At 66.6% G+C, this 57,671-nt stretch carries 49 protein-coding genes and 1 pseudogene (1 of these 50 running past the window's edge); 25 read left to right on the plus strand and 25 right to left on the minus strand.

What is annotated here, in order from left to right; all coding sequences use genetic code 11:
* Positions 1–313: 313 nt before the first annotated feature.
* The 3 genes and pseudogenes from U4Y91_RS14485 to U4Y91_RS14495 all read right to left on the minus strand — a co-directional run bounded on the left by U4Y91_RS14485 (position 314) and on the right by U4Y91_RS14495 (position 1,824).
* Positions 314–670, minus strand: coding sequence for an addiction module antidote protein (locus tag U4Y91_RS14485; RefSeq protein ID WP_321805585.1), 357 nt, complete (start codon positions 668–670; stop codon positions 314–316).
* 2 nt (positions 671–672) lie between these two features.
* A pseudogene (locus tag U4Y91_RS14490) lies at positions 673–970 on the minus strand (type II toxin-antitoxin system RelE/ParE family toxin).
* A gap of 89 nt (positions 971–1,059) precedes the next feature.
* Positions 1,060–1,824 (minus strand): TetR/AcrR family transcriptional regulator, encoded by a 765-nt coding sequence (locus U4Y91_RS14495; protein ID WP_415750460.1) that lies wholly within the window; start codon positions 1,822–1,824, stop codon positions 1,060–1,062.
* A 340-nt stretch (positions 1,825–2,164) separates the two neighbouring features.
* Between U4Y91_RS14495 and U4Y91_RS14500 the strand changes: the two genes are divergently transcribed.
* From U4Y91_RS14500 to U4Y91_RS14530, 7 genes are all read left to right on the plus strand, one after another.
* Positions 2,165–3,331, plus strand: a complete 1,167-nt coding sequence (locus U4Y91_RS14500) for an efflux RND transporter periplasmic adaptor subunit (protein ID WP_415750463.1) — start codon at positions 2,165–2,167, stop codon at positions 3,329–3,331.
* Positions 3,328–6,495, plus strand: coding sequence for an efflux RND transporter permease subunit (locus U4Y91_RS14505; RefSeq protein WP_321805586.1), 3,168 nt, complete (start codon positions 3,328–3,330; stop codon positions 6,493–6,495). The genes U4Y91_RS14500 and U4Y91_RS14505 overlap by 4 nt, the downstream gene beginning before the upstream one ends.
* Positions 6,495–7,961: an efflux transporter outer membrane subunit gene (locus tag U4Y91_RS14510; RefSeq protein WP_321805587.1), complete on the plus strand. Its 1,467-nt coding sequence runs from the start codon at positions 6,495–6,497 to the stop codon at positions 7,959–7,961. The genes U4Y91_RS14505 and U4Y91_RS14510 overlap by 1 nt, the downstream gene beginning before the upstream one ends.
* A gap of 129 nt (positions 7,962–8,090) precedes the next feature.
* Positions 8,091–9,422 carry a paraquat-inducible protein A gene (locus U4Y91_RS14515; protein WP_321805588.1) on the plus strand — a complete coding sequence of 444 codons (1,332 nt, stop codon included), beginning with the start codon at positions 8,091–8,093 and terminating at the stop codon, positions 9,420–9,422.
* 39 nt (positions 9,423–9,461) lie between these two features.
* On the plus strand, positions 9,462–11,057 hold the full coding sequence (locus tag U4Y91_RS14520; protein WP_321805589.1) for an intermembrane transport protein PqiB: 1,596 nt from the start codon (positions 9,462–9,464) through the stop codon (positions 11,055–11,057).
* Positions 11,054–11,755, plus strand: a complete 702-nt coding sequence (locus U4Y91_RS14525; protein ID WP_321805590.1) for a PqiC family protein — start codon at positions 11,054–11,056, stop codon at positions 11,753–11,755. Before U4Y91_RS14520 ends, U4Y91_RS14525 begins: the two co-directional genes overlap by 4 nt.
* Positions 11,756–11,836: 81 nt before the next feature.
* Complete coding sequence (locus tag U4Y91_RS14530) at positions 11,837–12,331, plus strand: helix-turn-helix domain-containing protein (RefSeq protein WP_321805591.1); 495 nt, start codon at positions 11,837–11,839, stop codon at positions 12,329–12,331.
* Between the two features lie 163 nt (positions 12,332–12,494).
* Here U4Y91_RS14530 and U4Y91_RS14535 read toward each other — a convergent pair whose 3' ends face one another.
* From U4Y91_RS14535 to U4Y91_RS14570, 8 genes are all read right to left on the minus strand, one after another.
* Positions 12,495–13,220 carry an OmpW/AlkL family protein gene (locus tag U4Y91_RS14535; RefSeq protein ID WP_124665931.1) on the minus strand — a complete coding sequence of 242 codons (726 nt, stop codon included), beginning with the start codon at positions 13,218–13,220 and terminating at the stop codon, positions 12,495–12,497.
* A gap of 120 nt (positions 13,221–13,340) precedes the next feature.
* Positions 13,341–14,396, minus strand: a complete 1,056-nt coding sequence (locus U4Y91_RS14540; protein ID WP_321805592.1) for an amidohydrolase family protein — start codon at positions 14,394–14,396, stop codon at positions 13,341–13,343.
* Positions 14,397–14,474: 78 nt separating this feature from the next.
* Entirely contained in the window at positions 14,475–15,506 is a 1,032-nt protein-coding gene (gene dmpG, locus U4Y91_RS14545) for a 4-hydroxy-2-oxovalerate aldolase (protein ID WP_321805593.1), read from the minus strand.
* Between the two features lie 11 nt (positions 15,507–15,517).
* A complete protein-coding gene (locus tag U4Y91_RS14550; protein WP_321805594.1) occupies positions 15,518–16,465 on the minus strand; it encodes an acetaldehyde dehydrogenase (acetylating) in 948 nt (315 codons plus the stop codon).
* Positions 16,462–17,271, minus strand: coding sequence for a 2-keto-4-pentenoate hydratase (locus tag U4Y91_RS14555; RefSeq protein WP_321805595.1), 810 nt, complete (start codon positions 17,269–17,271; stop codon positions 16,462–16,464). Before U4Y91_RS14555 ends, U4Y91_RS14550 begins: the two co-directional genes overlap by 4 nt.
* 26 nt (positions 17,272–17,297) lie before the next feature.
* Entirely contained in the window at positions 17,298–19,064 is a 1,767-nt protein-coding gene (locus U4Y91_RS14560; protein WP_321805596.1) for a bifunctional 3-(3-hydroxy-phenyl)propionate/3-hydroxycinnamic acid hydroxylase, read from the minus strand.
* Positions 19,061–20,071 (minus strand): VOC family protein, encoded by a 1,011-nt coding sequence (locus U4Y91_RS14565; protein WP_321805597.1) that lies wholly within the window; start codon positions 20,069–20,071, stop codon positions 19,061–19,063. Before U4Y91_RS14565 ends, U4Y91_RS14560 begins: the two co-directional genes overlap by 4 nt.
* Before the next feature lie 16 nt (positions 20,072–20,087).
* Positions 20,088–20,978, minus strand: a complete 891-nt coding sequence (locus U4Y91_RS14570) for an alpha/beta fold hydrolase (protein WP_321805598.1) — start codon at positions 20,976–20,978, stop codon at positions 20,088–20,090.
* 128 nt (positions 20,979–21,106) lie between these two features.
* On the opposite strand from U4Y91_RS14570, the gene U4Y91_RS14575 reads away from it, so the two are divergent.
* Positions 21,107–21,808 carry a TetR/AcrR family transcriptional regulator gene (locus U4Y91_RS14575; RefSeq protein ID WP_321805599.1) on the plus strand — a complete coding sequence of 234 codons (702 nt, stop codon included), beginning with the start codon at positions 21,107–21,109 and terminating at the stop codon, positions 21,806–21,808.
* A gap of 578 nt (positions 21,809–22,386) precedes the next feature.
* On the opposite strand, the gene U4Y91_RS14580 is transcribed toward U4Y91_RS14575, so the two are convergent.
* Complete coding sequence (locus U4Y91_RS14580; RefSeq protein WP_059813392.1) at positions 22,387–23,136, minus strand: TetR/AcrR family transcriptional regulator; 750 nt, start codon at positions 23,134–23,136, stop codon at positions 22,387–22,389.
* 149 nt (positions 23,137–23,285) lie between these two features.
* On the opposite strand from U4Y91_RS14580, the gene U4Y91_RS14585 reads away from it, so the two are divergent.
* From U4Y91_RS14585 to U4Y91_RS14615, 7 genes are all read left to right on the plus strand, one after another.
* On the plus strand, positions 23,286–23,594 hold the full coding sequence (locus tag U4Y91_RS14585; protein ID WP_321805600.1) for a hypothetical protein: 309 nt from the start codon (positions 23,286–23,288) through the stop codon (positions 23,592–23,594).
* A gap of 12 nt (positions 23,595–23,606) precedes the next feature.
* Positions 23,607–24,677, plus strand: coding sequence for a VOC family protein (locus tag U4Y91_RS14590; RefSeq protein WP_321805601.1), 1,071 nt, complete (start codon positions 23,607–23,609; stop codon positions 24,675–24,677).
* A gap of 36 nt (positions 24,678–24,713) precedes the next feature.
* A complete protein-coding gene (locus U4Y91_RS14595; protein ID WP_321805602.1) occupies positions 24,714–25,670 on the plus strand; it encodes a fumarylacetoacetate hydrolase family protein in 957 nt (318 codons plus the stop codon).
* Positions 25,667–27,661, plus strand: coding sequence for an acyl-CoA synthetase (locus U4Y91_RS14600; RefSeq protein WP_321805603.1), 1,995 nt, complete (start codon positions 25,667–25,669; stop codon positions 27,659–27,661). The genes U4Y91_RS14595 and U4Y91_RS14600 overlap by 4 nt, the downstream gene beginning before the upstream one ends.
* A gap of 115 nt (positions 27,662–27,776) precedes the next feature.
* On the plus strand, positions 27,777–28,514 hold the full coding sequence (locus U4Y91_RS14605) for an OmpW/AlkL family protein (protein WP_321805604.1): 738 nt from the start codon (positions 27,777–27,779) through the stop codon (positions 28,512–28,514).
* A gap of 54 nt (positions 28,515–28,568) precedes the next feature.
* The gene (locus tag U4Y91_RS14610) at positions 28,569–31,547 is read left to right on the plus strand and encodes a molybdopterin-dependent oxidoreductase (protein WP_321805605.1); all 2,979 of its coding nucleotides are present in this window, start codon (positions 28,569–28,571) and stop codon (positions 31,545–31,547) included.
* 10 nt (positions 31,548–31,557) lie between these two features.
* Positions 31,558–32,427: a 4Fe-4S dicluster domain-containing protein gene (locus U4Y91_RS14615; protein WP_321805606.1), complete on the plus strand. Its 870-nt coding sequence runs from the start codon at positions 31,558–31,560 to the stop codon at positions 32,425–32,427.
* A gap of 139 nt (positions 32,428–32,566) precedes the next feature.
* Here U4Y91_RS14615 and U4Y91_RS14620 read toward each other — a convergent pair whose 3' ends face one another.
* The 8 genes from U4Y91_RS14620 to U4Y91_RS14655 all read right to left on the minus strand — a co-directional run bounded on the left by U4Y91_RS14620 (position 32,567) and on the right by U4Y91_RS14655 (position 41,823).
* A complete protein-coding gene (locus U4Y91_RS14620) occupies positions 32,567–34,012 on the minus strand; it encodes an NAD-dependent succinate-semialdehyde dehydrogenase (RefSeq protein WP_321805607.1) in 1,446 nt (481 codons plus the stop codon).
* 161 nt (positions 34,013–34,173) lie between these two features.
* Entirely contained in the window at positions 34,174–35,427 is a 1,254-nt protein-coding gene (locus U4Y91_RS14625) for a c-type cytochrome (protein ID WP_415750464.1), read from the minus strand.
* A 91-nt stretch (positions 35,428–35,518) separates the two neighbouring features.
* The gene (locus tag U4Y91_RS14630) at positions 35,519–37,738 is read right to left on the minus strand and encodes a xanthine dehydrogenase family protein molybdopterin-binding subunit (RefSeq protein ID WP_321805609.1); all 2,220 of its coding nucleotides are present in this window, start codon (positions 37,736–37,738) and stop codon (positions 35,519–35,521) included.
* An 84-nt stretch (positions 37,739–37,822) separates the two neighbouring features.
* Positions 37,823–38,278, minus strand: coding sequence for a (2Fe-2S)-binding protein (locus tag U4Y91_RS14635; protein WP_124665917.1), 456 nt, complete (start codon positions 38,276–38,278; stop codon positions 37,823–37,825).
* Positions 38,279–38,425: 147 nt separating this feature from the next.
* On the minus strand, positions 38,426–38,725 hold the full coding sequence (locus tag U4Y91_RS14640) for a putative quinol monooxygenase (RefSeq protein WP_321805610.1): 300 nt from the start codon (positions 38,723–38,725) through the stop codon (positions 38,426–38,428).
* Positions 38,726–38,819: 94 nt separating this feature from the next.
* Positions 38,820–39,863: an NADP-dependent oxidoreductase gene (locus U4Y91_RS14645; RefSeq protein WP_321805611.1), complete on the minus strand. Its 1,044-nt coding sequence runs from the start codon at positions 39,861–39,863 to the stop codon at positions 38,820–38,822.
* Between the two features lie 205 nt (positions 39,864–40,068).
* Positions 40,069–40,689: a TetR/AcrR family transcriptional regulator gene (locus tag U4Y91_RS14650; protein ID WP_124665914.1), complete on the minus strand. Its 621-nt coding sequence runs from the start codon at positions 40,687–40,689 to the stop codon at positions 40,069–40,071.
* Positions 40,690–40,812: 123 nt separating this feature from the next.
* On the minus strand, positions 40,813–41,823 hold the full coding sequence (locus U4Y91_RS14655) for a DNA-binding protein (RefSeq protein WP_321805854.1): 1,011 nt from the start codon (positions 41,821–41,823) through the stop codon (positions 40,813–40,815).
* Between the two features lie 409 nt (positions 41,824–42,232).
* Here U4Y91_RS14655 and U4Y91_RS14660 point away from each other — a divergent pair, with 409 nt between their 5' ends.
* On the plus strand, positions 42,233–42,970 hold the full coding sequence (locus U4Y91_RS14660; protein WP_321805855.1) for a hypothetical protein: 738 nt from the start codon (positions 42,233–42,235) through the stop codon (positions 42,968–42,970).
* A gap of 56 nt (positions 42,971–43,026) precedes the next feature.
* Positions 43,027–43,398 carry a histidine kinase gene (locus U4Y91_RS14665; RefSeq protein ID WP_415750461.1) on the plus strand — a complete coding sequence of 124 codons (372 nt, stop codon included), beginning with the start codon at positions 43,027–43,029 and terminating at the stop codon, positions 43,396–43,398.
* Positions 43,399–43,670: 272 nt separating this feature from the next.
* Here U4Y91_RS14665 and U4Y91_RS14670 read toward each other — a convergent pair whose 3' ends face one another.
* Positions 43,671–44,861 carry a helix-turn-helix transcriptional regulator gene (locus tag U4Y91_RS14670; RefSeq protein WP_044843154.1) on the minus strand — a complete coding sequence of 397 codons (1,191 nt, stop codon included), beginning with the start codon at positions 44,859–44,861 and terminating at the stop codon, positions 43,671–43,673.
* Between the two features lie 281 nt (positions 44,862–45,142).
* Between U4Y91_RS14670 and U4Y91_RS14675 the strand changes: the two genes are divergently transcribed.
* The 5 genes from U4Y91_RS14675 (at position 45,143) to U4Y91_RS14695 (ending at position 50,535) form a co-directional block, all read left to right on the plus strand.
* Positions 45,143–46,081 (plus strand): alpha/beta hydrolase, encoded by a 939-nt coding sequence (locus tag U4Y91_RS14675; RefSeq protein ID WP_321805612.1) that lies wholly within the window; start codon positions 45,143–45,145, stop codon positions 46,079–46,081.
* Positions 46,078–47,202, plus strand: a complete 1,125-nt coding sequence (gene ribBA / locus U4Y91_RS14680) for a bifunctional 3,4-dihydroxy-2-butanone-4-phosphate synthase/GTP cyclohydrolase II (protein ID WP_321805613.1) — start codon at positions 46,078–46,080, stop codon at positions 47,200–47,202. Before U4Y91_RS14675 ends, ribBA begins: the two co-directional genes overlap by 4 nt.
* Before the next feature lie 172 nt (positions 47,203–47,374).
* On the plus strand, positions 47,375–47,833 hold the full coding sequence (locus U4Y91_RS14685; RefSeq protein WP_321805614.1) for a helix-turn-helix transcriptional regulator: 459 nt from the start codon (positions 47,375–47,377) through the stop codon (positions 47,831–47,833).
* A 2-nt stretch (positions 47,834–47,835) separates the two neighbouring features.
* On the plus strand, positions 47,836–49,170 hold the full coding sequence (locus U4Y91_RS14690; RefSeq protein WP_321805615.1) for a type II toxin-antitoxin system HipA family toxin: 1,335 nt from the start codon (positions 47,836–47,838) through the stop codon (positions 49,168–49,170).
* A 129-nt stretch (positions 49,171–49,299) separates the two neighbouring features.
* Entirely contained in the window at positions 49,300–50,535 is a 1,236-nt protein-coding gene (locus tag U4Y91_RS14695) for an NADH:flavin oxidoreductase (protein WP_321805616.1), read from the plus strand.
* A 71-nt stretch (positions 50,536–50,606) separates the two neighbouring features.
* On the opposite strand, the gene U4Y91_RS14700 is transcribed toward U4Y91_RS14695, so the two are convergent.
* Complete coding sequence (locus U4Y91_RS14700; protein WP_321805617.1) at positions 50,607–51,734, minus strand: 4-hydroxyphenylpyruvate dioxygenase family protein; 1,128 nt, start codon at positions 51,732–51,734, stop codon at positions 50,607–50,609.
* Between the two features lie 339 nt (positions 51,735–52,073).
* Here U4Y91_RS14700 and shiA point away from each other — a divergent pair, with 339 nt between their 5' ends.
* Positions 52,074–53,378 (plus strand): shikimate transporter, encoded by a 1,305-nt coding sequence (shiA, locus tag U4Y91_RS14705; protein ID WP_257772592.1) that lies wholly within the window; start codon positions 52,074–52,076, stop codon positions 53,376–53,378.
* 214 nt (positions 53,379–53,592) lie between these two features.
* Entirely contained in the window at positions 53,593–54,894 is a 1,302-nt protein-coding gene (locus U4Y91_RS14710) for a UDP-N-acetylglucosamine 1-carboxyvinyltransferase (RefSeq protein WP_044843107.1), read from the plus strand.
* A 43-nt stretch (positions 54,895–54,937) separates the two neighbouring features.
* Here the strand turns inward: U4Y91_RS14710 and U4Y91_RS14715 are convergent, their stop codons facing one another.
* Positions 54,938–55,351, minus strand: coding sequence for a PIN domain-containing protein (locus U4Y91_RS14715; RefSeq protein ID WP_321805618.1), 414 nt, complete (start codon positions 55,349–55,351; stop codon positions 54,938–54,940).
* A complete protein-coding gene (locus U4Y91_RS14720; RefSeq protein ID WP_044843105.1) occupies positions 55,338–55,571 on the minus strand; it encodes an AbrB/MazE/SpoVT family DNA-binding domain-containing protein in 234 nt (77 codons plus the stop codon). Before U4Y91_RS14720 ends, U4Y91_RS14715 begins: the two co-directional genes overlap by 14 nt.
* A gap of 163 nt (positions 55,572–55,734) precedes the next feature.
* Here U4Y91_RS14720 and U4Y91_RS14725 point away from each other — a divergent pair, with 163 nt between their 5' ends.
* Complete coding sequence (locus U4Y91_RS14725) at positions 55,735–56,505, plus strand: IclR family transcriptional regulator domain-containing protein (RefSeq protein ID WP_321805619.1); 771 nt, start codon at positions 55,735–55,737, stop codon at positions 56,503–56,505.
* 54 nt (positions 56,506–56,559) lie between these two features.
* Here the strand turns inward: U4Y91_RS14725 and U4Y91_RS14730 are convergent, their stop codons facing one another.
* Positions 56,560–57,671, minus strand: the 3' end of a protein-coding gene (locus U4Y91_RS14730; RefSeq protein ID WP_321805620.1) for an ATP-dependent DNA helicase. Its footprint extends 1,189 nt past the window's final position; only the last 1,112 of its 2,301 coding nucleotides appear in the window; its start codon lies beyond the right edge, outside the window — the gene reads right to left on this strand; it ends in the stop codon at positions 56,560–56,562.

Genomic DNA, 57,671 nt, shown 5'->3' on the forward strand with positions numbered 1-57,671 from the left:
TCAAAACTATCGATAATTCACGTTATGTCAACTATGAAGGTTGACCAAACCAATGGCCCGAATTGGCAAAAACTGACGCCCCACGAAATGCTCGCTTGGGTCGGCGTGCACGCGTCGCATTACCTTTCGAGCCAGCGCAGCCTCGCGCGCTACGTGCGTGGCTGGAACGTCGTCGACAAGATTCGCGCGCGAGGACGACGGCACATTCGCCGCCGTCCTCGCGCGCTGGCGCACGAGTTGCCGCGTATGTGGCGGTCAAGTCCGTTTAGACGACGGTGGCCGGCGCGACATTGGCGGCCGGCCCACCGCGACATTACGCATGCGCCGTAGCGCGTGCGCGCGTTGGTGTCGGTGCAGGCACCGGCGCCACTTCGGCCGCCGGCTGTGCCGGCGCAACGGTCAGGTGCAATCCCAACGCGCCGACAACCTTCATGATCGTTGCAAACTCCGCGTTCCCACCTTCCGACAGCGCACGGTAGAGTGCTTCGCGCTTTACGCCGGACTCGCGCGCCAGCGCGGTCATGCCACGCGCTTTCGCGACGTTCCCGAGCGCGGCCTGGATCAGGCGCGGATCGCCATCTTCGAACGCTTGCGCCAGGTAGTGGCGAATTGTTTCCTCGTCCTTCAGGTACTTCGAGCCGTCGAATTCGGCCAGTTCGCTGATTTTCATACTCAATCCTCCAGTTCGCCGGCGATTTGCTTCGCCGTCTTGATGTCCTTCTTCTGTGTCGACTTGTCGCCGCCGCACAACACCACGATGATGATTTTTCCGCGCCGCACGAAGTAGGCCCGGTATCCCGGCCCTACGTCGATCTTCATTTCGTTGACACCACCACCGACTGCGCGCCACTGGCCAAGGTTGCCGAGCTTCGCCCGCTCGATGCGCAGACTGATTGCCGCGCTGCCGACCGGATCGCGAAGCCCATCGAGCCAGCTATCAAATTGGGGGGGTGGTCAGGACTTTGAACATGAATGAATTGTAACCCATAGGGGACACTATAGCTACTGCCTCGTCGCCCAACTGGATCGGCCGGCCCCCGCGTCGGCGGCAACCAACCGTCAACTACTCTCCGCAGCGGTGAAGTCGCCGGGCGGCAATGGTCGGTTCGCCACGACCTTTGCTTCTGCGCGCGTCAGGCCGAGCGTCTGCAATACCATTGCCGCGGCCCGCTCGGGGAGCCGGCTTTCGTCTCCCGCCGGCTTCCTCGCTTCGCCCGCTGCCGTGTCGGCCGCGTAGCACTCCGCCGCGATCGCCGCCAGGATCGTCCCCGTCATCGCGAGCACGCTCATGAACGGATCGCCGACGACGAAGCGGCGTGCCGCGATTCCGCGCTCGCTGTCCCGCCGCAAACGCCGGCCCAGCCCGTAGTCGAGCGCACGCGCAGAAAAGCCCTCCCGCATCAGGAACCGCCCCCAGAGCCGCTCGCGGCGCGCGCGCATCAGCGTGTGACGCACGCAAACCGACACGACCTCGGCCGGATCCGACAAACCGCTCGCAAGACGCTCGAGCCCGTCCGCGAAATCGTCGAACACCCACTCGGTCAGCGCGGCGAAGATGCCGTCCTTCGATTCGAAGTGGTAGTAAAACGAGCCGAACCCCACATCCGCCGCCTCGGTGATCTCGCTGATCGCGACGTTGTCCCTGCCCTTTTCCGCCATCAGACCGAACGCCGCCCGCAGCAAGCGCATACGTGTCGCCTCCTTGCGCCGGGCACCGCGCGGTTGACGCTGTTCCGCTTCAGCCACTGACGCGTTCGGGCGACGCGGCCGGACCGGTTTGTCGTCCACGAGCGCACCTTCCCTTTCCATAAGAATTTTCTGCATGACGCAATTCTAGATTACCCGCTCATACTTGACAACATTATCAGTTATGAGTCTAATCTCGAAAATAGCAGAACCGGTTCCTGCCCAGACACTGTTCCGGACCCACGCCAGCGAGCGTCGGTGACGCGCAGGCGGCCCCGTCGGCACACTCGGCGGCCATCGTCGTTCGCAAGCCGTGTCATGTCGGCAATCGGAACGATCTGCACCTCAAACGTCGGAGTACTGATTGATCGTCATGCGCACCGTCGGCGGAGACGCCCGCGCGCCTGCATAAACCGGGGTGACCCGCCGTGGTCGCCGAACCCTTTTTAGTTTGACCCTCACTTGTCTTGGAAACATCGTGAAATCACCCGGACTTGACGCGCGGACTTCAACGCGCCCGTTTCTGACACGCATCGCGCCACCGCTTCGGCGCGCCCCGATCGCATTCGCCTGCTGTGCGATTCTTCTCGCGGCTTGCCACTCGCATGAGGCCCCGGCGCCCGAACTGCAACCGGTGGTCGCGCTGCCGGTTCATGCGGACGACGGCGCAGTGCAGCGCGTGCTGCCCGCGCAGGTTCAGGCGCGATATTCGACGCCGCTGTCGTTCCGGGTCGGCGGCAAGATCGTCGAGCGGCGCGTGCGAATCGGCGACACCGTCAAGGCCGGACAAACCCTCGCGATGCTCGATCCGGCCGATCTGCACAACACGTTGCTGAACGCGCGCGCGCAGCTCGATGCCGCCGAGCATCGCGTCGCCTATGCGAAGCAGCAACTGGATCGCGACCGCGCCCAGGCTCAGGCCAACCTGATCGCGCCCGCGCAGCTCGAGACGACGCAGGACGCGTATGCATCGGCGGTCGCGCAACGCGATTCCGCGCTCGCGCAAATGGCGCTCGCGGGCGATCACCTGCGCTACGCGACGCTGGTCGCGGATCACGACGGCGTCATCACGTCGGAGGATGCCGATACCGGGCAGAACGTCGAGCCCGGCCAGGCGGTGTTTCATCTGGACTGGAGCGGCGACCTCGACATCGTCTGCGACGTCGCGGAGCGCGATCTGCGCGATCTCGTGGTCGGCCGCACCGCGCACGTCAGCCTGACGGCACTGCCGGGCAAGGTGCTCGACGCACGCGTGCGCGAAGTCGCGGCGGCGGCTGATCCGCAAAGCCGCACCTGGCGCGTGAAGCTGACGCTGCTCGCGCCGGGGCCGGACGTCCGCTCCGGGATGACCGCCAGCATCTCGTTCGACGGCGCCGCCGACACCGCCGCGGACCACGCGATCACGCTGCCGGCCACCGCACTCTTCCATCACGGCGAAGCGCCGGCGGTCTGGGTCATTCGCAAAGGCAGCGACACGCTGGAACTGCGCGCGGTAACGGTCGGACGCTACGACGAGCGTACGGTCACGGTCACGTCTGGCCTGGCGGAAAACGAGCGCGTCGTGATGCAAGGCGTCCATACGGTGAGTACCGGCCAGCACGTGCGCGTCGTGCCGCCGCTGCATGCGGAGGACTTCGCATCATGAATGCTCCAGAACACCGGTCCTCGACGGACGGTGCGCTCGGCGCACAAACCGGTGCCGCGTCGCGCGACGACGGCCGCTTCAATCTGTCAGCATGGGCGCTGAAGCATCAGCAACTGGTGATCTTCCTGATCGGCCTCGCGACGATCTTCGGCATGATCGGCTATACGCGCCTCGCGCAATCGGAGGATCCGCCGTTTACGTTCCGAACCATGGTGATCCAGACCTATTGGCCGGGCGCCACGGCGCGCGAAGTGCAGGAACAGGTCACGGACCGGATCGGCCGCCAGCTCCAGGCCGCGCCTTACGTCGATAACATCAAGAGCTATTCGCGCCCCGGTGAGTCGATGATCTTCTTTGCGATGAAGGATTCGGCGCCGGTCGATCAGGTGCCGGAAACCTGGTATCAGGTGCGCAAGAAGGTCGGCGACATCCGGGCGACGCTGCCGAAGGGCACCGTCGGCCCGTTCTTCAACGACGAATTCGGCGACGTCTACACCAACATCTATGCGCTCGAAGGCGACGGCTACTCGCCCGCGCAACTGCACGATTACGCGGACAAGCTGCGCACCGTGCTGTTGCGTGTGCCGGGCGTCGCGAAGGTCGACTACTTCGGCGACCCCGGCCAGCACGTATTCGTCGAGATCTCGAACGCGCAACTGACGCGGCTCGCGATCACGCCGCAGCAGCTCGCACAGGCCATCGATGCGCAAAACGCCGTCGCACCGGTCGGCACGATCACGACAGCGGACGATCGCGTGTTCGTGCGGCCGAGCGGCGCGTTCAAGGACACGCAGGTGCTCGCCGACATGCTGATCACGGTGAACGGCCGGACGTTCCGGCTCGGCGACGTCGCAAAGGTCACGCGTGGCTACGACGATCCGCCCGTCACGCAGATGCGTACGAATGGTCACGCGGTGCTCGGCATCGGCGTCACGATGCAAAAAGGCGGTGACGTGATCGACCTCGGCAAGGCGCTCGACGCGAAGGCAGTCGAGCTCCGGGCCGGCTTGCCGGCCGGACTGAAACTGACCGCGATGTCGAGCATGCCGCATGCCGTCAAGCACTCGGTGGACGACTTCGTCGAAGCGGTCGGCGAAGCCGTCGCGATCGTGCTCGTCGTCAGCCTCGTGTCGCTGGGCCTGCGCACCGGCATGGTCGTCGTCATCACGATTCCGATCGTGCTCGCCGTGACGGCACTGTGCATGCACGCGTTCGGCATCGGCCTCGACAAGGTGTCGCTCGGCACGCTGGTGCTCGCGCTGGGGCTGCTGGTGGACGATGCGATCATCGCCGTCGAAATGATGGCGGTGAAGCTCGAGCAGGGTTGGAGCCGCGCGCGCGCGGCAGCCTTCGCCTACACGAGCACGGCGTTCCCGATGCTGACCGGCACGCTCGTCACGGTATCCGGCTTCCTGCCGATCGCGCTCGCGAAATCGAGCACCGGCGAATACACGCGGTCGATCTTCGAGGTGTCCGCGATCTCGCTGATCGTGTCGTGGTTCGCGGCCGTCGTGCTGGTGCCGCTGCTCGGCTACCACATGCTGCCCGAGCAGCATCACGACGCTCATGCACATGGGCAGGACGTTTATGAAACGGGCTTTTACCGGCGGCTGTCCGGATGGATCTCGGCGTGCATCGAGCGCCGCTGGGTGGTGCTGGGCGTAACGGCCGTGCTGTTCGCGATCGCGATGGCGGCATTCACGCGCGTGCCACAGCAATTTTTCCCAAACTCGGAGCGCCCCGAACTGCTGGTCGACCTGCGCCTGCCGGAAGGCGCTTCGTTCGACGCGACACTGCGTGAGGCCACGCGGCTCGAGAAGGTGCTCGACGGTCGGCCTGAAATCGATCACGTCGTCGATTTCGTCGGCACCGGTGCGCCGCGCTTCTATCTGCCGCTCGACCAGCAGCTCCAGCAGCCGAACTTCGCGCAGTTCGTGATCACGGCCAAGGACGTCGAATCGCGCAAGCGCTTGTCGCATTGGCTCGAGTCGACGCTGGCAAGCCGCTTCCCGACCGTGCGCACGCGCGTCGCGCGCCTCGAGAACGGACCGCCCGTCGGCTTTCCGATCAAGTTCCGCGTGAGCGGCGACGACATCTCGACCGTTCGCGGCATTGCCGAAAAAGTGGCGGACACGATGCGTGCCGATGCCCGCACGCGCAACGTGCAGTTCGACTGGGACGAGCCGGCGGAGCGATCGGTGTCGTTCGAAATCGATCAACTGAAGGCACGCCAGCTCGGCGTGACGTCGGAAGACGTGTCGAGTTTCCTCGCGATGACGCTGTCCGGCTATACGGTCACGCAGTATCGCGAACGCGACAAGCTGATCGACGTCGACCTGCGTGCGCCGAAGCGCGAACGGATCGACCCGTCGCAGCTCGCCGGCCTTGCGATCCCGACGCCGCACGGCCCGGTGCCGCTCGGCACGATCGGCCACGTGCGCGACACGCTCGAATACGGCGTGATCTGGGAACGCGACCGCCAGCCGACCGTCACGGTGCAGGCCGACGTTCGCGGCGAAGCGCCGAGCATCGGCGTGACGCGCGCCATCGACAGCGCCCTGGCGACGCTGCGCGCCACACTGCCGGCCGGTTACCGGATCGAGATCGGCGGTGCGGCCGAGGAGAGCATGAAGGGCCAGACGTCGATCAACGCGCAGATGCCGCTCATGATCATCGCGGTGCTGACGCTGCTGATGATCCAGCTCAAGCGCTTCTCGCGCACCTTCATCGTCGTGCTGACGGCCCCGCTCGGCCTGATCGGCGTGGTCGCGGCGCTGCTGCTGTTCGGCAAGCCGTTCGGCTTCGTCGCGCTGCTCGGCGTGATCGCGATGTTCGGGATCATCATGCGCAACTCGGTGATCCTGGTCGACCAGATCGACCAGGACATCGCGGCCGGGCAGCCACGCTTCACCGCGATCGTGGGCGCGACCGTGCGCCGCTTCCGGCCGATCATGCTGACCGCCGCCGCCGCGGTGTTCGCGCTGATTCCGCTGTTGCGTTCCGGCTTCTTCGGCCCGATGGCCACCGCGCTGATGGGCGGCATCACGATCGCGACGGTGCTGACCATCTTCTTCCTGCCGGCCCTCTATGCGACCTGCTTCAAGGTGCGCAGCGACGAATGCGAGTCGCGTGCGATGGACGTCGCGTCCTCGGAGACATGCTGATGAAATTTCCCCTGACCACCTCGGTGCTCGCCGCGAGCGCGGCGCTCTGCCTGAGCGGCTGTGCAATGGCCCCGAGCAGCACGCCGCCCGCGATTCCGTCGCCGGCGCACTACGGCGCGACGCCACAGGCGCCGCGCACCGCCGAAGCGGCAGGCGTCGCGCAGCAGTTCGACGTCGGCGCCGCGCCCGTTCCGCAATGGTGGCGCCTGTATCGGTCCGGCGCGCTCGACGCGCTGGTCGACGAAGGCCTGCGCGCGAACCCGACGCTGGCCGCGGCAGACAGGACGCTCGCCGCCGCGCAGGAGGAACTGCGTGCGCAGATCGGCGCGTCGACGCTGCCGTCGATCGACGCGAACGCGCAGGTGGCCCGCACGCGCACGCCGGACATCTCCGGCGCAGGCGCGCAAAGCCTGCGCTACAACGTCTTCGTCGGGCAACTGCAGGCGCATTACACCTTCGACCTGTTCGGCGCCACGCGATATGCGAACGAGGCGAGCGCCGCGCGCGTCGACGTGCGCGGTTGCGAGCTCGAAGCGGCAAGGCGTGCGCTGGCGGCCAACATCGTCGGCACCGCCCTCCGCGCCGCGACGCTCGACCGCCAGATCCTGCTGACGGAGCGCCTGGTCGCCGTTGCCGAGGCATCCGCGCTCGAAGACCAGCAGCGTTACGCGCTCGGCGCGGTGTCCCACGTGCAGGCGCTGGCGTCGACCCAGGGCGCGGCGTCGCTCGCCGCGACGCTGCCGCCGCTGCGACAGCAGCGTGCGAGCGCGGTTCACGCGCTGGCGATCCTGCTGGGCCGCACGCCCGACGCACCGCCGCCGGTCCCCTCCTTCACCGGACTGTCGCTGCCGGAACACGTGCCCGTGGTCGTGCCGTCCGACCTGCTGAAGGCACGGCCGGACATCCGCGCGGCCGCGGCAGCCGTGAAGGCGGCATCGGCCGACGTCGGCGAGGCGACCGCCCAGTTGTTCCCGAGCCTGTCGCTCACCGCGACGATGGGGCGCGGCGGCTTCAGCTGGCCAGCGCTGTTGTCGGGCGCGGGCGGGCTGTGGGCCGTCGGCGCCGGGCTGTCGCAGCCGATCTTCCACGGCGGTGCGCTGCTGGCTCACCGGCGGGCGTCGCGCGATGCGTACGACGCCGCGGTGCTGCAGTACAAGGCGGCGGTGCTGTCCGCATTCGGCGACGTCGCCGATTCGCTCGCCGCGCTGGACAACGACGCGCAAGGACTGGCCGCGAACGAACTCGCGGCGCGCGCGGCAGGCGAGGCCTTCCACGAAACGGCGCAACGCCGCACATTGGGTGCCGTTCCGATGTCCGCGCAACGGTCGAGCGAACAGCTCTATCTGAACGCGGAACTCGATGCGGTGCGTGCCGCGAGCCGCCGGATGACCGATACGGCGGCGCTGCTGCAGGCAATGGGCGAACTGCCGCCCGCAACTGGCACGACGGTCGCGGCCCGGCAATAGCCGCTGCTTGCGTCGATGGACCGGCCGCGCGCGTTCGGGCCGCACCGGTCCGCAATCTCGAAGCCCGATGCCCGGCGTACCGTGCATCGCGCGGCGCCGCGCCTTCATTACCCGCATGGTTGATTCCCGATGAAATCCGACAACCTGGTCGCCTGCCACGAATGCGACCTGCTGATTCAGCGTCCGCCGCGCCTGCGCGCGCTGACGGCGCACTGCCCGAGATGCCGCGCTCGCGTGAGCGGTGCGGCGCACGGCCGCCGCTCGCTCGACCGGATGTGCGCATTGACGGTCGCCGCGCTCGTGACGTGTTGCGTCGCGCAGGGATTTCCGATCGTCGCGCTCGATGCGGCCGGCATCGCGTCGCAAGCGACGCTCGGTGACGCGGTTCGCGCGCTATGGTCGAACGGTCAGCCGCTGGTGGCCGCGCTCGTGTTCTGCACGACGATGCTGTTTCCGATACTGGAGCTGGCCGCATGGCTGTACCTGCTCGTGCCGTTGCGCGCGGGCCGCGTACCGCGCCACTTCGCACAAGTGCTGCGCGGCATTCACCGATTGCGGCCGTGGAGCATGGTCGAGGTGCTGATGCTCGGCGTGCTCATCACGATCGTCAAACTGACGAGCCTCGCACACGTGCTTGCCGGGCCCGCGCTATTCGCGTTCGCCGGGCTTACCGTGATGCTCTGCCTGCTGTCGACGATCGAACCAGCCCGACTGTGGGAAGCACACGACGAACTCGTCGCACTGCGGCCAGGCGATGCCGACCGTACGAAACCGCCCCGCCCCGACACGAAGCGACATGCGGCGCCCCGGGCCGCGGAACGCAGCGGATCGGCGGGCATGACGGCCCGCGCCGCGGGATGGATCGCCTGTCACCTCTGCTCGCGCGTGCAGCCGGCACACACATGCGGCGAGCGCTGCACGCGCTGCGGATCGCCGCTGCACGCGCGCCGTCCGCACAGCATCGCGCGCACGGGCGCGCTCGTCGCTGCCGCTGCGTTGCTCTATATCCCGGCGAACCTGCTGCCCGTCATGCACGCGACTTCGCTCGGCCGGGCCGAGGACGACACGATCCTCGGCGGTGTCGCGTACTTCTGGACGTCCGGCGACTGGGCGCTCGCCGTCATCGTGTTCATCGCGAGTGTGCTCGTGCCGATGGCCAAGCTTGCGGCCCTCGCATTCCAGGCGATCGCCGCCCATCGCGGCGTGCAATGGCGGCCGCTCGAACGAGCCCGGCTGCATCGGCTGGTCGAGCGCGTGGGCCGCTGGTCGATGCTCGACGTATTTGTCGTCGCGCTCACGATCGCGCTCGTGCATTTCGGCTCACTCGCCGACATCACGCCCGGCCCCGGCGCGCTCGCGTTCGGCGCCGTGGTCGTGCTGACCATGTGCGCGTCGATGCAGTTCGATCCGCGGCTCATCTGGGACGGCGCGCCCCGCCCCGCCGCCCATCACCAACCTTGAACCGGCGCAAGCGCCCGCTTTATTTCGACTCCCAAAACGATGTCCTCTTTCGATTTTTCTCCACCCGAGATCCGGCCGCGCAGCCGCTGGATCCCGTCTCTCGTCTGGATCGTGCCGCTCGTGTGCGCGCTGATCGGGCTGTCGCTCGTGATCCGGACCGTCACCGCCAACGGTCCGACGATCACGGTCACGTTCGCCAACGCCGAGGGCCTCGAAGCCGGCAAGACCAAGGTCCGCTACAAGGACGTCGATATCGGCTCCGTCCAGACCATTACGCTCACCCCCGACTTCAAGCGCGTGGTCGTCGGCATTCAGCTGACGCACGACGCCGCGCGCTTCGCGAACCGCGACACGCGCTTCTGGGTCGTTCGACCGCGCGTCGGTGCCACCGGCATTTCCGGCCTCGGCACGCTGCTCTCCGGTGCATTCATCGGCGCGGATCTCGGCCGCTCGTCGCAGAAGCAGACCGATTTCACCGGTCTCGAGACGCCGCCCGCCGTCACCGCGGACCAGCAGGGCCGACGCTACCTGCTGCACGGCGACTCGCTGGGCTCGGTCGACATCGGCTCGCCGGTGTTCTACCGGCATGTGCAGGTCGGTCAGGTCGTGGGATTCTCGCTCGACAAGGACGGTACCGGCGTCGACGTGCAGGCGTTCGTGACGGCGCCCTACGACAAGTACGTCAGCGTCAATACGCGCTGGTGGCACGCGAGCGGCGTGGATCTTCGGCTCGATTCGAGCGGCCTGAAACTCAACACGCAGTCGCTGGCGACCGTGATCGTCGGCGGTCTCGCGTTTCAGTCGCCGCCTGGACAAGCGGACGCGCCGCAGGCAGCCGACAACACGCCGTTCCGGCTCGCACCCGACGAAGCCGACGCGATGCGCGACCCCGACGGCACGCCGCTGATGGTCATCATGCGCTTCGACCAGTCGCTGCGCGGGCTGTCGGTCGGCGCGCCGGTCGATCTGCGAGGCATCGTGCTCGGTCAGGTCACGAACATCGGGATCGAGTACAACGAACACACGCGCAACTTCAGCATGAAGGTCGCGATGGCGCTGTATCCGTCGCGACTGAGCCGACACAGCGATACGGCGCTGCCCGCGCCCGATACGGCAGGCGGCCACGAACTGCTCGAGCACCTGGTGCTCCAGGGACTGCGCGGGCAGTTGCGCACCGGCAGCCTGCTGACCGGTCAGCTCTACGTGGCGCTCGACATGTTCCCGAAGGCGCCGCACGCAAGCGTGGACGCGCGCCGCACGCCGGTGGAACTGCCGACCGTGCCCAACACGCTCGACGAGCTGCAGGTGCAGATCGCCGACATCGCGCGCAAGCTCGATCAGGTTCCGTTCGACCGGATCGGCAACAATCTGAACGGCGCGCTCGCGCATGCGAACCAGTTGTTCGGTCACCTCGATGAGCAGGTCGTGCCGCAGGCGCGCGACACGCTGGCCGCCGCGCAACGCACGTTCAGCGCGGCAGAGTCGACGTTGGGGCAGAATTCGCCGATGCAGTCGGACGTACATGAGGCGATGCAGTCGCTCACGCATACGCTGCAGTCGTTGAATGCGCTTGCGGACTATCTGGAACGTCATCCCGAATCGCTGCTGTTCGGCAAGAAGGGAGACCGCCAATGAAAGCGCGTTTGTTTGGTCGTCTCCGTATGCCGGCGCGCATCGCGACGTGCGCCGCACTCGCGGTGCTGAGCGCGTGCGCCTCGCCGCCGGTGCATTTCCATACCCTCGCGATGGCGGACGATGCGGGTGCCCAGGCCGACGCATCGCATCCTGCATGGCTGATCGACATTCAGGCCGTGCACGTCGCGGCACCGGCGGACGGCAACCGGCTCGTCGTGCAACGCGGCCCCGATCGGACCGACATCCTGGAGCAGGAGCGCTGGGCCGCCCCGCTCGGCGACGAGATGCGCGGCGGACTGTCGACGCGCGTCGCGTCCCGGCTCGGCACGATCGATGTTCATCGCATCGCCCATCCGGACGGCGCGCCCGTCTACCGGGTCGCGGTGGACGTACAGCGAATCGAATCGTGGCCGGCATCGCACGTGCTGCTCGATGCAACGTGGAGTGTGAGTTCCGGGCCCGGACAGCCGGCGCTGACGTGCCGCAGCATCGTTCGGTCCGGTGCGTCGACGGGCTACGAAGCACTCGTCGACGCGCAGCGTCGCGCGCTCGATGCGCTCGCGCTCGGGATCGCCGCGGGCATTCGCGCGGCGGCCGCGCACGCCGCGCCGCCAGCCGATTGCCGCGCGGGCGCACTCGGGCGCCCGATCGCGCCCCCCGCTGTCGATCGCGACGTGCCGGACGCGCTCGACGATTGAATCGGCGCCGTGACGACGCGACATTTCCCGCAGCGCGATGTTGCGCCGCTTCAATCATTTCCACCGCACTGACAGCACAGGATGAAAACCGCCCGCCTGACCCGCATGCAGCGCCGGCTCGACACCCGCGAACGGCTCATCGCCGCCGCTCGCGAATGCTTCATCGCGAAGGGCTTCGCCGATACGACCGTCGAGCACATCGTCGAGCGCGCTGGCTATACGCGCGGCGCGTTCTATGCGAACTTCGCGCACAAGCGCGAGCTGTTGATCGAGATCCTGCGCCGCGACCGCCCGCGATTACTGACGAAAATGCGGCCGGCAGCGCATGAGCACCGAGGCTTCTGCACCGCCGACTCCGCAGACATCGCCGCCGGCTGGGAATGTTTCCCGCTGTGGGTCGAGGTGCACCTGTACGCGCTGCGCGATGCCGGGATCCGGCAGATCGTCGACCGGTTGCACGCCGAACCGGCGCCGCCGGCTGCGGCAAGCGGTGCGGCGGACACCTCGGAGCGCATGCCATCGTCGGCCGAATGGGCGGCAGTGCTCGGCGTTGCGCTGATGCGTGCCGGTGCGTAGTACGCACGTTACGACGAGCCGACGCAAGACACCGTGATGCGCGCCGTTCGGGCGGCCGCCCGGTCCATCGATCCGGCCGTCCCGAACGAGTATCCGCACAGTGGCGGACGCCAGCCTTCCACACAGGCTGGCTGTCGAATGGGCGCCAGCCGCTTGATCCCGTTCAGAACCGATACCCGACCGACACGAAAGTCGTGATCGGATCGATCTTGATCCGCGTCGAACTGGTCACGGTTCCGACCGCGGATCGCGTACTCAGGTCGGCTTTCGTCGACAGCCACACGTAGGCGACCGACACGCCGACCGACCAGTGCGGATCGATGTTGTACGTGAGCCCGGCGTTGACGATCGGCGCAAAGGAATGGCTCAGCGCCACCGACGTGGGGCCCTCCAGGCGATTGCCGAGCGTCGGCGAATACAGGAATGCGCCGCTCGCGACCTTGTTGCTCAGCTGTACGTCCCTGAACCATACATAGGTGAGACCCGCGCCGACGTATGGCCGAAAGCGGGCCGACGGTTCGCCGAAATGATATTGCGCGAGAATCGCCGGGCTCCATGCGCGAGCCGTCCCCAGTTCGCCGAGCGACGACAGGGAGCCCGTGCCGCTCAGATGCAATTTCGGCGGAATGCCCAGGATCGTCTCGACTGCGACGTGATCCGTGACGAAATAGGTCGCCGTCAGCGCGAACGTATCGGTATCGGCCACGCTCGCGCCGCTACCCGCCACCGTGCCCGAGCGCCCGAGCGCGTTGACCGTCAGCGGCTCGCTCGAATCCTGCGGCGCCATGTGCAGCCATCCGGCGTTCATGACCCACTGACCGGCCGATTGTGCGCGGGCGCACGACATCGCCGCGATCGACAGAAGAATTGCCGCGCTCGTATGCTTCATGGTGTCTCCGATTGTTGTGATGTGCAGGATGGCGCCGCCGGGGAAACGGCGGCATGCGTCGTCGCCGGACGGAGGTCATCCGCCCGGCATGCGCGTCCAGGGTTCCGGACGAAACGGGATTCAGCGGTCTCTGAGCCGGTCGATCAACCGGACGCCCGCGCCGGCAGCCGCGCGCCTGAGCGACGCCAGCGGGCCGTCCTCGGGCGAGGGCATACCGGCGACACGCTCCGCGCCGCCGGCAAAACGCGGGAACAGGCGCAATGCGTTGCCGCGCTCGATGCCGGCGCGCGCGTCGGTATCCCAAACGGGCGACCGTTCGAGCGTGTCGCGCTGCATGGCGGTGACCGGTGCCGGCGCGAACGGGAAATCGCTGCCGAAGAGGATCTGCGTCGGCTCGACCAGTTCGCGCAATGCGGCCTGCGGATACGCGGCGGGCGACAATGCCGTGTCGAAGTGGAATCGACGAATGGTCGTGAGCACGCCGGCCGGTACCGCAGCAAGGTATTCCGGCATCAGGTTGGCCAGCGACACGCGCCACGCGACGTAAGGCAGGAATCCGCCCGCATGCGCGAGAATCCAGCGAATGTTCGGGTAACGCGCCAGCGTCCCCGTCAGCATCAGATTGACCGCCGCGCGCGTCGTGTCGCACAGGAATTCGATCAGGAATCCCGGCGCACCCAGCCCGAGCGCCTCGCTTGTCCGATGCAGGTTCGGATGCACGAACACGACGGCCTGCCGACGATCGAGTTCGGCCATCAATTCGTCGAATTCCGGCGCGCCGAGAAACTTTCCTTCCGTACTGCCGAGCAGCACGACGCCGTCCGCCTTCAGCACGTCGAGTGCATGAACGGCTTCCGCGCAGGCCAGTTCGGTAAGCGGCATCGGCAGAACCGCGAACGAACCGAAGCGGCCGGGATACGCATCGCAGAGCTGCGCCGAATATTCGTTACATTGACGTGCGAGCGTGCGTGCCTCTTCGACATCGCCGAAATACACGCCCGGCGCCGAGATCGACAGCAGTGCCGCCTGAATCCCGTTCACGTTCATCACGTCGAGCGACGCTTGCGCATGCCATTCCGGCAACGCCGCGCCGGCGACCTTCTGTATGCCATGCCTGGACATTGCGTCGCGATAGGCCGGCGGAACGAAATGATGATGGACGTCGATTCGGTGCACGATCTGCTCCGGCGCAAAACATTGATATGGATAACAAAATATTATTCAGGCGCGTCTTCGCGCAAAACGAATCGGTCGCTACGTCGTATACCCGGAAGCGGCCCGTGCGTTCGACAGATCCAGCGCAACATCGACGATCATGTCTTCCTGCCCACCCACCATGCCGCGTCGCCCCAGCTCGACGAGGATATCGACCGTGCCGAGGCCATACTTTCGGGCGGCCAGTTCGGCATGGCGCAGGAAGCTGGAGTACACCCCGGCATAACCGAGCGCGAGCGTTTCGCGGTCGACGCGCACCGGGCGATCCTGCAGCGGCCGAACGATTTCGTCCGCCGCATCCATCAGCCGGTACAGATCCGTACCGTGACGCCAACCAAGGCGCTCGGCCGCCGCGATGAATACCTCGAGCGGCGCGTTCCCCGCCCCGGCCCCCATCCCCGCCAGGCTCGCGTCGACGCGATCGCAGCCCTCCTCGACGGCGACGATCGAGTTCGCCACACCGAGACTCAGGTTGTGATGCGCGTGAATGCCCACCTCCGTTTCCGGTTTCAGCACGTCCTTGAACGCGCGGACGCGATCGCGCACGTCGTTCATGTTCATCGCTCCGCCGGAATCCACGACGTAGCAGCACGTCGCGCCATAGCTTTCCATCTGCTTCGCCTGCTCGGCGAGCCCGACGGGCGTGTGCATGTGACTCATCATCAGGAAGCCCACGGCCTCCATGCCGAGCTCACGCGCGGATTCGATGTGTTGGCGGGAAATGTCGGCTTCCGTGCAATGCGTGGCGACCCGCACGATGCGTGCGCCGGCGTCGTACGCGGCGCGCAGATCGTGCACGGTGCCGATACCGGGCAGCAGGAGCGTGGCGACCTTCGCGTGGGTGACGGCACCGGCGACCGCTTCGATCCATTCGACATCCGTATGTGCGCCGAAACCGTAGTTGAAGCTGCCGCCCTGCAGGCCGTCGCCATGCGCGACTTCGATCGAATCGACCCGCGCAGCGTCGAGCGCCATGGCGATTTGCCGCGCCTGCGCGATGCTGTACTGGTGGCGAATCGCGTGGCTGCCGTCGCGCAATGTCACGTCGGAGATGTAAATCTTCTTGTCCATGGTCGGGAATCTCACGTTGCGTCGCGCAGCATGCGGGCGGCGACCCGTTCGGCCATCGCCATGGCTGCGCTCGTCATGATGTCGAGGTTGCCGGCGTAGGCGGGCAGGTAGTGGGCGGCCCCCTCGACTTCGAGGAAGATCGAAGTCTTGAGACCCGACATGCGTTCGCCGACGCCCGGAATGCGGATTGGCCGATCGGGTTCGATGCGATCGAACTGCACGCGTTGTTTTAGGCGATAGCCCGGCACGTACGATTGCACCGCTTCCACCATCCGCAAGACGGAGGCTTCGATGCGCGCTTCGTCGGCGAAATCGCTGAGGGCGTACACCGTATCGCGCATCATGAGCGGCGGCTCGGCCGGATTGAGTACGATGATGGCCTTGCCTCTCGCGGCGCCACCGACCGTTTCGATCGCGCGCGCCGTCGTTTCGGTGAATTCGTCGATATTGGCGCGTGTACCCGGCCCTGCGCTCCTGCTCGAGATCGATGCGACGATCTCGCCGTAGTGAACGTTGGCGACCTGCGACACCGCCGCGATCATCGGGATCGTCGCCTGTCCTCCGCACGTCACCATGTTGACGTTGGGCGCATCCAGATGGCGCTCGCCGTTCACCACCGGAACGCAGTACGGGCCGATCGCCGCCGGCGTCAGGTCGACCATGCGGATGCCGGGCTTGAACGCACGCAGGAGCGCATCGTTGTACGCATGGGCCGACGCCGACGTCGCATCGAACACGATGTCGATGTCGTCGAAGCCAGGCATCCGCGCAAGCCCTTCGACGCCTTCGTGCGTCGTGGCAACACCCATCCGGGCCGCACGCCGCAGCCCGTCCGATGCCGCGTCGATGCCGACCATCGCGCCCATCTCGATGTGTTCGCCGTGCCGCAGGATCTTGATCATCAGATCCGTGCCGATGTTGCCGCTGCCGACGATACCGACCTTGAGTTTCCTGCTCATCGCGCCGCTCCTTCGCCCAGGCGGCAATGCACGCTGCCGAGCGCGCCGATCTGCGCGCGAATGACGTCCCCGCTCGCCACCGCCACCATCGGGCCCAGCGCGCCGGACAGGATCACGTCGCCCTCGCGCAGCCTCTGTCCGTGACGCGCGATCGTGCAGGCGAGCCAGTGAACCGAGCGCAACGGATGGCCGAGACAGGCGGCACCGACGCCTGTCGATACCGCTGCATCCTGTTTCGTCATCGTCATGCCCAGCTCGCCGAGTGAAAGCCGGCCGAGTGCAACAGGCTGATGACCGAGCACGTACGCGCCGCACGACGCGTTGTCGGCGACGGTGTCCTCGAGCGTGATCCGCCAATCGGCGATTGCGCTGTCGACGATCTCGAGTGCCGGCAGCGCATAGGCCAGCGATGACAGTACGCGGCCATAGCTCGGCGCGTCGTCGTCTAGGTCGCGCCCGACGACGAATGCGATCTCCGCCTCGATCTTCGGTTGCAGCAGACGATTCATCGGCACATCGTCGCCGTCGAGATACGCCATGTCGTCGAACAGCACGCCGAAGTCGGGCTGATCGACACCGAGTTGCCGCTGCACCGCGCGCGACGTCAGGCCAATTTTCCTGCCGATGATGCGCGCACCGGCAGCGGTCCGCGCCGCCGTGTTCGCTTCGGCCACCGCATACGCGGCAGCGACCCCGGCAATGCCGAACCGCTCGGCAATCGGTTCGATCGGGGTGCGCGTCTCGCGCGCACTGCGCAGCGCGTCGGCTGCGGCATGAATACGGGAGTGATCGGGTAATGGACACATGATTGACGGAATGAAATAGGCGGAATTCAGGCGGCCCTGGCGAGCGACGACGCATCGGCCGGCGTGGCTGCGCGGGTGCCGCTGCGGGTATTCGGCACACCGAGCTGGTCGCGCAGGCGCATCACGGTGCGATCGAGTTCGGTCACGGGCACGACGGCGAAGACGAACCGGTCCGGCCGCAGGATCGCCACGGCCTTGTCGCGAAACCCGGCCTTCGCGAACCACGCGATCATGTTGCCGTCGATGTCTTCGACCTCGGTCGCGCCGCCGTTGTGGTTGTCACGTTCGACGCCTTCGAGCCCTTGAGGACGCCCGCCGTACGGATAGAGCGTGACGTACCGTACCGACAACGATTGCAGTGCTTCGGCGGACGCGTCATCGAGATACCGTGCGGGGTCGACGTTCAGGCCGACGAGCGAAAACCCGCGCCCGAGCACGTCGTCCATCCGTAGCCTCGCGCCGTCGAACCGGCGCACGTCGGGTTGCGGGGCGAGCGCGCCCTCCGGGCCGTTGCGGCGCCGCCGCGGCAAGCCGACGTATGCGTTCTTTTTGTAGACGGGCGCCGGCTTGAAGCCGCCCTCCTGAAACCAGCGCTTGAGCGGCGGGATCATCCGGATGACCGCGAGCGAGGTATCGCGTACGAGCGTGCCCAGCGGATTGCGCGCCGACACGACGTTCTTGAGCAGCACGGACACGTCGATCATCGCCTTGGCATGCGCATGGCGCTCGGACTGATAGGTGTCCAGCAGCGCGTCGCCGGCGGCGCCGCGCAGCACGAGGTCGAGCTTCCATCCGAGGTTGTACGCATCGCGCACGCCGGAGCTGGCCCCCTGCCCCATGAACTGCGGCGTCATGTGTGCCGCGTCGCCCGCGAGCAGCACGCGGCCGACCCGCCATTTGGCCGCGATCAGCGCATTGAACGTATAGACGAGCTTGCGCTTGACGACGAACTGGTCCGGATCGACGAACCTGGACAGGTACGCGCGCACCGTCTCCGGCCGCTCCATGTTCTCTTTCGTTTCACCTGGCATCAGCATGAATTCGAAACGGTGGAACTTGCCGGGCTGAACGCAGCTCACGACCGGCAGCTTCGGGTCGACGACGAAATTGAAGTACGGCAGGTGGCGTAGCGCGTCGGTACCCGGCTTGCGCTCGATGTCCACGACGAGCCACGGCTCGGGAAAGCTCTTGCCGGCCATGTCGATGCCGAGCCGCGTGCGAACGATGCTGCGCCCGCCGTCCGCGCCGACCATGTACCGCGCCCGCAACGACTGCACGTCGGGATCGTCGTTCACGCTCGTGCGTGCATCCGTCGCATCGCTGAAGCGCGCTTCGCGCGTGGCCTGATGCACGATACCGACGCCGTCGGCGTCCTGCGAGAAATCGACCACTTCGCGCCCGCGCTGGATCGTGACGTTCGGATAGCGCGACAGCGTGTCCGACAGCGTCGTTTCGAGGTACGGCTGGTAGAAGAAATTGATGATCGGCCAACCGAGCGGCCGCTTGCGCGGCATGTATTGCGTGATCGGTGTGCCATCGGGGCGCACAAGCTGCACCGGCGTTTCCATCATCATCCGCGCCTGTAATTCGTCGGCTACCGCCAGATGCTGGAAGATCCGCATGCATTCGTCGTCGGTATAAACAGCGCGGGCATTACCGTAAAACACCGGCTCGCGCTCGAGCACGACGACGCGATGGCCAGCCTGGCCGAGCAAGTGCGCAAGCACGAGGCCGGTCGGTCCGAGCCCCACGATCGCGACGTCGCACGCATCGTCCTGATGCACTGCGTTCATGTTTGGTCTCCCTGGATGATGAATTCCGGATGCAGCAGCGATGCGAACGCACGCCGGGCACGGCCCAGCCGGCTGCGCAAGGTCAGGTTCTCCGGGCGATGGCCCCACAGGCTGATCCCCTGGTAGGTCGTCGTGCGCCACGCGCGCTCGTCCACCACGATCGGGTTCCAGCCCAGTTCAATCTCGAAGCCCGACGGTGTCCGAACGTAGAACGACAGCTCGCGGTCGTTCGGATGCTGGCCGATCGCATTGGCGATCGGGTATCCCATCGACCGGCATCGCAAGTAGGCCTGAGTCACGTCGTCCAGCGATACGCACTGAAGATTCAGGTGGTGGATCTGCGTGCGCAGCGGATTCATACGGATGCCGCGCGTCGACGCGGTTGCAAGCGAATGGTGGCGCTCGTTCAGTCGAAGAAACGCGAAGTCGAGATTCAGGCCGTCAATCTTGTCCTCGATCTCGTCCGACAAGCGTGCGTCGAACACCTTCTTCCAGAACGCCTGCATCGCTTCCGGCCGACGCGTCGTGATCGCGACGTGCCCCAGGCCGGATGCGCCGGTCACGAATCCGCTCGCCTTCATCTGCAATGGCGAATCGCTCAGCACCGCATCGGTGAACAGCTCGGTGCGCAGCCGCTTCGGTCCGGTGAAGTACCAGAATCGCTGCACGCCTCGCAGCGCGGCTTCATTCGCGCTGCCCTGCCGGACATCGATGCCGAGCGCGGACAGCCGCGCGAGCACGAGCTGCAACGCCGCGTCATCGGCCAGTTGCCAGCCGATCGCGGTGACGTCTTCCGCTTGCCCCTCATGAATAATCAATCGGCGCTGGTGCGCATCGATCCGACACGCAAGCACCGTGCGCAGCGGACGATCCGCATGCAGCCCGAGCCCCTCGGTGACGAATGTGCTCCATGCGTCCAGGCGGACGGACTGGATCAGCAAATAGCCGAGATGCACGCGACCGAACAAGCTGTCGGGCGCGGCCGGCGAACTGGCGATGGTAGGCATGGCGACGCGCTCCGGATCAGACGCGGCGGACGACGCGCGCGTCAACGCGGTCCTCGGCCAGAAACGCCACCACCATCGCGTTGAATTCGTCGGCGCGCTCCCACTGCACCCAGTGGCCGGTCTTGCTGAACAGGTGCACGTCGCAGTTCGGCATGCGCCGCTGCAGCGAGCGTGCGCCGCTTGGTCGATTGACCTTGTCCTCCGTTCCCCACAGCACGAGCGTCGGATTCTGTACGGCGGCCAGGCGCGGATCGCGCGTGAAATCGAGATTCCTGAAATTCGGAATACCTTTGGGCCCGAGCAACGGCGGGCTGGCGACGACCTCCGGATCGATGCTGGACTGAAAGCGCTCCTGGAGCGTCGCATCGGATACCAGGCTGCCGTCGTAGACGAGGTCGCCCCGGATGAACGCCGCGAGCTTTTGCAGTGTCGGGCCTTCGCCCTTGTAGTAGTTCAGCAGACGTTTGAGGCCGGGCGTGGGCAACGCACGCGTCGTGTCCACGCCGCCGGGCCCCATCAGCACAAGGCGTCCGACCGCGGCCGGACGCTCGATCGCCATGCGCAACGCACATGCTCCGCCGAGCGAGTTGCCGAGGATGTGTGCGCGCTCGATGCGCAACGCGTCGAGCATGCCGAGCATGCTCGACGCCAGGTCGCCGAACGGATCGCCGCGATCCAGCCCCTTCGTCGATTTGCCGTAGCCGGGCATGTCGGGTACGACGACCCGGTGGACGCATGCGAGCGCGCCGACATTGCGCGTGTAATTGGACATGCCGGAAGCACCGGGGCCGCCGCCATGGAGCATGAGCACCACCGGCCCCTCGCCTGTTTCGGTAAAGGAAATGGTCCGCGCACCGACCCGAACGGTACGTTGAATCATTGCGTGAGTCATGGACGGGGCATTCACGGCGTGGTCGCTCCAGACGGTTGATCGAACTTGCTTGGTGTTAATAATGAGATATTTGTCATCATGACAATATACTCGTTTTCACCTAACGCCTCGGAGCGCCTGCTGCGTCGCCTTATAATTCCGCCATGAATGAAACGACCGTTGACCATCGGACCCGTGTCGCGGCAGAGCGTCGCGAGCGCATGCGTGCCCGGCTGATCGAAAGTGCGATGCTGGTGTTCGCAGAAAAGGGCGTCGGCGCAAGCGTCATCCAGGACGTCATTGCTGCCGCGGACGTATCGCAGGGTACTTTCTACAAGTACTTCCGTACCAACGATGATCTGCTCGCGGCAGTGACGCAGGAGCTGAACGACGAGTTGCTGCGCCTGATCGAAACGGAAGTCCACGGCTATGGGGATCCGGCGCTGCGCATCGCGTGCGGTGTGCGCATGTTCCTGCACGCCGCGCGCGCGTATCCGCTGCTGGCGCGCTTCATTTGCGCGGCCGGCCTGCATTCGGCGGGGCCGAGCAGCCTGATTTACGTGTTCCTGCCACCCCACATCGAACAGGGGCTGGCGCTGGGACGTTTCAGCGATGTCGGCGTCGGAACGGCACTCGACGTGATCGCCGGAACCGCACTCGCGACGATCCTCAGAATCACCAACGAAGGCCCGCAAAACGTCGTTCCGGAGCCCGTGGTCGCAGCAATTCTGCGCGCACTGGGCGTCGGGCACCTCGAGGCGGAAAAGTTGGTCGAAACGGCATTACCGCCGATTGAAACACCCGTTGCGTCACTGCTCGAACGCGGACATGCACGGATGCAGGCCCAAGCGCAGCCCGCGATCTGACCGCTTTGGGAATGCTCGGTCCAGCACGAAGCGTCATGCTCGGTGACGATCGCCGGGCCTCATCCGTCGGCGACGAGTTTCGCGGTGCGCCTTCAATCCTGGTGACGCGCCGGTCGAGCGCGATCGACGTGCATGGTGTCCGGCACGACGAGGACCTTCCCTGTATAGCGTGTTGCCATTTCGATTCGGCGATGCCAATCGTCGCCAGGTTCGCAGGTCCTCAGTGATGCGATATGGAGCGCGCGTCAAGCGCACGACCGGCAAACGCCGACTTGCCACGGCGAGATCCGGGAAAACGCTCCAAAGACAGCGACACGCTCGTCGGTAGCCACCGTCTGGCACTGGAAGAAACTGCGTGTGAGGTAGTCGTCGGTATTCGCGGGATAGTCGCGAAGCCGGTCTTTCATGCGACGCCCCCGTGGGTTGCGTCCGAAATGACGCCCACGACATCGCCGCGCGCTATTCCACTTCGACAAGCGCCGGCTGAACAGCGCAGGCGTCGCATCGCCCCCGTCAGCTGACGGGTACCGCACGAGCGCTCGGGGTGGCTTGGCCGCCGCCTGCGTCACCCCATTGCGTCACTGTGCCGTCTCGGCCGCATCCACAACGGGCAGCGGCCGGCTTGCGATCTTCTCGGCTTCCGCGCGTTTGAGCCCCAGCGTATGGAGCAGCGTCGCCGCCGTGCGTTCCGGAAAATGCTCTCCGCTGAAGCCGAGTTCCTTCAGGACACCGGCTGCCGGTGCGCCCGGAGCGACGAAGTTGAGTTCGGCGGCAATCGCGGTCAGCACCGTACCGCCGACCGAAAGGAAGCCGACGAATGGGTCGGCGACCACGAAGCGCTTCTCGGCGATACCGCGCTCCATGTCCCGCAGCAGGCGTTGACCCAGGCCAAGCGTCAGGACGCGCGCCGAAAAGCCCTCGCGTATCAGGAAGTGTCCCCACACCGGCTCGCGCCGCGCGCGCATCAGCGTATGTCGCACCGAGACGGAAATGATTTCCGCCGGGTCGGACAAGCCGCTTGCCAGCCGATCGAGCGAATCCGCGAACTCCTCGAATACCGATTCCACGAGGGTCGCGTAGATCGCCTCCTTCGATTCGAAGTGGTTGTAGAACGAGCCGAAGCCGACGTCGGCGGCCTCGGTGATTTCGTTGATGGCGACGCCTTCCATGCCCTTCTCCGCCATCAGTCTGAGCGCGGCATCCAGCAGGCGGGCGCGGGTCTCCCGCTTGCGGCGCGCGCCACGCGGCTCGCGCTCTTCGGCGACCGCGGGACTGGATGCTTCCGGAGCGGAGCGCTTTGGTGTCCGGCGGCTCGGTGTATTCGTCATGACGTTTTCGATCCTTGTTCGTGCCCAAGTATAGATTCAAATGTCTACATTGACAAAATCATCATCTATGATTTTAATGTCATCAAGGACGGCCGAACACGGCCTCGGGAACCGATCGAACGACGAATGGAGATACGGTGGAGACACACATGCACACGGGCGCCAGCGCGTCCAATCACAACAGCTCGCAGTCGTCGCCGAAGTGCGGGCTGCCTTCGATGCCCGGTGTATTGATCGCAGGATTCAGGCCGGTCGGTGCCGCATCGGCCCATTTTTCGGCCGGTCACGGCATCGGCGACGAGGCGCGCCGCTCCCATGCGAAATCGACGAGCGACCTCGCGACATTCATGGTCCGGCCAGTGATGTCGTGCGACGGTGAGATTGCACGCCTGCCGTTGCGCGGCAGGCCCCTCGATGCGACGGCGCCTGCCTTCGCGATTGTCATTCGACCTGCCTGATTGTCATCCGCCATGAAACTGACCACCCCACAACCGGCTCGCCACCCGCACCCCACAACGAAGGCATCGGCGCTCGCCTATCTGATCTTCGATCGCCCCGATCTCGACGAAGCAGAGCACTTTCTCAACGACTTCGGTCTCCGAACGGTGCTGCGGGATGACACGCAACTGCTGCTGCGCGGAACCGGCACCGCACACTTCTGTTATGTCGTTCGCCACGCGCCGAAGGCCCGCTTCGTAGGCTTCGGATTGCAGGTCGACAGTCGTGCCGATCTGGAGGCGCTCGCCAAAGTCCCTGGTGCGTCGGAGATCGAGGCATCGGATTGGCCAGGCGGCGGCCTCCGGGTGCGGCTCGCCGATCCGTCGGGTTTTCGGGTCGACGCGATTGCCGGCCAGACCCGGGCCGACACGTTGCCGCACCGTGCCGCGCTTTCATTCAACTCGGTCGACACGCCGTTGCGGATCAACGAAACGCAGCGGCCGCCGGCGAGCGCGCCCGAGGTCATTCGGCTCGGACACGTCGTGCTCGAGCTCGCCGACTACCAGGAAACCTGCGCGTGGTACACGCGACATTTCGGGTTCATCCCCAGCGATGTCCAGGTGCTGCCGGACGGCTCACCTGCGGTTGCCTTCATGCGGCTCGATCTCGGCGACCGGCCGGCCGACCACCATACGCTCGCGCTCGCCCAGGGGTTCGTGCCGACTTATAGCCACAGCGCGTACGAGCTGGTCGACGCCGATGCCGTCGGCATGGGCCAGCGCATGCTCCGCGACAACGGATGGGCGCACGCGTGGGGCATCGGCCGGCACATTCTCGGCAGCCAGATCTTCGACTATTGGCAGGACCCGTGGGGCGACAAGCACGAACACTATTGCGACGGCGACCTGTTCACGGCCGACGAGCCGACGGGCGTGCACGCGGTCAGCCGCGAAGCGATGGCGCAGTGGGGCCCGACGATGCCGCGCAGCTTCACGAAGCCCCGGCTCACGCCGTCGAGCCTCGCGGCGCTGTTCCGCAACCTGCGCCGCAGTCCCGATCTGACGGTCAGCAAGCTGCTGACCCTGGCGAAGCTGTTCGCCTGATCCCCAACCGCCCATTCGACTCACGAGAGATCATTCATGTCACTGCATGTCCTGCACTTCCGGCATCATGGCCGCGCCCAATGGGGTGTGGTCGCCAACGGCGCCGTCACGCCGATTCCCGGCGACTTCGAGACAACCGCGAGCTTTCTCGCGGCGAATCCGGTTGAACGACTCGTCTCGCTCGACGGACCGACGATTCCGGAGTCGGACGTGGAGTGGCTGCCACCGGTGACCGCCAACCAGCAGTTCGTTTGCCAGGGTGCGAATTATCGTCGGCACATGATCGAATCCGGCATGGATCCGGACGCGAAAAAGTTCAACATGATCTTCACGAAGGCGACGAGTTGCATCGTCGCCGCCGACTCACAGGTCGTGAAACCCCGGCACGTCCGGTTTCTCGACTACGAAATCGAGCTCGGCCTCATCCTCAAGCGCGACATCACGTCTCATCAGCAGATCACGGACGCGAACCTGCACGACTATGTCGCCGGCACCGTGATCGTCAACGACTATTCCGCGCGCGATGTCCAGATCCCGCAGATGCAGTTCTACAAGGGCAAGAGCTTCCGGACGTTCGGCCCGGTCGGCCCCTATCTGTGCCTGCTCGAGCGGCATGACTTCCCGAAGCTGAACGCGCTCGACCTGACGTTGACCGTCAACGGCGCGGTCCGCCAGCAGGACTCGACATCGAACCTCGTCTACGGTCCGGCGGAAACGTTGACCGAGTTGTCGGGCGTGCACGACCTTCGCGCCGGCGACCTGCTCGCGACCGGCACGCCGGCCGGCTGCGCACTCAGCATCCCGTCGCCGCTCAAGCAGCGAGCTGTCGCGCTCTTTCCCGAATCCGTCAAATGGAAGATGTTCATGAAGGTGCAGGCGGGGCGAGCGCAGTATCTGAAGGCCGGAGACATCGTCGAAGCCCGGATCGCGAGCCGCGACGGATCGATCGATCTGGGCGTGCAACGTAACGAGATCGTGGACGAAGCAGCATGAACGGCATCGCGACCCAAGACGACGTGCTGGCGATCGAAGCGCCGGGCCTTCCGCCGGACCTTCCGGCCAGCACGTACGAGATGATCTGCGCCGGTGCGGCCATCGATCCGTCCGCCCCCGCCCTTTCCTTTTTCATGACCGCCGACGCGCACCGCGACGCCGAGTGCTGGACCTATCGCGAGCTGGTTCGTGACATCACGCGCACGGCCAACATGTTCGCGCGCCTCGGTGTGGATTCGCAGTCGGTGATCGCTTATGTGCTGCCCAATCTGCCCGAAACGCATTTCGTGATCTGGGGCGGACAGGCGACCGGCATCGTATGCGCGATCAATCCGCTGCTTGAAGGCGAAGCGATCGGTCAGCTGCTCAAAGCCGCCGGCGCCAACGTGCTCGTGACGCTCGCGCCATTTCCCGGGACCGATCTCTGGCAAAAAGTCGCGGACATCCTTCAGGAGGTCGAGCCGCTGCGGCATCTCGTGCTGGTCAACCTGGCCGATCGCGTGCGGGGCATGGCGCAGTCGGCGGCACGCACGCTCCAGCACGACGCGTGCGCGCAGCTGTACGGCGATGGCGGTTTGCGGAGCGCCGTGCCTGCGCACATCCAGATCCACGACTTCGGTACGGCAATCGCGCAGGAATCCGGTACGGCGCTCGACAATGCGCGCCGCATTCACCCCGGCGACATGTCCTCTTACTTCTGTACCGGTGGAACCACCGGGTTGCCGAAAATCGCGATGCGCAGTCACGGCAACGAAGTGGCGAATGCCTGGAGCGCAGGGCGGTTTTTCGGCGACAGTATCGGCCCCGGCAAAACGACTTTTTGCGGCTTGCCGCTCTTTCACGTCAACGCCGCGATGGTGACCGGCCTCCTGCCTTTCTCGCGCGGCGCCCATGTCGTGCTCGGCACACCGCAGGGTTACCGGGGCGACGGTGTCGTCAAACGCTTCTGGGAAATCGTCGAACATCATCACATCAATTTCTTCAGCGGCGTCCCGACGCTTTATGCTTCGCTGCTCGACATTCCCGCCGACGATCATGTCATCGACTCGCTCGAATACGGCCTGTGCGGTGCCGCGCCGATGCCGGTCGGCGTCTTCAGGGCCTTCCAGGAAAAAACGGGCATCCGGATTCTCGAAGGTTACGGCCTGACCGAAGGAACCTGCGTGAGCAGCGTCAACCCGCCGAACGGCGAGCGTCGGCTGGGATCAATCGGGCTTCGCATCCCCTTCCAGGCGATGAAGGCAGTCGTCGTGGACGATGCGGGACGGTATCTGCGCGACTGCGCAGCCAACGAGGAGGGGTTGCTCGTCATCTCCGGGCCGAACGTGTTCACCGGCTACACGCGTCCCGACCAGAACGAGGCCCTGTGGCTCGATCTCGGCGACGGCAAGCGCTGGCTCAACACCGGCGACCTCGGCCGCTGCGACATCGACGGTTACTTCTGGCTGACCGGCCGCAAGAAGGAGTTGATCATCCGCGGCGGACACAATATCGACCCGGCGACGATCGAGGAACCGCTGCATCGACACCCGGCGGTCCAGATCGCAGCGGCGATCGGGCGCCCCGATGCCTATGCCGGCGAGTTGCCGGTCGCGTATGTTCAGCTCAAGCCGGGCATGACCGCTAGAGAACACGATCTGGAAGTGTTCATGCAGCAGGAGATCGCGGAACGCGCTGCCCTGCCCAAGCACGTCCGAATCGTCGAGGCGATCCCGCTCACCGGCGTCGGCAAGATATTCAAACCGGAACTCAAGCGCCGCGAGACGAGTGACGCACTCCGCGCGGCATTGGACGAGGGCGGAGCGCCAGGCGCATCAGTCGACGTCTCGACCAGTAATTCCGGCGGAATGTCGGTCTCGGTCGAGCTGAGCGATCCCGGGCTCGAGACTGCCGCGCGCTTCGTGCTGGGGCGTTTTCCGTTTGCGTTCTCGATCTCGTTCGCAGCGGAACCCATTCGATCGTCCGGTCCCGCAGCAACAGATCTGCGGTGACGGAGGCACGCGACTAGCCGCGACAACACAAACTCCAAGAGCGGCTCGTTACGATCAATAAGGTATCCAAATTAACTGCAGTTATTTAATCGGATCGAGACAGAGGAGACACACGATGAATTTGACGCGAATGACGAATTTCGCAGGCATGTCGGTTTTTGTCTGCACGGCTGCACTTGCCGACAACGCAGATGCGCAGACGGCCGGAAGCATCACGACGTCGGTTGGATGGCTGCACGTCGCGCCCCAGGGCGACGCGACGCCCCTGACCGTGCAAAGTGTCGGCGGCGTAACGGTGAATCAGCAAATGGCTGGTACCGGGGCGCATGCCAGCTCGACGGATACGATGGGCATCACCACCGAGTACTACGTCACCGACAACATTGGTGTCGCCATGCTGTTTGGACTGCCACTGACAGTCAATCTGGTCGGTGACGGGACGTTGCAGAAGTACGGAACCCTCGGCACGACAAGGCCGATGCCGCCCGCCATCGAACTTCGATATCACCTGTTTTCAGCTGAATCGAAATTCCGTCCGTACGTAGGACTTGGCGTCAACTACACGTGGTTCACCCAGGTTCGGGCGACCAATCGCCAGTTCGTCACCGACAGCTTCGGGCCGGGCGGCTCGGCGCGCGCGACACTCAGTTCATCGTGGAACCCGGTGTTCGAGCTCGGGGCGAGTTACGCGATGACCAAACATTGGTCTGTCGGTGCTTCCGTCGGCTACATGCCGGTGAAGACCCACCTCACGTTATACGGACAGACCGCGACCGGCACGCAGATCGTTTCCACATCGACGCTCCGACTCAATCCCGTCAACGTTTTCCTGAACGTCGCGTATACGTTCTAGCGGGTGCGCCCCGATGCCAGCCCCCCGCATGGAAGCAACACTTTGGATCGAACGATGAAACGACAGGCTCTCAAGACCATTCTTTTTGCATTGCCCAAGGTTCTGGACCTGACGGCGCGCCGCTTCCCCGCTTATCGCGATCGCCTCAAGGAGCGCAATCTCGTCGCGTGGATCGGGCTCATGGATCAAAGCATCGGTCGCGCCATCGAGTTCAGGAATGGCCGCATTCGGTCGCGCGCCGGCAAGCATCCGCGGCCCGATGTGCGCATGGCCTTCAAGGACGTCGCCACCGCCCTGAAGTTCCTTTCCCCGAACCCGGACCAGGGCGAGATCGTCCACGCCGCCAAGAACTTCAAGGTGGTCACCGAGGGCGAGGACGAACTGCTGGTTTGGCTCATGCAAACCCTGAGCATGATGCGCACGGTCGGCCTGACGATGGGCACGCCCATGCGCGACGGCACCCGACGCTACACCACCTGTACCAATGGGGGCCCCCTGTTCGTCTACGTCAAGGATGGCCGCATCGTCCGCGTGACGCCCATCGAGCTGGACGATACGGATGCGTCAAGCTGGGTGATCGAGGCACGTGGACGCCGCTTCAGCCCGCCACGGCGCGGACTGGTCGCGCCCCACGCGTTGACCCTCAAGTCGCTGGTCTACTCCGACAAGCGCATCCTTCACCCGATGAAACGGGTCGACTTCGACCCGGACGGCGAGCGCAATCCGCAGAACCGGGGCAAGTCCGGCTATGTGCAGATCAGCTGGGACGAGGCCCTGGACATCGTCGCCAAGGAGATCAACCGGCAGAAGCGTGTTCACGGCCCCGGCTCCATCACGTTCCCGATGTCGTCCCACCACCAGTGGGGCAACGTCGGCTACTACCTCAGCGCGCTGACGCGCTTCGCCAACCTGATCGGCTTCACCCGGGTCGCCGCGAATCCGGACAGCTGGGAAGGCTGGTACTGGGGCGCCATGCATCATTTCGGCAACTCGATGCGCGTCGGCGTGCCCGCCGGCTACGGGGGCCTCGAGGACGGTCTCAAGGAAGCCGAAATGATCGTCTTCTGGTCCTGCGACCCCGAAAGTACCAACGGAGCCTACGCAGGATTCGAGGGAACCCCGCGCCGCCTGTGGGCCAAGGAACTCGGCATCGAGTTCGTTCACATCGACCCGCACTGCAATCCCACCGCACAGCTGCTGGGCGGCCGCTGGATCCCGATCCGGCCGCAAACCGATGCCGCGCTGGCGACCGCCATCATGTACGTCTGGACCGTGGAGGGCTTGTACGACAAGGATTACGTCGCGACGCGCACGACCGGTTTCGACGATTGGAAAGCCTATCTTCTGGGCGAAACCGACGGTACCCCCAAGACTCCCGAGTGGCAGGAGAGCGAAACCGGCGTGCCGGCCAAGGATGCCCGTGCGCTTGCGCGCCTGTGGGGGAAGAAGAAGGTGCATCTCGCCGTCGGGATGACCGGCGCGGGATTCGGTGGCGCGGGCCGAGGGGCGACCGGCGCGCAATGGGCGCGCTGCATGATCATGATGATGTCCATGCAGGGCTGGGGCAGGCCGGGGGTGAATTTCGGCTGCCTCGAAATCGGCGTCCCGCACGATCTCCAGTTCTACTTCCCTGGCTACGCGGACGGCGGCATTTCAGGCGACCTGGCGTGGACCGCCAATGCGGTGGACAACTACCAGCGCATGCCGCATATCCTGACCATGAATCCCGTCAAGCAAATGGTGCCGCGACAGCAGATGCCCGATGCGATCCTCAACGGTCACGCCACCGGTTATCTCTGGGACGGCATGTCCCAGGAAGCCCAGTTTGCGCCGTTCACGTACCCGATGCCCGGCTATTCGCCGATCCACATGATCTATCGCTACGGCGGATCCGCGTTCAGTACCGTGACGAATTCCGGCCGCTGGACGCAGGCCTACCGGCACTCGAGCATCGAGTTCGTCGTCAATCAGTCGATCTGGATGGAAGGCGAAGCCCAGTTCGCCGACGTCATCCTGCCCGCGTGCACTTCGCTGGAGCGCTGGGACATCGGAGAATGGGCGAATTCGGGCGGCTACGCCCACCACGGGTATGGCACGGTCAACCATCGCATGCTGACGCTGCAGCACAAGTGCATCGAACCCCTGGGCGAGTCCCGCTCCGACTACGACATTTTCACTGCCATCCTGACCCGGTTGGGCCTGGGTGGCATTTTCACCGAAGGCTGTGGGGATCTCGACTGGGTCAAGCGCGTCTTCGACTCGTCGGATCTGCCCGATCACATTTCGTGGCGCGAATTTTGCCGCAAGGGCTATTTCGTCGTGCCGCCCGAAAAGCCCGAGCTGCGCCATCCCGTGGACATGCGTTGGTATGCGGAAGACAGGAAGAAGGACCTGCCGGAACCTCATCCGCTGCCGTCACAGTTCTCGGAACAGTTCGGCAAGGGCCTGCAGACGCCGAGCGGCAAGCTGGAGTTCGTGCCCGAGTTGCTGAAGCGACACACCGCGGACAATCCGGAGCGACCACCGCTCAACCGATATATCCCCTCCTGGGAGGGGTTGCGCTCGGACCTGGCTTTGCGCTACCCGCTGCAGTTGATCGCCACCCACAGCCGCTACAGCTTTCATACCCATTGCGACGGCAAGAATTCTGCGGTGAACGGCATCGACGATCATCGCGCACTGATCGCGGGGCACCGGTTCTGGCTGCTGAGGCTCAATCCGGCTGACGCTGCTGTTCGACGCATTGCCCATCGCGATCTCGTCAAAGTACACAACGACCGTGGCGCCGTGATCTGTGCGGCCGATGTCTCGCCCCTGGTGAACGCTGGAGTGGTGAAATCCTACGAGGCGAGCGCTGAATTCCAGCTGATCGAAATCGATGGCGAGCAAGTCGAGATCGGCGGTTGCATGAACATGCTGACCCCCGACCGGCCGCAGACCGCCGGCACCAGCAGCATGAGCCCGAATTCCTGCCTGGTGCAGGTCGAGAAATGGCGCGGTGCCGAAGCATTCATGCTCGGTCGCGCAGCGTGAGGAATTTCAAATGAGCAAGTGGAACCTGATCATCAACGTCGGCCGTTGCGAGAACTGCCAGAACTGTGTGATCGCCGCGCGGGACGAGCACGTCGGCAATGACTTCCCCGGCTACGCGGCACCCGCCGCGGCCAGTGCCGAGAGCCCCATCCGCATCCTGCGTCGTGTACAGGGTGCTTCGCACATGATCGAGACCACTTATCTGCCGGTCATGTGCAACCACTGCGACGACGCGCCCTGCATGCGTGCGGGCGGCAGCGCCGTTCGCAAGCGCGCCGACGGCATCGTCATCATCGATCCGGACAAGGCGCGAGGCCGGAAGGACATCGTCAAGGCATGCCCTTATAAGGCGATCGTCTGGAACGAAGAGCTGCAACTGCCCCAGATCTGGATCTTCGATGCGCATTTGCTCGACCAGGGTTGGTCCCGCCCGCGTTGTCAGCAGTCGTGCCCCACCGATGTCTTCGAGACGGTCAAGCTCGATGACACGGCGATGGCCGAGAAGGCCACGCGCGAGGGACTCAAGGTATTGCGGCCCAACCTGGGCACGAAGCCCCGCGTGTGGTATAGCGGCCTCGAGCGGTGGGAAACGTGCTTCGTCGGCGGAAGTGTCAGTGCCCAGGCAGGAGACGTGGTCGAGTGTGTCACGGATGCGGTCGTCGCCTTATATGCAGGTAATCAGCAGGTAGCCGAAACCGTCTCGGACGGCTTCGGCGATTTCCGGTTCGACGGCCTGGCCAGGGGCAGCGGCCTCTACAGAGTCCACATCCGGCATGCCCTCGGCAATGCCTGGCGCGAGTGCAAATTGGGCGACAGCGCTTACCTGGGCGAGATCAGGCTCAGCCATTCGACAAACACCGTGGCGATCGAGTGCTCATGATCCGGGCGAAACTGGACGCTGCGGTGACCGACGGTGAGCGAATCAGAAAAAACAAGGCCGGGCAGAACACCCGGCTCTTGGTAACGCCATGCCGCATGCGCACCGCGCAAACGCCGGCACGCACGCGACCACCCGGTCGTCAGACCGCCATCACCGTCACCGACTTCGTAACGAGATACGGCTCCAGCGCTTCCGGCCCGCCTTCCGACCCGTAGCCCGAATCCTTCACGCCGCCGAACGGCATTTCCGGCCAGGGCGTCGCCGGCTGGTTGATCCACAGCATCCCGACTTCGAGGCGCTGCGTCAGCAGGTGCACGTTCGCGAACGAACGCGTGAACGCGTAGCCGGCCAGCCCGAACGGCAGACGATTGGCTTCGGCGATCGCATCCTCGAGCTTGTCGAAACCGCGGATCGCCGCGACCGGGCCGAACGGCTCGTTGTTGAACACGTCCGCTTCGAGCGGCACGTTCGCGATCACGGTCGGCGCGAAGAAGTTGCCTTCCGAGCCGATCCGTTCGCCGCCGGTCTCGATGCTCGCGCCGACCTTGCGCGCGTTCTCGACCACCGACACCATCGCGGTCAGCCGGCGCGGGTTCGCCAGCGCGCCCAGCGTCGTGCCTTCCTCGAGGCCGTTGCCGACCTTCAGCCCCTGCGCATGCGCGACCAGCGCACGCGTGAATTCGTCGCGGATGCTGTTGTGCACGAGGAAACGCGTCGGCGAAATGCACACCTGGCCCGCGTTGCGGAACTTCGCGCCACCGGCGGCCTTCACCGCCAGCGCGACGTCCGCGTCCTCGGCGACGATCACCGGCGCGTGGCCGCCCAGCTCCATCGTCGCGCGCTTCATGTGCTGGCCCGCGAGCGCCGCGAGCTGCTTGCCGACCGGCGTCGAGCCCGTGAACGTCACCTTGCGGATCACCGGATGCGGAATCAGGTACGACGAGATTTCCGCCGGATCGCCGTACACGAGACCGACCACACCGGCCGGCACGCCCACGTCGACGAACGCGCGCAGCAGCGCGGCCGGCGATGCCGGGGTTTCTTCCGGCGCCTTCACGAGGAACGAACAGCCGGTCGCCAGCGCGGCGCACAGCTTGCGCACGACCTGGTTGACCGGGAAATTCCACGGCGTGAACGCCGCGACCGGTCCGACCGGCTCCTTCACGACGGTCTGCTGCGCGCCGAGATTGCGCGGCGGCACGATCCGGCCATACACGCGGCGGCCTTCGTCCGCGAACCATTCGATGATGTCGGCAGCCGACAGCACTTCCACACGCGCTTCGGTCAGCGGCTTGCCCTGCTCCTGCGTCATCAGCTGCGCGATCGTGTCGGCGCGCTCGCGCACCAGCGCGGCCGCCTTGCGCATCGTCGCCGCGCGCTCGTGCGCGGGCACCTTGCGCCATGCTTCGAAACCGCGCTGCGCCGCGGCCAGCGCACGATCGAGATCGGCGATGCCCGCGTGGGCCACCTTGCCGATCGCCTTGCCCGTCGCCGGGTTCACGACGTCGATCGTCTTGCCGCTCGCGGCGTCGACCCACTCGCCGTCGATCAGCAGTTGCGTATCCGTATAAGTCACGTTAGCCATCCAGACACCCCAGTTTTACGTCGATAAAACGCGCGCGGCCGCGAACGGCCGCACGCCGGTTGACAGAGAGAGCTGTGCCACCGGGCGCCCTGCACCCGGCAATGTTCGACGACGGGCGCGCGGCACGCATGCCCGTCGTCATCCGCCACGGTCGGTCGCGCTCAGCGCGCGGCCGCCGTCGCCTTGCGGAGTTTCGCGACCTCCGCCGCCTGCACGGCCGGCGCGCCGTTGTTCCAGCCGGCGCGCATGAACGTCAGCACGTCGGCGATCTGCTGGTCGTTCAGCTGGTTCGCGAACGCCGGCATCGGGTACGCGGACGGCACGCCACCGATCACGAGCGACTCGCTGCCGTTCAACGTCACGTTGATCAGCGACGCGGCATCGGCCTCGAGCACGTTCGGGTTGCCGGCGAGCGGCGCGAGCAGCGGCGCGTAGCCGCGGCCGTCCGCACCATGACAATGCAGGCAGTAAGCGTTATACACCTTTGCGCCCGGATCGTTCGCCGGCCGGCCCAACACGACCTGCGTCGCCTTCGGCTCATAACGGTAAGGCGGCGCGCCCGTGCCGCCCGCTGCCGGCAGCGATTTCAGGTAGCGGGACATCGCCGCCAGATCGTCGTCGGTCAGTTCCTGCGTGCTGTGGTTGATCACGCTGACCATCGAGCCGAACGCGGTCGCATGCCGGTTCGCGCCGGTCTTCAGGAATTGCGCGATATCCGCATCGCTCCAGCGGCCGAGCCCGGTATTGTGTTCGCCGGTCAGGTTCGACGCGAACCAGTTGTCGATCGGCGCGCCCGACAGGAACGCCGAACCGCCCTCGTCCAGCGCCTTCTCCTGGAAGCCGACACCGCGCGGCGTATGGCACGATCCGCAGTGCCCGAGCCCCTGCACGAGATACGCGCCGCGGTTCCACATCGCGTCCTTGGCCGGCTTGTCGGCATAAGGCGCCGTATCGAGGAACACCATGTTCCACAACGCGAGCGGCCAGCGCATGTTGAGCGGCCACGGGATGTCGGACGCCCGGTTCGCCTGCTTCACCGGCTCGACGCCGTGCATGAAGTACGCGTACAGCGCCTTCACGTCGTCGTCCTTCAGCTTCGCGTACGACGGATACGGCATCGCCGGATACAGGTTGTGGCCGTCCTTCGCGACGCCCTTGCGCAACGCGTTCGCAAAATCGGCTTCCGTATAGCCGCCGATGCCCGTGTCCGGGTCGGGCGTGATGTTGGTCGTGTAGATCGCGCCCATCGGCGTGACCATCTTCAGGCCGCCGGCGAACGGCGTGCCGCGCGGCGCGGTGTGGCACGCGACGCAATCGCCGGCCTTCGCGAGATACGCGCCGCGTGCGACCAGCGCGCTGTCGGCGGCTGCCGCTTGCGCGGCGTGCGCCGCCGTGCCGGCCATCAGCGCGGACATCGCGATCAACGACGTGCCGAACGTGCGAGCGGCGCGACTCAGGCGGTTCAGACGATTCGAGGTGAGGTTTCGCATGGTTCGTGCCCTCTCCTCAAGCCGTCTTCAGCTGGCTGCCGACCGGCAGCTTGCGCAGCCGCGTGCCGGTCGCCGCGAAGATCGCGTTCGACACGGCAGCCGCGGTCGCCGCGGTGCCCGGCTCGCCGATTCCGCCCGGCGCCTCGGCGCTTTTGACGAGATGAACCTCGATCGGCGGCGTCTCGTTGATGCGCATCATCCGGTAGTCGGTGAAGTTGCTCTGCACGACGCGGCCGTCCTCGATCGTGATCTCGCCATACAGCGCGCCCGTGATCCCGAAGATGATGCCGCCCTGCACCTGCGCCTCGATCGTGCTCGGATTCACGGCCATCCCGCAGTCGACCGCGCACACGGCACGCTTGACCTGCACTTCGCCGCCTTCCACCGCGACGTCGATGACGATCGAGAAGAAGCTGCCGAACGCGTGCATCACCGATACGCCGCGCCCTTGCCCCTTCGGCAGCGGCGTGCCCCAGCCGGCCGCCTTCGTCGCGACGTCGAGCACGTTGCGCGCACGCGGCGTCTTGTCGAGCAGCGCGCGGCGGTACTGGACGGGATCGGTCTTGGCCTGTGCCGCGAGTTCGTCGATGAAGCTCTCGACGACGAACGTGCTGCGGGTCGGCCCGACGCCGCGCCAGAACGCGGTCGGCACGTGGCGCGGTTCCTGGCGCACGTAGTCGATCAACTGGTTCGGCAGGTCGTACGGCAGGTCGTTGGCAACCTCGACCGCGTCGGGATCGACGCCGTCCTTGAAGGCCGGCGGTGCGAAGCGCGCGAGGATCGACGAACCGACGATCCGGTGCTGCCATGCGACCGGCTTGCCGTTCGCGTCGAGGCCGGCCGAGATCCGGTCGTAGTAGTACGGGCGATACATGTCGTGCTGGATGTCTTCCTCGCGCGTCCACACGACCTTCACCGGCGCGTTGACCTGCTTCGCGATCTTCACGGCCTGGCCGATCATGTCCGTTTCGAGCCGTCGGCCGAAACCGCCGCCGAGCAGGTGGTTGTGCACGACGATCCTGTCGGGCGCGAGACCTGTGAGCTTCTGCACGGTGTCGACCGCCCGCGTCGGCACCTGCGTGCCGACCCAGATCTCGCAGCCGTCGCCGCGCACGTGCACCGTGCAGTTCACCGGCTCCATCGTTGCGTGCGCAAGGAGCGGCTGTTCGTACACTGCATCGATGCGCGTCTTCGCGTTCGCGAACGCGCGGCCGACGTCGCCGTCCTTGCGCGCGACCGCGCCCTTCCCGTTCGCGGCTGCCTGCGCGAGATCGGCGACGATGTCCTTCGTCGATACCTTCGCGCCCGCGCCTTCGTTCCACTTCACGACGAGCGCCGACGCGCCGCGCTTCGCGGCCCACGTGTGATCGCCGACCACCGCGACCGCGTTGTCCGCGCGCACGACCTGGCGCACGCCCGGAATCTTCTTCGCGGCCGTATCGTCGACGCTCGCGACCGTGCCGCCGAACACCGGGCTGTTCACGATCACCGCATACAGCATGCCGGGCACGCGCACGTCGAGCCCGAACTGCGCGGTGCCGTCGACTTTCTCCGGCGAGTCGAGCCGCTTCACCGGCTTGCCGATCAGCTTGAAATCTGCCGGCTGCTTCAGCGCGACGTCCTTCGGCACCGGCAGCTTCGACGCGGCGTCCGCGAGCTGGCCGTACGATGCGCGCCGGCCGCTCGGCGTGTGCTGCACTTCGCCGTTCACCGCCCGGCAGGTGGCCGGATCGACGTTCCATTGCTTCGCCGCCGCCGAAACCAGCAGCGTGCGTGCGGTCGCGCCCGCGCGGCGCAGCGGTTCCCACGCGTACCGCACCGAGGTCGAGCCGCCCGTCAGTTGGCCGCCGAGCAGCGGATCGAGGAACAGCTTCTCATTCGGGGGCGCATGGTCGAGCGTGACGTTCGACAGCGGCACCTCGAGTTCCTCGGCGATCAGCATCGGCAGCGCCGTGTAGACACCCTGGCCCATTTCGACCTTCGGCATCACCAGCGTGACCTTGCCGGCGCGGTCGATCTGCACGAACGCGTTCGGCGCGAATACGCCGGCGCGCGCGCTTTCGTCCGCATCGCCGCCGATCACCGAGCGCCGTGCCTCATCGCCCGCCGCCGGCATGCTGAAGCCGAGCAGCAGGCCGCCGCCCGCCGCCGCGCCGAGCGACATGCCCGCCTTGAGAAACGAACGGCGCGACACGCCCGCGCCGGCCCGACCTGCTTCGATCAGTCCTCGCGACATGTCAGCCTCCGCAGAGCCGCCTCAAGGAGGCTGACCGCCCCCTCGGGGGGCAGCGAACAAAGTGAGCGTGGGGGCTGTTTCATCTCATACTCCCTTCGCAGCGTGTTTGACCGCCGCGCGAATCCGGTTGTAGGTACCGCAGCGGCAGATGTTGCCGGCCATCGCCGCGTCGATGTCGGCGTCGCTCGGGTTCGGGTTCGATGCGATCAGCGCGGTGGCCGCCATCACCTGCCCGGACTGGCAGTAGCCGCACTGGACGACGTCGAGCTCGCGCCATGCCTGCTGGACCTTCTGCCCGGCCGGCGTCGCGCCGACGGCTTCGATCGTCGTGATCCTGCGGCCCGCGACGGCCGCGACCGGCAGCACGCATGCGCGTGCGGCGACGCCGTCGAGATGCACGGTGCACGCGCCGCATTGCGCGATCCCGCAGCCGAATTTCGTGCCGGTCAGGCCGACGACGTCGCGCAAGACCCACAGCAGGGGCATGTCGTCGGGGGCGTCGACCGTACGGTTCTCGCCGTTGATGTTGAGGGTGACCATTCAGACTCCGGGGCCGGTGTATTGGGGAAGCGGCGCGAACGATGCGCTGCGCCGCGTTGTCGTTGTCATTGTCATTGCCGTCGCGTCATGCGTGACGGTTGCCGCGCGGCCCGGGCGGGCGCGAGCCGCGACGACGGTACCGCGTCGTTACTCGGCCACGTCGACGCCCGACAGCACCTTGATGACGGGCGGTGCCGTGAACCAGTCGGCCGACTTCACGCGGAATTCCGTGAAATGCGGGCTGGCGAGGTGCGCGTCGAACGCGGCCTGGTCGTCGTAGATCTCGTACAGGTGCAGGTTCGGCGAACCGTCCTGCTCGCGGAACAGGTCGTAGCGCCGGTTGCCCGGCTCGACGCGCGTCTTGGCGACCATGCTGCGCAATTCGGCCTCGGCGGCCTGCGCGTGTTCGGGTTTCAGGAACAGGGAAGCAATCACGTGAAGCGCCATCTTTGTCACTCCTTTCGAAACGGAATCGAGCATGCCACAAGGCGGCGTCTCGCGACGCCAGCATGCAATCGTCGTGTGTCGTCTTGCGCCGGTGTCAGGCCAGTTCGTCCGGACCCACGCGCACGACGACCTTGCCGAAATTCTTGCCGGCGAGCAAGCCGATCAGCGCATTCGGCGCATCGGCGAGATCGGGGATGACATCCTCGAGCGCCTTCACCTTGCCCTGCGCGAGCCACTCGCTCATCTCCTTCAGGAACAGCGCGTAGCCCGTCGCGTAATGATCGAAAATGATGAAGCCCTGCATCCGGATGCGCTTGCGCAGGATCGTCCCCATCAGCAACGGCAGGCGATCGGGGCCGGCCGGCAACGCGGTGTCGTTGTAATGGGCGATCAGCCCGCATACCGGCACGCGCGCATGCTCGTTGAGCAGCGGCCACACCGCGTCGAACACGGCGCCGCCGACGTTCTCGAAATAGACGTCGATACCCTTCGGACAGGCTTCCTTCAGCCGGGCGGCGAATTGCGGATCGCGGTGATCGATGCAATCGTCGAAGCCGAGCGTGCCCTTCACGTACGCGACCTTGTCGGCGCCGCCGGCGACGCCGATCACGCGGCAGCCCTTCAGCTTCGCGATCTGGCCGACCACCGCACCGACCGCCCCGCTCGCGGCGGCAACGACCACGGTTTCGCCGGCCTTCGGCTCGCCGATCTTCAGCAGCCCGGTGTACGCGGTGAACCCCGGCATGCCGAGCACGCCGAGCGCATGCGACGGATGCGCGAAGTCGCGGCCGAGCGGAATGAGACCGCTGCCGTCCGACAGCGAATAGTCCTGCCAGCCACCGCGCGCGACGACCAGGTCGCCTTCGCGATACGCGGGCAGGTTCGACGCCACGACACGGCTGACCGTGCCGCCGACCATCACGTCGCCGAGCTCGACCGGCGGCGCATACGACGGCGTGTCGCTCATCCGGCCGCGCATGTACGGGTCGAGCGACAGCCAGACGGTGCGCAACAGCACCTGGCCGGCACCGGGCACCGGCACATCGCCGGTCTCGGTACGGAAGTCGTTGGGGGTGGGCGCGCCGACCGGGCGCGCGTTCAGGATGATTCTGCGGTTTGCTGCCTTGCCTTGCGGCATGGGAACCTCCGTCAACAGGAAGGGACGTGCACGGGCACGATCGGATCAACGTTGGACAACCGTGATGCGCGGGGCTACGCCCTTGCCGGCGAATCAGCCGGCGGCGGGGCCGCCGCCTCGCGGGTAAAACAATGTGATTTCAGCATAAGTAGACCAGTCGTCTATAACCCACACAAAAAACAGGGCGCGCCTGCGCGCGCCCACATTACGACTGCACTCCGTCGGGCTCGAAGGACGGCAGGTTCAGCATCCGCCGTGTTTCGAGCATCGCGCGTTCGAGCGGTTTGCGGTTCCGGTGAATCTTCTCCAGCAGCGTCGCACCCAGCCACAGCTCGTAAAGGATCGCGGCCGTATGCGCCGGATCGTCGACGCCGCCCAGCGAACCGTCAGCCAGCCCGGCCTCGATCCCGCCCGCGAGCCGCTCGATGATCTGGCCTGTGCCGCGCCGCAGGACCGCGCGCATCGCCTCCGACAAATCGGACACTTCCGCGCCGAGCTTCACCGCGAGGCACTTGCCCTCCGGATCGTCCGCGCACTGCGTGCGCAGCCAGTTGCCCCAGTACGTCATCAGGCGCTGCGCGCCCGTGCCGGCCGGGTGCTTGAGCAGGTTGTCGAGGTGCTCGAGATAGCCTTCGAAGTACGATTCGAGCAGCGCCTCGCCGAACGCCTCCTTCGAGCCGAAGTAATGGTAGAACGAGCCCTTCGGGATGCCCGCCGCGGCGAGAATCTCGTTCAGACCGACCGCCGAAAACCCCTTGTGGAGCATGATCGGCTTCGCGATATTCAGGATGTGCTGGCGGACTTCCGCGCCTGAAGATGCATTCATGATGGCGTATCTTAGCAACGATTAGACCGGTCGTCTAGTAACGTCGAGCCGGCAAGTTGAGCGGCACTTTACCCGAATCGCGCCGCATCGCGGCCGCGTTGTCACCGCACCGTGGCGCCCACGTCACGCGGGTTTGGGAGCGCGCTTCCTCGCGACCGGTTTCGCCGCACGCAGGCTGCCGCCCGCCGGTCGACCCGGCGCCCGGCGCGCGGGGGGACGTGACGCGCGTTCGGCACGCAATGCGTCGAGTTCGCCGACATGCGCGGCATTGGCCGCGCGGGCCCCGTCGAGCTGGCCTTCGAGCATGCCGCAGCGGTGTTGCGTGTCGGCCAGTTGCGCCTGCAGCGCCGCGAGATCCTTGCGGTGCTGCGTATCGCGCTGTTCGGCGCGAGCCGTGGCCGCGTCGAATTCCTTCTGAACGCGTGCGGCCGCGAGCCGTTCGCGGTCGACCTCCTGAAGCGCTCGCTTCTCCGCTGCACGCAAGCGTTCCTCGGCCCGACCCGCGTCGTCGCGCAGCCGGTCGAGTTGCGACGTGAAATCGGCGCGCGCCTGCGCCAGCGCGCGATCGGCGTCCGCGTTGTCGGACTTCAGCCGCTCGACTTCCGCTTGCAGCGCGCGGCGCGATGCTTCGTCGGCCGCCCTCGCCTGCTCGAGTTCCTGGATGCGCACCTGGGCCGCCAGCAACGCGCTCGTGCGGTGCTCCAGCGCGGTTTCGGTGCGGGACAGGTCGACTTGCAATGCGGCGACCTCCGCTTTCGCCGCGGCCCGCTCGGCTTCGACTTCGGTGCGCAGTGCATCGAGCGCTGCGGCGGCATCGGTACTCGAGCGGCGCCACAACGCGGCGACGAGCTCGCCCGCTGCCGCCTGCAGATCGGCCGGCAAGTCCGGATGCTCGATGCGCACCCGGCTCTTTTCCCGCAACTCGGCCCAGAACTCGCCGAGAACCGCCGTCGGCGTGCTCATGCTGCCCTTGCGCACGAGCTGGTAAAGGCGGTTCGCGGTGGGCGTGACGCCGAAACGGAAGAACATCAACGCGCAGACCTCGCGATAGAGCTCGCGGGTTTTCGGGAAATCGGCCCTCAGGCGGTCGATTTCGGCGATCAGGCGGGATTCGTCGGCAGCGAGGTCGGACATGACGGTTTGAGTCGGTAGTTTCGTCAATAATATAACGTAAACCGTTAGATATCCAATTAACCTGCGCCTGTCATTTGACATTATTTCTATAATGTTGAATTTCCATGGGTGAGCTTCGTTATTTCCGTACCTGACTCGCTACCTCGCTGCTCCCGTCGACGTATTGCGTCCTCTGATCCCGGCCGCGCCCGCAACGCGGAAAGCGCCCCTCCCGGTCAACACACGCCCTCCCGTCTCTTCCGGTTCGCGTCCAAGTCGCCCCACCCGATAAGCATCCGTTAAGAATCCAGCCCGCATAGTGGCGCCCAGTCCTCGCCCGAGGCCTCCGACCCGCGCCGCAACGCATGCATGACGGCGCCTCTTCAAGGAGCGATCCGTGAATCCGCGCCCTCCCGTCGTATCGACGACCCTGCTGAACAAGGTGCCCGCCGTCACCGCCATCTTCTGGATCATCAAGATCCTGTCGACCACCGTCGGCGAAACCGGCGCCGACTATCTCGCCGTCCGCGCCGGGCTCGGCGTGCCCGTCACCGACGCGTTGATGGCCCTGCTGCTCGTCTGCGCGCTCGTGCTGCAGTTCCGCGCGAAAGCCTGCGTGCCGTGGCTGTACTGGCTCAACGTGGTGCTGGTCAGCGTCGTCGGCACGCAGATCACCGACGCGCTGACGGACGGGCTGGGCGTCAGCCTGTACGCGAGCACCGCCTGCTTCGCCGTCGCGCTCGCGGCCTTGTTCGCGGCCTGGTACCGGAGCGAGCGGACGTTGTCGATCGAGACCATCGTCACGACGCGTCGCGAAGCGTTCTACTGGGCCGCGATCCTGCTGACGTTCGCGCTGGGCACGGCCGCCGGCGATCTGGCCACCGAAGCGCTCGGCCTCGGGTTCCGGCTCGGCATCGTGTCGTTCGGCGCGGCGATCGCGCTGGTGGCCGTCTCGATGCGACTGGGCACGAATCGCGTGCTCGCGTTCTGGCTCGCCTACATCCTCACGCGCCCGCTCGGCGCGTCGCTCGGCGATTTCCTGTCCCAGGCCCGCGAATACGGCGGCATCGGGCTGGGTGCCGCGACGACGAGCGCGGTGTTCCTGACGTCGATCGTGCTGCTGGTCGCATGCACGACGCTCGCCAACCGGCAGGCAAGCGCGCGATGACCGTCGCGTTGTCTTGCCTTGTCGCATACCCCGTCCGACCCTCCAAAGGAAATGACATGCTTACTCGAAAACTGATGTGCGCCACGATCGTCGCGGCACTCGCAGCCGGCCCCATGTCGATGCTGCTCGTCTCGCCCGTCCATGCGGCAACCGCCGCGAAGCTTGGCGACCTGTCCGCGTTCCGCGGCATCGCGACGGACTCCCGGAAGCTCGTCAACGCGGGCAATCTCGCCGGCGCGAAGACACGCATCAAGGATCTCGAGACGAAATGGGACGATGCGGAGCCGTCGCTGAAGCCGCGCTCGGCTGCCGACTGGCATGTGATCGACAAGGCGATCGACCGTGCGCTGGCCGCGCTGCGCGCCGACAAGCCAGACGCCGCGACATGCCGCCAGTCGCTGGACGATCTGCTCGCGCTGCTGAAGTAAATCGCCGCGATGGACGCCCGGTCACGCCGCGCGTCCGTTGTCGGCGCCTGCCGCGATCCGCGTCGTGACGATGCGTGCGACATCGGCCGCGCGATGACTTGAAGCGCCCGATGCACGCCATCGGCTGCGCATCAAACGAACGAGGCTCGCACCGTGCGAGCCTCTTGTTCGTGATGCCGTGATCGCCGCAACGCACACGTCGACCGCAGTCGACGTATCGGCAGACGAATGCGCTCGATATCGATGCGGCGGTGTGCGACGTGCCGCCCCGATCAACCCAGCGGCACCACGCTCCCGAGCAGGATCCGCACGAGCGTCGCCTGGCGCGTCACGCCCGTCTTCGAGAAGATCGCGCGCAGGTGCGTGCGCGCCGTGTTCTTGCTGATCCCCGATTCCTCCGCCGCCTCCTCGAGCGTCAGCCCGTTCGTTAGCAGCAGCGCGAGCGACGTCTCGGCGGGTGTCAGGTCGAACAGCTTGCGGATGATTTCCTGCGCGCCCTGCGGCTTGCGGTCGGGGTCGCGCAGGAACAGCGTGACGGCCGGCCGGCGCTTGTTGTCCTCCGACCAGTCGGACAGCAGCACGGTGCGCACCAGCAGCCCGAGGCGCGGCTTGTCGAAGCCGCGCGTGATTGGCATCGCCTCGACGATCGCCGCGGCCGTGCCGTGGTGCCCCATCACCGCGTGGCGGATCAGCCGCTTGAGCGTGCGGTTCTCCTGCGCATCGGTCGCCTCGATCGTGCCGCGCGCAATCGTCAGACCGTTGTTCTGCTTCAGGATCTCGTCGGCGACGCCGTTCATGTCGATGATCGTGCCGTTCTCGTCGAGCGTGATCGTGCCGATCTGCATCCGGTTGATCGCGTTGGCATAGATCGACCGCTCGACCTCGGCCGTGTCGAGCCGCGAATGCAGTTCGACCGCACGCTTCAGGTGCGGCAGCAGCAGCGCGCAGATCGCCTTGTCGCGCGCGGAGAACTGCTTCGACGCATGATTGCGGCACACGCGGAACCGGCACTCGACGCCCGACGGCGTGCGCAGGTCCGCGCCCAGGATGTAGCGCACGTCCTGCGGCTTCAGGAACTGCTTGTACAGTTCGCTCGACAGCCAGCCCGTATCGCCGAACACGTCGTCGACCGTGACCACGCGATCGGCCGGCAGGCCGACGAACGGGTCGAGCGAATAGTAGTAGTTGTTGTACGACGCCTCGCCGTCCCCCGGCACGACCGGGCCGAACTCCGATGCATGCACGGACAGCGGCGCGCGACGGTCGCTCGCGGCCGCGCGCAGGATCAGCGTTACGTAGCTGGCCTGCAGCAGCCGGCGAACCATCTCGAGCGCGCCCGCCCACGGCGGCGTTTCCATCGGCCCCTGATAGATGCGCGCCATCAGCTCGCTGAAATCAGCGACGCCGATGTCGGCCTCCTCGCTCGTTGACTGGCTCTCTTGCGGGGCCCATCTCGTCTCCATCAGCACGCTCCATCCTCCATGCAACTTGTGTTCGGTGCGATTCGTCCGCGCCGCCATGATTAAGACGTGTCTTAATTCCGGCGTCATCGGGACATTCACTGAATGCCGAGCTTTGGCCATCCGGACGCGCGAACCATCGTCCAATCGGATGATGTGGCGCCCTGCCCGCTGCGCTGGAATGCCCGTCAGGCCGTGCCGGCAAGCGTCCGGCGCGGGCTCAGGGAAAACCGCGATGCGGGTTTACCTGATTCAGACCGCATCCGATTCAGACAGGAGTTCCAATGCCGCTCGACCCTCAGGCGCAGGCGCTGCTCGCCGCGCTCGCCCAAGCGCCCGCGATCGATTTCGATCAACTGACCGTGCCCGCGTACCGTGCGGGCCTCGCCGGAGGCAGCGCGTTCGCGCCCGGCGACGCGATTGCCGCCGAAGAGGACTGGCAGATCCCGGCCCCGGGTCGTCAGTTGTCCGCACGACTATATCGGCCCGATGCCGACGGGCCGTTGCCGCTGACCGTGTTTTTCCACGGCGGCGGCTTCGTCGCGTGCGGCATCGATTCGCACGCGAACCTGTGCCGCAGTCTTGCCAGACGGGCGCGCACGCTCGTGCTGTCGGTCGATTACCGGCTCGCGCCCGAAGCGCGCTTCCCGGCGGCCGCGCAGGACGCTTGCGACGCGGTGCGCTGGGCCGCCGCCAGTGCGCGCGATCTCGGCGCGCGCGCCGGTGCGATCGCCGTGGCCGGCGACAGCGCGGGCGGCAACCTGGCCGCGGTCGCCGCGCTGCAGTTGCGCGGCTCGGGCATCGCGATCGCGCACCAGTTGCTGCTGTATCCGGTCGTCGATTGCGCGACCGAGCATCCGTCGTACGAATCGCTCGGCGAAGGCTATTTCCTGACGGCGGACGCGATGCGCTGGTTCAAGCGCCAGTATTTCGACGACGGCGCCGACCGCGCATCGCCGCTCGCGAGCCCGCTCGCCGTGGCGGACCTGTCGGGCGCGGCGCCTGCCACCATCGTCAGCGCGGAATTCGATCCGTTGCGCGACGAGGCCGAAGCGTACGCACTGCGTCTCGCGCAGGCCGGCACACCGGTCTCGCTCGTGCGCTGGCCGGGCCAGCTGCACGGCTTCGCAAGCATGCTCGGCGCGGTCGATGCGGCCGATCGCGTGCTGACCTTCGGCGCCGACGCGCTGCGCCGCGCATTCGACGCGACGGAGGCGCAATGACGCTCGCCAGTACGCCGGAAATCGTCGACGAGCTGCGTGCGGGGCGGATGGTCCTGCTCGTCGACGAGGAGGACCGCGAAAACGAAGGCGACCTCGTGATCGCGGCCGATCACGTGACGCCTGACGCGATCAACTTCATGGCGCGCTTCGGGCGCGGCCTGATCTGCCTGACGCTGACCGCCGAGCGCTGCGAGCAACTGCGTCTGCCACCGATGGCCGATCGCAACGGCACGCCGTTCGGTACCGCGTTCACCGTCAGCATCGAGGCGGCAGAAGGCGTGACGACCGGCATTTCGGCAGCCGATCGCGCGCGGACGATCCGCGCGGCGGTCCGCTCGGGCGCGCGTCCCGACGATCTCGTGCAGCCCGGTCACGTGTTTCCGATCGCCGCGCGCCCGGGCGGCGTGCTGGTGCGCGCGGGACACACGGAGGCCGGCTGCGATCTCGCGGCGCTCGCCGGGCTCACGCCCGCGTCGGTGATCTGCGAGGTGATGAACGACGACGGCACGATGGCACGGCTGCCCGAGCTGCAGACGTTCGCCGCCCATCACGGGCTGAAGATCGGCACGATCGCGGACCTGATCCATTACCGCCGCGAGCACGAATCGCTCGTCGAACGTGTCGGCGAACGGCCGCTGCATACGCCGTGGGGCCGGTTCCGCGCGATCGAGTATCGCGACACCGTGCACGGTGCGCCGCATCTCGCGCTGGTGCGCGGCGAGCCCGATCCGTCGACACCCGTGCTGACGCGCGTGCACGAATGCCATTCGCTGCTCGACCTGCTCGACGCGGAACCATCCGCGCATTCGTGGCCGCTGCACGCGGCGCTGCAGCGGATCGATGCGGCCGGTTGCGGCGTCGCGGTGCTGCTCGACTGCGACATGCGCGGCGACGCGATGCGAACGCCGGCTGGCCACGCACGCCGCGACGGCCGCGTGACGGGAATCGGCTCGCAGATCCTGCGTGACCTCGGCGTGCGGCGGCTGAACGTGCTGTCGAGTCCGTTCCGGCTACCGGCGCTGTCGGGGCACGACCTGGAAATCATGGCGTTCATCCCGCTCGGCGACGACGATCCGGAAAGCGCGCGCGCCGCCCATGCGAGCCCGCTGCGGGCGGCGTGATGCCGGGCTGACGGGCGCGTACCGCGCGTCCTGGCACCGCCTCACGGGTTTCCGCTTGACAGGCTATCGTTTGTTTTTATGAAATACAGTCTTGGGTTTGTATTTTGACGATACATACCATAGACTGTATTTTTCGATTACAAACGATCGCCTGTCATTGCGCGGAGAGCCCATGGCATTCCCTGTCCAGACCTTGAGCCAGCTGCGCCCGATTCTCGTCGGCTTCCGGAAGTCGGCGGGGTTCACGCAGGCGCAGCTCGCTGCCCGCCTCGGCGTGACGCAACAGTCGTACGCGCAGCTCGAAGCCAATCCGTCCGCGGTCAGTATCGAACGCCTTTTCAAGGTACTGAACGTGCTCGGCGTTCGCCTGGCGCTCGAGCCGGGCACGCCGGACGACGCAGCGGCGCCCGCTGGCACCGCGCCGGCGCCCAAGCGCACGCCGGCCGCGCGCGGTCGCTCGTCTGGTTCGTCTGGTTCGTCTGGTTCGTCTGGCTCGTCCGGTTCGTCCGGTTCGTCCGATCTGCCGGTTCGCCTGCCGGCCGCTGCGAAGGCCCCATCCGCCGCCACGCGGAAACGGCCTGCCGCGACCACGCCCGGCAAGCCTCGGGGCACCAGCCGGGAGGACTGGTGACGATGGCCCGCCGCCCCCGCCACGACCGCCTCGACCTGTGGATGAACGGCATCCCGGTCGGCTACTGGGAAGTCCGGCGCGGCGTCGAGCGCCTCGTCTACCTGCCGGCGTGGGTCGACGATCCGCAAGGCCGTCCGCTGTCGCTGTCGCTGCCGTTCACGCCGGGCAACCAGTCGCACCAGGGCGCGATCGTCGCCGACTACTTCGACAACCTGCTGCCGGACAGCCAGCCGATCCGCCGCCGCATCGCGCAGCGCTACCGGCTCGGGTCGACGGCGCCGTTCGAACTGCTCGCGTCGATCGGCCGCGATTGCGTCGGGGCGCTGCAGTTGTTGCCCCCGGACGAAGCACCGGTCGACCTCGAATCGATCGACGGCACCGCGCTCGACAATGCGGCCGTGGCCGACGTGCTGCGCCACGCGACCGCCGCGCCGCTGCCCGGCCACGCGGAGCCGGACGGCGAGCTGCGCCTGTCGATCGCCGGCGCGCAGGAAAAGACCGCGCTATTGCGCGACGGCAATCGCTGGCTGCTGCCGGCGGGCAGCACGCCGACCACGCATATCTTCAAGCTGCCGCTGGGGCGCGTCGGGAACATGCAGGCCGACATGCGCACGTCGGTCGAGAACGAATGGCTGTGTTCGAAGATCGTCGCCGCGTACGGCCTGCCGGTCGCCGCGTGCGACATCGGCCGGTTCGACGACCAGAAGGCGCTGATCGTCGAGCGTTTCGACCGCCGCCCGTCCCGCGACGGCACCTGGATCCTGCGGCTGCCGCAGGAGGACATGTGCCAGGCGACCGGCACGCCGTCGGGCGCCAAATACGAATCCGACGGCGGCCCCGGCATCGCGACGATCATGGGCATCCTCGCGAATTCCGCCGACGCCGCGCGGGACCGGACGAACTTCTTTGTCACGCAGCTCGTGTTCTGGGTGCTCGCGGCCATCGACGGCCACGCGAAGAATTTCAGCATCGCGCACCTGCCCGGCAATACGTATCGCAGCACGCCGCTGTACGACGTGCTGTCCGCGCATCCGATCATCGGCACGCGCCGCAACCAGCTGCCGCCGCGGCGCGCCCGGCTCGCGATGGCCGTGTGCGGGAAGAATCGCCATTACGTGATCGGCGACATCCAGCCGCGTCACTGGATCGCGCAAGGCGCGCGTGTCGGTCTGACCGAAGACGCCGTACGCGCGGCCATGGCCGATGTGGCGGCACGCACCGAACCGGTGATCGCCGGCGTCGCGTCGCGCATTCCGGCGGATTTCCCGTCCGACGTGGCCGATGCGATCTTCGACGGGATGCGCCGCCAGGCGCGCAAGCTGGGCGCGGCCGACTAGGCGGTGCGGGCGCCCGGGCGGCCGCGCTGCGGGCGGTGGGCGGTGGGCGGCGGATCATCCACGTGGACGATGCGATCCGGCGTCGACTCCGCACAATGGTCGCCATCCCCATTCCGACGCACGACCAACATGGAACCTGCCGTCCTCGATACCGCGTTCAGCCCGCTGCAGATCGGCCCGCTGACGCTGCGCAACCGCCTGATCAAATCCGCGACCAACGAAGGGATGACGCCGAACGGCGTGCCGTCGCGTGCGCTCGTCGGGTTTCATGAACGCATCGCCGCGGGCGGCGCCGCGCTGACGACGGTCGCGTACTGCGCGGTCAGCGACGACGGCCGCACGTTCGTCGACCAGGCGCGGCTCGATGCGCCGACGGTCCGGCAATTCCGCGCGCTGACCGACGCGGTGCATCGCCACGGCGCAGCGGCGTCCGCGCAGATCACCCACGGCGGCTGCTTCACGTTCCTGCCGTCGCTGTCGACGAAGCGGCCGTTGAGTGCGTCGGGCGGGTTCAACAAGGTCGGCGTGATGAGCGGCCGCTTCCTGAAGCAGGCGATGACGCGCGACCAGATGACCGTCATCGCCGACGAATTCGCACGCGCGGCGCGCCACGCGCGCGACGCGGGCTTCGACGCGGTCGAGATTCACATGGGTCACGGTTATCTGCTGAGCCAGTTCCTGTCGCCGCTGTACAACCGTCGCCGCGACGCATACGGCGGCGATGCGGCGCGTCGCGCGACGTTCCCCGTCGAGGTGCTGCGCCGCGTGCTCGATGCGGTCGGCCGCGATCTCGCCGTGGTCTGCAAGATCGGCGTGACCGAAGGCGTGCGTGGCGGCGGAACGCCCGACGACGCATGCGAGATCGCACGGCGGCTCGAGGCCGAGGGCGCGCACCTGCTGGTGCTGAGCGGCGGGATGAACGTCGAGTCGGTGTGGCAGCTGTTCGGCAGCCCGCTGCCCGGCGAGGCGCGCGCGAACGCCGACAACGCGATCGTGCGCACCGCGATGGCGCTGCAGAAGCTCACCGAGCCGAAGATGGGCGCGTTTCGGGAGATGTATTTCCTCGAGCATTCGCGGCAGGTGCGTGCGGCCGTCCGGATGCCGCTCGCCTATCTCGGCGGCGTGCGCTCGCGCGAGAACGTCGCGCTGGCGATGCGCGAAAGATTCGACGCGGTGGCGCTCGCCCGCGCGCTCGTGTTCGAGCCGGGTTTCGTGAACGAACTGCGCGGCGGCGGCATCGCGCAATCGGGCTGCACGTCATGCAACCGCTGCGTCGTGTCGATGTACACGCCGGGCGGTACCGCATGCGCGCTCAAGGCGCCGAACGATCCGGCGCCGAACCGTGTGCCGGCCGCGGGCGTGTGAGGTTACGCGGTCGCTGATTCCTCAGTCGCACTCGCGGCCGTGGCCACTACCGCGACAACGCCCTCTGCCGCTCACCCGGCGTCGCGGGCGCGGGCCAGCGCCGCGAGGTTCCCTTCCCCGAATCCGTGGTGCCCCTGCCGCTGCACGATCTCGAAGAAGATCTCGCCGGGCCGGCGCTTGACGAAGGTCTGGAAGAACAGGCGCGGCACGCCGTCGCTGCCGATTTCGCCGTCGACCAACACCGCGCGGCGGCGCAGCGCGTCGAGATCGACGCCGTGCCCCGGCAGCCGCGCATCGACTTCGTCGTAATAGCGCGCCGGCGGTTCGATGAATTCGACGCCGTTCGCGCGCAGCGCATCGACGCTCGCCAGGATGTCGTCGGTCGCCAGCGCAACGTGCTGGACGCCTTCGCCCGGATGGTCCGGCAAATACGCGTGCATCAGCTCGGTGCGCCGCGTGCCTTCCTCGTAGACCGGAATCCGCACCGCGCCGCACGGCGACACCATCACGCGCGACTCTTCCGACACATGCCAGTGCGCGTCGATTTCATGGATTTCGCGGAAGTGCAGCAGGTCGTGATAGAAGTCGAGCCACTCGCGCATGCGCCCCGCGCCGACCGTCTGCGTGAAATGGTCGACCTGCTGCAGGCCCGTGCCCACGCAATCGAGATCGGTATGCGCGGTCGCGATGTCGATCGGCCGGAAATCGATGTCGAAGATCGAGATGTCGCCGACGCCGCCGCGCTGGCCGTCCCGCCCACGCCAGCGGTCGACGAAATAAAGGTGCGAATCGCCGATCCCCTGGATCGCGGGAATCTTCAGCTCGCCGACCCCGATCCGCTCGCCCTCGAACGCCCACGCGCCGAGCTCGATCGCACGCTCGAACGCGCGCCGCGCGCTGGCCACGCGCAGCCCGATCGCGCACACGCCCATCCCGTATTCCTCTGCGTAGCGCGCAGCGAACGAATCGGGCTCGGCGTTGATCAGGAACTGCATCTGCCCTTGCCGGTACAGCGTGACGTTCTTGCTGACATGGCGCGCGATCGCCTTGAATCCGAGCTGCTCGAAGCGTTGCGCGAGTGCGTCCGGCACCGGCGCCGCGAACTCGACGAATTCGAGTCCGGCCATCCCGAGCGGATTGGCGGCCGGATCGGCAACGGGCGGCGTATCGCTGGACAGGGAGTGGGAATTGCCGGGCATTGCAGTCTCCGGGGGCATACGGTCGATGGGGATGACGCCCGGCCGCTGGGGTGGCCGGGTGTCCGCCCGATTCGGGCGAGGTTTTGATGGTCCCGATTTTAACCAGATCGTTCACGGCGGCACACCCTGGCCGAACGGGATACGGATGCCTCGCCTAGTGCAAACCCGGAAATCGTTCGATAATCGCACATAAAAGATCGATAATCGCGCATTTTGACCGATCGGCCAATTGCCGTCGCGCGGCGCGCGCCCTATTCTCCGTTCACCCATCGACTTCAATGCAGCATCGGACGCGGCGCCGCCACGATTCCACGATGCGCCGTGCCAGGAGACTTCGCCATGACCCCAACCTTCGACACCCTCGACGCCGCCGCCGGCGCCCGCGCGCGCAGCCAGGCCCGCAAGGCCGCGATCGGCAGCTTTGTCGGTGCCGTCGTCGACTGGTACGACTTCCTGCTGTACGGGATCGTCGCCGCACTCGTCTTCAATTCCGAATTCTTTCCGAAGGTCAGCCCGACCATGGGTACGCTCGCGGCGTTCGCGACCTTCGGCGTCGGCTTCCTGTTCCGGCCGCTCGGCGGCGTCGTGTTCGGCCATTACGGCGACCGGCTCGGCCGCAAGCGGATGCTCGTGCTGACCGTGATGCTGATGGGGCTGTCGACCGTCGCGATCGGCCTGCTGCCGAGCTTCGCGACGATCGGCTGGTGGGCGCCCGTGCTGCTAGTGCTGATGCGTGCGATCCAGGGCTTCGCGGTCGGTGGCGAATGGGGCGGCGCGGCGCTGATGGCCGTCGAGAGCGCACCGAAGCAGAAAAAGGCGTTCTACAGCAGCGGCGTGCAGGTCGGCTATGGTGTCGGGCTCGTGCTGGCCACGGGGATCGTGTCGATCCTGAGCCATACGCTCGGCGAGGCCGCGTTCAAGTCGTGGGGCTGGCGCTTGCCGTTCGTGTTCAGCATCGTGCTGGTGCTGATCGGTCTGTGGGTCCGCAAGAGCATGGACGAGTCGCAGGAATTCGTCGAGAAGGTCGAGCACGGCAATCGCAAGCTGCGCCTGCCGGTGCTGGAGGCGCTGACGCGCCATCCGAAGGCGTTCCTGCTGATCGTCGCGCTGCGGCTCGCCGAACTGTTCACGATGTATATCGTCACCGCGTTCGCGCTCAGCTATTCGACGTCGAACCTCGGCATGTCGCGCGACCTGTTCCTGAACATCGGCCTGCTGGTCGGTGCGGTCAGCTGCGTGACGATCCCGTGCTTCGCGTGGCTGGCGGACCGCTTCGGCCTGCGCCGCATCTACCTGATCGGCGCGCTGATCGGCCTCGCGTCGGCGGTGCCGTTCTTCGTCGCGCTGGAATCGCGCTCGATCGCGTGGATCGTGGTCTTCTCGATCCTGCTGGCCAATGCCGCGCACGACATGATCGTGAGCGTCCAGCAACCGCTCTTCACCGAGTTGTTCGGTGCGGAATACCGCTACAGCGGCGCGGGCGTCGGTTATCAGTTCGCGAGCGTCGTCGGCGGCGGGTTCACGCCGTTCATCGCGGTGGCGCTGGTCAGCCTAGCCGGCGGTTCGTGGCACCTGGTCGCCGGCTATCTCGCGGTGGGTTGCCTGATCTCGCTGGTGGTCGCCGCGCGGATGCGGGCGGCGTAGTGAGGGAATGACCGGATGGCCGGCCGCGATACGCGCCGGCCATTTCCGCACCGGCTGCCATCCCCGGCCAGCCGGACGGGCCCGGCCCTCGCCCAACGTCAAACACGGTCAATCCCGCGCGCAGAAGCCCTTTTTCCCCTCTGAACATTCCACGTCACCCGCCGACCAATGGCATCATATGGGCCTACGTCAGTCACCGATACGCCCCCATATCATGTCGAATCTCATCGTCCACGGCGGCACTCCGCTGCGCGGGGACATCAAGCCGTCCGCGAACAAGAACGCCGTCCTGCCGATCCTGTGCGCCACCCTGTTGACCGATCAGCCGCTGCGCCTCGTCGGCGTGCCGGACATCACCGACGTGCGCAAGATCCTCGACATCTTCCGCACGCTCGGCAGCGACGTGTCGGTCGACTTCACGACCGGCATTCTCGAACTCCACCATCGCAACACGACGTTCGACCCGGCCGTTCACCGCCTGCCCGAGGCGATGCGCTCGTCGATCATGCTGATTCCGCCGCTGCTCGCGCGCTTCGGCGTCGCGCGCCTCGAGAACGACGTGAAGGGCTGCACGCTCGGCGTGCGCGAAATCGATCCGCACGTCGAAGTGTTCGAGCGCTTCGGCGCGCACATCCAGCGCACGCCCGATTCGCTGATCGTCCGTGCCGACGGCCCGCTGACGGCCAACGATCACTGGCTCGACTACGCATCGGTGACGACCACCGAAAACTTCGCGCTGTGCGCGACGGCCGCCGGCGGCACCTCCACGCTGATGAATGCGGCATCCGAGCCCCACGTGCAGGAGTTCTGCCAGTTCCTCGCAATGATCGGCGTCGCGATCGAAGGCATCGGCACGTCGCGCCTGTGCGTGACGGGCGGCGGCAAACTCGGCGGCGGCGAATTCCGCTTCGCCGAGGATTTCCACGAAATCGCGACGTTCCTCGCACTGGGCGCGATCACCGGCGGCGACATCACGGTGCGCAACTCGTCGCCGGAGCATTTCCCGCTGATCGACCGAACGTTCGCGAAGTTCGGCGTGACCGTCACGCACCGCGACGGCTGGTCCCGTGCGGAACGCGACGGCCCGCTGCGCGTGCGCCGGCCGTTCACGCAGAACATCCTGACCAAGGTCGAAGCCGCGCCGTGGCCGTACCTGCCGGTCGACCTGCTGCCGATCTTCATCGCGCTCGGCGTGCGCGCGGAAGGCAGCGCGATGTTCTGGAACAAGGTCTACGACGGCGCGCTCGGCTGGTCCGGCGAACTGTCGAAATTCGGCGCGCACGTGCTGCTGTCCGATCCGCATCGGCTGATCACGTTCGGCGGCCTGCAGCTGACGCCGGCGCGCGTCGAGAGCCCGTACATCATCCGTGTCGCGATCGCGCTGCTGATGGTGGCCGCGAGCATCGAAGGCCGCTCGGAAATCATGAACGCGCTGCCGATCCGCCGCGCGCACCCGCATTTCGTCGAAAACCTGCGTTCGGTCGGTGCGAACGTCGAGTGGACGAGCAGCGAGTAACGTCGATCCGGGATGCGGCGCGCGTAACGTTCGCGCCGCATCCTCAGGCAAACGGATTTCGCAACTCCGGACCACCCTCCACCCGCAAGCCATCATGCATGTCTTCGGTGTACAGGTACTCGCAGCCCTCGATCGATGCCGTTGCCACGATGCACGCGTCGTAGAACGACAAGCGATGCCGCTCCGCCAGCCTTCGCGCGAGGTCGTGCGCATCGACCGTGATCGGCACGACGCGGCACAAGCGCTTGATCGGCTCCAGAAACTCTCCCACGTCGCTCCACGGCATCCGCAGTTTGCGGCTGCAAATGCTGGCGACTTCGTTCAGGACCTGGACGCTGATGACCGGCTGTCGGAGAAACAATACTTCCGCACGGTTCGCCTTGCTTTCGTCCCCGGACAGCAAATAGAGCACGACATTGCTGTCGACGAACGATTTCGCCGACTCAATCCCGCTCATTCGCGTCATCCCGGCTGAACTTGAAGTCGGCGGGCAGCTTGCCCCTGAAACGCCTCAATCGCTGCAGAAGCTCGTCCGGCCTCGGCTTGCGACGCACGGCGAAAACGCGCGGACTGTCGACGACGATTTCGATATCGTCCCCCTCGCGAAGCTCCAGTGCGTCGACCACACTGGCCGGAAGGCGGACCGCCAGGCTGTTGCCCCACTTTGCAACCTGCATACGAACCTCCGTGGATATACAGGAGCAATTGTATATCTGCGATGCGAGGCCGCACAGCTGGCCGAACGGATAGCGCCGGCTCGCCGCATATCGCATTGTCCGGTGAGCCGCGCGATAATCGCCCACTCCCGCACGAATACCGCGCACGATGCGTCCCCCGACCATGAAAAAGCCCGACCTCGACCGACGCGACTGGATTGCCGGCCTCGAAAAGGGCCTGATGATCCTCGAGGCATTCGACAGCCAGCACGCGCGGATGACGCCGACCCAGGCCGCCGCCCGCACCGGCCTTACGCGCACGGCCGCGCGGCGCTACCTGCTGACGCTCGAATCGCTCGGCTACGTGTACACCGACGGCAAGCTGTACGGCCTCACGCCGCGCGTGCTGCGGGTCGGCTGGTCGTACTTCGATTCGGCGCGCCTGCCGCGCACGGTCCAGCCCTATCTGCAGCAACTGAGCGCGTCGCTGAACGAATCGGCGTACGTGAGCGTGCTCGACGGCTGGGAACTCGTGTTCATCGCTCGCAACGGCGTGTCGCGCGTGATGACGACCGGCTTCGTGCTCGGCGCGCGCGTGCCCGCCCCGCTGACGTCGCCGGGCGTCGTGCTGCTCGCGCATCACCCGGATCGCGAAGCCGTCCGCACGTGGCTCGACGACACCGAACTTGCGCCGTTCACGCCGCACACGATCACCAACAAGGCACGCCTGCTCGAACAGGTCGACCACGCGCGCGACGCGGGCTTCGCGGTGATCGAGCAGCAATTGCAGGTCGGCGTGCGCGGCATCGCGGTGCCGCTGAAGAACCGTCACGGCGAAGTCGTCGCCGCGCTGAGCACGAACATGCCGATCGGCGCGGAGACGACCGACGCGGCGGTGCGGCGCGTGCTGCCGCATCTGCAGGAAGCCGCGCTCGCGATGCTCAACGTGCTTTAGGGATTCACGCGAGCCGCGCGCACGACATCCCGCGCACGACATCCGTCACGCCCGTCACCCGATCCGCCACCACCGCGGCAACAGATCGCGCACCTCCCGCCGCCGGTAACGATCGTCGATCAGATGCACGACGCCCTCGTCGTGTTCGGTGCGGATCACGCGCCCGGCCGCCTGCACGACCTTCTGCAGGCCCGGGTACAGATACATGTAGTCGTACCCGTTGCCGAAGCGCGCCTCCATCGCGCGCCGCATCTGTTCGTTGACATCGTTGACCTGCGGCAGCCCGAGCGTCGCGATGAACGCGCCGATCAGCCGCTCGCCGACGAGATCCACGCCCTCCGAGAACGCACCGCCCAGCACCGCGAAGCCGACCCCGCGCCCGCCCGCGTCGAAGCGCGCGAGAAACGCGTCGCGCTCGCTTTCGGCCATGCCGGGCGCCTGGGCCCACAGGGGCACGTCCGGATGACGCGTCTGCATCAGCGCGACGACGCGCCCGAGATAGTCGAAGCTGCTGAGGAAACCGAGGTAGTTGCCGGGCCGTGTCGCATACTGCGCGGCGATCAGGTCCACGATCGGTTCGAGCGAACTGTCGCGGTCGCGCCAGCGCGTCGATACATGGCTCGCGACGCGCACGGTCAGTTGCTCGGCGCGGAACGGCCCGTCGACGTCGAGCCAGCCGGTGTCGGCCGGCAGCCCGAGCGTGTCGCGATAGAAATGAAACGGGCTCAACGTGCCGGAAAACAGCACGGTCGCGCGCGCGGCGTCGTAACGCGGCGCGAGAAAGCCGGCCGGAATCACGTTGCGCACGTACAGCGTCGACTGGATGCGGCGTCGGCGCCCGACCGGTGCGACACCGTCGAGCCCGGACTGGCGCGGCAGCGGCTCGCCGTGCAGCGTCGCGTCGAAGATCGACGCGCTGTCGAACGCATCGGCGAGCACGCCGAACTGGATCGCCTCGAAATGAAAGCGCAGCAGCGCGTCGCCGTTCGCGCGCGGCGCATCGGCCAGGTGTTCGCCGATTGCCGCGACGAGGTTCTGCACGGCCGACACGATCGGCCCCGGAATCTCGGGGTATGCCGCATAGCGCGCGGCCTGTGCGCGATTGAGCGTGCCCCACGCGCGCGCGAGCCGGTCGAACGCCTTGCGCAGTGCTGCGGGCGCCGCCT

Origin of the sequence: Burkholderia sp. BCC1993 (assembly GCF_905339865.1) — a bacterium.
Lineage (GTDB): Bacteria > Pseudomonadota > Gammaproteobacteria > Burkholderiales > Burkholderiaceae > Burkholderia.

Excerpts from the sequence above, each read along its gene's own strand:
- U4Y91_RS14485 (WP_321805585.1), bottom strand. The coding sequence starts at position 670 with ATGAAAATCAGCGAACTGGCCGAATTCGACGGCTCGAAGTACCTGAAG.
- U4Y91_RS14495 (WP_415750460.1), bottom strand. The coding sequence starts at position 1,824 with ATGCAGAAAATTCTTATGGAAAGGGAAGGTGCGCTCGTGGACGACAAA.
- U4Y91_RS14505 (WP_321805586.1), top strand. The coding sequence starts at position 3,328 with ATGAATGCTCCAGAACACCGGTCCTCGACGGACGGTGCGCTCGGCGCA.
- U4Y91_RS14510 (WP_321805587.1), top strand. The coding sequence starts at position 6,495 with ATGAAATTTCCCCTGACCACCTCGGTGCTCGCCGCGAGCGCGGCGCTC.
- U4Y91_RS14515 (WP_321805588.1), top strand. The coding sequence starts at position 8,091 with ATGAAATCCGACAACCTGGTCGCCTGCCACGAATGCGACCTGCTGATT.
- U4Y91_RS14520 (WP_321805589.1), top strand. The coding sequence starts at position 9,462 with ATGTCCTCTTTCGATTTTTCTCCACCCGAGATCCGGCCGCGCAGCCGC.
- U4Y91_RS14525 (WP_321805590.1), top strand. The coding sequence starts at position 11,054 with ATGAAAGCGCGTTTGTTTGGTCGTCTCCGTATGCCGGCGCGCATCGCG.
- U4Y91_RS14530 (WP_321805591.1), top strand. The coding sequence starts at position 11,837 with ATGAAAACCGCCCGCCTGACCCGCATGCAGCGCCGGCTCGACACCCGC.
- U4Y91_RS14535 (WP_124665931.1), bottom strand. The coding sequence starts at position 13,220 with ATGAAGCATACGAGCGCGGCAATTCTTCTGTCGATCGCGGCGATGTCG.
- dmpG (WP_321805593.1), bottom strand. The coding sequence starts at position 15,506 with ATGGACAAGAAGATTTACATCTCCGACGTGACATTGCGCGACGGCAGC.
- U4Y91_RS14550 (WP_321805594.1), bottom strand. The coding sequence starts at position 16,465 with ATGAGCAGGAAACTCAAGGTCGGTATCGTCGGCAGCGGCAACATCGGC.
- U4Y91_RS14555 (WP_321805595.1), bottom strand. The coding sequence starts at position 17,271 with ATGTGTCCATTACCCGATCACTCCCGTATTCATGCCGCAGCCGACGCG.
- U4Y91_RS14560 (WP_321805596.1), bottom strand. The coding sequence starts at position 19,064 with ATGAACGCAGTGCATCAGGACGATGCGTGCGACGTCGCGATCGTGGGG.
- U4Y91_RS14565 (WP_321805597.1), bottom strand. The coding sequence starts at position 20,071 with ATGCCTACCATCGCCAGTTCGCCGGCCGCGCCCGACAGCTTGTTCGGT.
- U4Y91_RS14575 (WP_321805599.1), top strand. The coding sequence starts at position 21,107 with ATGAATGAAACGACCGTTGACCATCGGACCCGTGTCGCGGCAGAGCGT.
- U4Y91_RS14580 (WP_059813392.1), bottom strand. The coding sequence starts at position 23,136 with ATGACGAATACACCGAGCCGCCGGACACCAAAGCGCTCCGCTCCGGAA.
- U4Y91_RS14585 (WP_321805600.1), top strand. The coding sequence starts at position 23,286 with ATGCACACGGGCGCCAGCGCGTCCAATCACAACAGCTCGCAGTCGTCG.
- U4Y91_RS14590 (WP_321805601.1), top strand. The coding sequence starts at position 23,607 with ATGAAACTGACCACCCCACAACCGGCTCGCCACCCGCACCCCACAACG.
- U4Y91_RS14595 (WP_321805602.1), top strand. The coding sequence starts at position 24,714 with ATGTCACTGCATGTCCTGCACTTCCGGCATCATGGCCGCGCCCAATGG.
- U4Y91_RS14600 (WP_321805603.1), top strand. The coding sequence starts at position 25,667 with ATGAACGGCATCGCGACCCAAGACGACGTGCTGGCGATCGAAGCGCCG.
- U4Y91_RS14605 (WP_321805604.1), top strand. The coding sequence starts at position 27,777 with ATGAATTTGACGCGAATGACGAATTTCGCAGGCATGTCGGTTTTTGTC.
- U4Y91_RS14610 (WP_321805605.1), top strand. The coding sequence starts at position 28,569 with ATGAAACGACAGGCTCTCAAGACCATTCTTTTTGCATTGCCCAAGGTT.
- U4Y91_RS14615 (WP_321805606.1), top strand. The coding sequence starts at position 31,558 with ATGAGCAAGTGGAACCTGATCATCAACGTCGGCCGTTGCGAGAACTGC.
- U4Y91_RS14620 (WP_321805607.1), bottom strand. The coding sequence starts at position 34,012 with ATGGCTAACGTGACTTATACGGATACGCAACTGCTGATCGACGGCGAG.
- U4Y91_RS14625 (WP_415750464.1), bottom strand. The coding sequence starts at position 35,427 with ATGTCCGCGCTGATGGCCGGCACGGCGGCGCACGCCGCGCAAGCGGCA.
- U4Y91_RS14630 (WP_321805609.1), bottom strand. The coding sequence starts at position 37,738 with ATGTCGCGAGGACTGATCGAAGCAGGTCGGGCCGGCGCGGGCGTGTCG.
- U4Y91_RS14635 (WP_124665917.1), bottom strand. The coding sequence starts at position 38,278 with ATGGTCACCCTCAACATCAACGGCGAGAACCGTACGGTCGACGCCCCC.
- U4Y91_RS14640 (WP_321805610.1), bottom strand. The coding sequence starts at position 38,725 with ATGGCGCTTCACGTGATTGCTTCCCTGTTCCTGAAACCCGAACACGCG.
- U4Y91_RS14645 (WP_321805611.1), bottom strand. The coding sequence starts at position 39,863 with ATGCCGCAAGGCAAGGCAGCAAACCGCAGAATCATCCTGAACGCGCGC.
- U4Y91_RS14650 (WP_124665914.1), bottom strand. The coding sequence starts at position 40,689 with ATGAATGCATCTTCAGGCGCGGAAGTCCGCCAGCACATCCTGAATATC.
- U4Y91_RS14655 (WP_321805854.1), bottom strand. The coding sequence starts at position 41,823 with ATGTCCGACCTCGCTGCCGACGAATCCCGCCTGATCGCCGAAATCGAC.
- U4Y91_RS14665 (WP_415750461.1), top strand. The coding sequence starts at position 43,027 with ATGCTTACTCGAAAACTGATGTGCGCCACGATCGTCGCGGCACTCGCA.
- U4Y91_RS14670 (WP_044843154.1), bottom strand. The coding sequence starts at position 44,861 with ATGGAGACGAGATGGGCCCCGCAAGAGAGCCAGTCAACGAGCGAGGAG.
- U4Y91_RS14675 (WP_321805612.1), top strand. The coding sequence starts at position 45,143 with ATGCCGCTCGACCCTCAGGCGCAGGCGCTGCTCGCCGCGCTCGCCCAA.
- ribBA (WP_321805613.1), top strand. The coding sequence starts at position 46,078 with ATGACGCTCGCCAGTACGCCGGAAATCGTCGACGAGCTGCGTGCGGGG.
- U4Y91_RS14685 (WP_321805614.1), top strand. The coding sequence starts at position 47,375 with ATGGCATTCCCTGTCCAGACCTTGAGCCAGCTGCGCCCGATTCTCGTC.
- U4Y91_RS14690 (WP_321805615.1), top strand. The coding sequence starts at position 47,836 with ATGGCCCGCCGCCCCCGCCACGACCGCCTCGACCTGTGGATGAACGGC.
- U4Y91_RS14695 (WP_321805616.1), top strand. The coding sequence starts at position 49,300 with ATGGAACCTGCCGTCCTCGATACCGCGTTCAGCCCGCTGCAGATCGGC.
- U4Y91_RS14700 (WP_321805617.1), bottom strand. The coding sequence starts at position 51,734 with ATGCCCGGCAATTCCCACTCCCTGTCCAGCGATACGCCGCCCGTTGCC.
- shiA (WP_257772592.1), top strand. The coding sequence starts at position 52,074 with ATGACCCCAACCTTCGACACCCTCGACGCCGCCGCCGGCGCCCGCGCG.
- U4Y91_RS14710 (WP_044843107.1), top strand. The coding sequence starts at position 53,593 with ATGTCGAATCTCATCGTCCACGGCGGCACTCCGCTGCGCGGGGACATC.
- U4Y91_RS14715 (WP_321805618.1), bottom strand. The coding sequence starts at position 55,351 with ATGAGCGGGATTGAGTCGGCGAAATCGTTCGTCGACAGCAATGTCGTG.
- U4Y91_RS14720 (WP_044843105.1), bottom strand. The coding sequence starts at position 55,571 with ATGCAGGTTGCAAAGTGGGGCAACAGCCTGGCGGTCCGCCTTCCGGCC.
- U4Y91_RS14725 (WP_321805619.1), top strand. The coding sequence starts at position 55,735 with ATGAAAAAGCCCGACCTCGACCGACGCGACTGGATTGCCGGCCTCGAA.